The organism is Parabacteroides sp. Y3-G-102 (assembly GCF_023656845.1).
In the GTDB taxonomy this organism is placed as follows: Bacteria; Bacteroidota; Bacteroidia; order Bacteroidales; family Tannerellaceae; genus Parabacteroides; species Parabacteroides distasonis.
Genome location: NZ_JAMOKU010000016.1, coordinates 1 through 57,671 on the forward strand (window position 1 = coordinate 1; position 57,671 = coordinate 57,671).

General features: G+C 42.7%; 52 protein-coding genes, 1 tRNA gene and 2 pseudogenes (1 of these 55 running past the window's edge). 40 read left to right on the top strand and 15 right to left on the bottom strand.

All coding sequences use genetic code 11. The features are described 5' to 3' along the window. Nucleotides 1-110: 110 nt before the first annotated feature. Nucleotides 111-443, bottom strand: a pseudogene (locus NBH16_RS09705) (sigma factor); the annotation flags it as partial. 207 nt (nt 444-650) lie between these two features. Between NBH16_RS09705 and NBH16_RS09710 the strand changes: the two are divergent. From NBH16_RS09710 to NBH16_RS09735, 6 genes and pseudogenes are all read left to right on the top strand, one after another. Next, a pseudogene (locus tag NBH16_RS09710) lies at nt 651-1,043 on the top strand (PD-(D/E)XK nuclease domain-containing protein); the annotation flags it as partial. 393 nt (nt 1,044-1,436) lie between these two features. Then, on the top strand, nt 1,437-2,987 hold the full coding sequence (gene porX, locus NBH16_RS09715; RefSeq protein ID WP_146375248.1) for a T9SS response regulator signal transducer PorX: 1,551 nt from the start codon (nt 1,437-1,439) through the stop codon (nt 2,985-2,987). A 57-nt stretch (nt 2,988-3,044) separates the two neighbouring features. Next, complete coding sequence (locus NBH16_RS09720) at nt 3,045-3,380, top strand: nucleotidyltransferase family protein (protein WP_009016777.1); 336 nt, start codon at nt 3,045-3,047, stop codon at nt 3,378-3,380. Beyond that, a complete protein-coding gene (locus NBH16_RS09725; protein WP_250788432.1) occupies nt 3,349-3,687 on the top strand; it encodes a HepT-like ribonuclease domain-containing protein in 339 nt (112 codons plus the stop codon). The genes NBH16_RS09720 and NBH16_RS09725 overlap by 32 nt, the downstream gene beginning before the upstream one ends. Nucleotides 3,688-3,697: 10 nt before the next feature. Further along, nucleotides 3,698-4,117 carry a tRNA (adenosine(37)-N6)-threonylcarbamoyltransferase complex ATPase subunit type 1 TsaE gene (gene tsaE / locus NBH16_RS09730; protein ID WP_005867326.1) on the top strand — a complete coding sequence of 140 codons (420 nt, stop codon included), beginning with the start codon at nt 3,698-3,700 and terminating at the stop codon, nt 4,115-4,117. 4 nt (nt 4,118-4,121) lie between these two features. Continuing rightward, nucleotides 4,122-4,334 (top strand): immunity 17 family protein, encoded by a 213-nt coding sequence (locus NBH16_RS09735; protein ID WP_250788434.1) that lies wholly within the window; start codon nt 4,122-4,124, stop codon nt 4,332-4,334. A 103-nt stretch (nt 4,335-4,437) separates the two neighbouring features. On the opposite strand, the gene rnr is transcribed toward NBH16_RS09735, so the two are convergent. Both rnr and NBH16_RS09745 read right to left on the bottom strand, forming a co-directional pair. Beyond that, nucleotides 4,438-6,624 (bottom strand): ribonuclease R, encoded by a 2,187-nt coding sequence (gene rnr / locus NBH16_RS09740; protein WP_250788436.1) that lies wholly within the window; start codon nt 6,622-6,624, stop codon nt 4,438-4,440. Nucleotides 6,625-6,762: 138 nt separating this feature from the next. Beyond that, on the bottom strand, nt 6,763-7,671 hold the full coding sequence (locus NBH16_RS09745; protein WP_005867329.1) for an SMP-30/gluconolactonase/LRE family protein: 909 nt from the start codon (nt 7,669-7,671) through the stop codon (nt 6,763-6,765). A 138-nt stretch (nt 7,672-7,809) separates the two neighbouring features. On the opposite strand from NBH16_RS09745, the gene NBH16_RS09750 reads away from it, so the two are divergent. From NBH16_RS09750 to NBH16_RS09805, 12 genes are all read left to right on the top strand, one after another. Next, a complete protein-coding gene (locus tag NBH16_RS09750; protein ID WP_005859806.1) occupies nt 7,810-8,937 on the top strand; it encodes a hypothetical protein in 1,128 nt (375 codons plus the stop codon). A 5-nt stretch (nt 8,938-8,942) separates the two neighbouring features. Beyond that, nucleotides 8,943-10,808, top strand: a complete 1,866-nt coding sequence (locus NBH16_RS09755) for a DNA topoisomerase IV subunit B (protein ID WP_005867331.1) — start codon at nt 8,943-8,945, stop codon at nt 10,806-10,808. Beyond that, the gene (gene coaD, locus NBH16_RS09760; protein ID WP_005859804.1) at nt 10,795-11,268 is read left to right on the top strand and encodes a pantetheine-phosphate adenylyltransferase; all 474 of its coding nucleotides are present in this window, start codon (nt 10,795-10,797) and stop codon (nt 11,266-11,268) included. The genes NBH16_RS09755 and coaD overlap by 14 nt, the downstream gene beginning before the upstream one ends. A 23-nt stretch (nt 11,269-11,291) precedes the next feature. Continuing rightward, nucleotides 11,292-12,881, top strand: coding sequence for a S41 family peptidase (locus NBH16_RS09765; RefSeq protein WP_057326133.1), 1,590 nt, complete (start codon nt 11,292-11,294; stop codon nt 12,879-12,881). Nucleotides 12,882-12,902: 21 nt separating this feature from the next. Next, on the top strand, nt 12,903-13,430 hold the full coding sequence (locus tag NBH16_RS09770) for a chromate transporter (protein WP_005859800.1): 528 nt from the start codon (nt 12,903-12,905) through the stop codon (nt 13,428-13,430). Nucleotide 13,431: 1 nt separating this feature from the next. Beyond that, nucleotides 13,432-13,983, top strand: a complete 552-nt coding sequence (locus NBH16_RS09775; RefSeq protein ID WP_005867334.1) for a chromate transporter — start codon at nt 13,432-13,434, stop codon at nt 13,981-13,983. Nucleotides 13,984-14,678: 695 nt separating this feature from the next. After that, nucleotides 14,679-15,995: a TolC family protein gene (locus tag NBH16_RS09780; RefSeq protein ID WP_005859798.1), complete on the top strand. Its 1,317-nt coding sequence runs from the start codon at nt 14,679-14,681 to the stop codon at nt 15,993-15,995. Nucleotides 15,996-16,112: 117 nt separating this feature from the next. After that, entirely contained in the window at nt 16,113-17,339 is a 1,227-nt protein-coding gene (locus tag NBH16_RS09785; RefSeq protein WP_005867336.1) for an efflux RND transporter periplasmic adaptor subunit, read from the top strand. An 8-nt stretch (nt 17,340-17,347) separates the two neighbouring features. Then, the gene (locus NBH16_RS09790; RefSeq protein WP_005867337.1) at nt 17,348-18,088 is read left to right on the top strand and encodes an ABC transporter ATP-binding protein; all 741 of its coding nucleotides are present in this window, start codon (nt 17,348-17,350) and stop codon (nt 18,086-18,088) included. Nucleotides 18,089-18,125: 37 nt separating this feature from the next. Further along, nucleotides 18,126-19,346, top strand: coding sequence for an ABC transporter permease (locus tag NBH16_RS09795; RefSeq protein ID WP_250788438.1), 1,221 nt, complete (start codon nt 18,126-18,128; stop codon nt 19,344-19,346). An 83-nt stretch (nt 19,347-19,429) separates the two neighbouring features. Then, on the top strand, nt 19,430-20,497 hold the full coding sequence (locus tag NBH16_RS09800; RefSeq protein WP_008772910.1) for a sensor histidine kinase: 1,068 nt from the start codon (nt 19,430-19,432) through the stop codon (nt 20,495-20,497). Continuing rightward, complete coding sequence (locus tag NBH16_RS09805) at nt 20,494-21,249, top strand: LytR/AlgR family response regulator transcription factor (RefSeq protein WP_008772909.1); 756 nt, start codon at nt 20,494-20,496, stop codon at nt 21,247-21,249. The genes NBH16_RS09800 and NBH16_RS09805 overlap by 4 nt, the downstream gene beginning before the upstream one ends. A gap of 7 nt (nt 21,250-21,256) precedes the next feature. Here NBH16_RS09805 and dacB read toward each other — a convergent pair whose 3' ends face one another. Beyond that, entirely contained in the window at nt 21,257-22,714 is a 1,458-nt protein-coding gene (dacB, locus tag NBH16_RS09810) for a D-alanyl-D-alanine carboxypeptidase/D-alanyl-D-alanine endopeptidase (RefSeq protein WP_005867342.1), read from the bottom strand. 58 nt (nt 22,715-22,772) lie between these two features. Between dacB and NBH16_RS09815 the strand changes: the two genes are divergently transcribed. The 3 genes from NBH16_RS09815 (at nt 22,773) to NBH16_RS09825 (ending at nt 25,535) form a co-directional block, all read left to right on the top strand. After that, complete coding sequence (locus tag NBH16_RS09815; RefSeq protein WP_005867343.1) at nt 22,773-23,930, top strand: AI-2E family transporter; 1,158 nt, start codon at nt 22,773-22,775, stop codon at nt 23,928-23,930. Between the two features lie 69 nt (nt 23,931-23,999). After that, nucleotides 24,000-24,072, top strand: a tRNA-Lys gene (locus NBH16_RS09820). Between the two features lie 242 nt (nt 24,073-24,314). Beyond that, nucleotides 24,315-25,535: a site-specific integrase gene (locus NBH16_RS09825; protein ID WP_048927068.1), complete on the top strand. Its 1,221-nt coding sequence runs from the start codon at nt 24,315-24,317 to the stop codon at nt 25,533-25,535. A 312-nt stretch (nt 25,536-25,847) separates the two neighbouring features. On the opposite strand, the gene NBH16_RS09830 is transcribed toward NBH16_RS09825, so the two are convergent. The 4 genes from NBH16_RS09830 to NBH16_RS09845 all read right to left on the bottom strand — a co-directional run bounded on the left by NBH16_RS09830 (nt 25,848) and on the right by NBH16_RS09845 (nt 27,409). After that, a complete protein-coding gene (locus tag NBH16_RS09830; protein WP_048927069.1) occupies nt 25,848-26,375 on the bottom strand; it encodes a GNAT family N-acetyltransferase in 528 nt (175 codons plus the stop codon). A gap of 92 nt (nt 26,376-26,467) precedes the next feature. Continuing rightward, entirely contained in the window at nt 26,468-26,761 is a 294-nt protein-coding gene (locus tag NBH16_RS09835) for a helix-turn-helix domain-containing protein (protein WP_048927070.1), read from the bottom strand. 53 nt (nt 26,762-26,814) lie between these two features. Then, complete coding sequence (locus tag NBH16_RS09840; RefSeq protein ID WP_250788439.1) at nt 26,815-27,108, bottom strand: DUF3876 domain-containing protein; 294 nt, start codon at nt 27,106-27,108, stop codon at nt 26,815-26,817. Then, nucleotides 27,095-27,409, bottom strand: a complete 315-nt coding sequence (locus NBH16_RS09845; protein WP_048927072.1) for a helix-turn-helix domain-containing protein — start codon at nt 27,407-27,409, stop codon at nt 27,095-27,097. The genes NBH16_RS09840 and NBH16_RS09845 overlap by 14 nt, the downstream gene beginning before the upstream one ends. A gap of 227 nt (nt 27,410-27,636) precedes the next feature. Here NBH16_RS09845 and NBH16_RS09850 point away from each other — a divergent pair, with 227 nt between their 5' ends. Continuing rightward, complete coding sequence (locus tag NBH16_RS09850; RefSeq protein WP_048927073.1) at nt 27,637-28,401, top strand: LuxR C-terminal-related transcriptional regulator; 765 nt, start codon at nt 27,637-27,639, stop codon at nt 28,399-28,401. A gap of 33 nt (nt 28,402-28,434) precedes the next feature. On the opposite strand, the gene NBH16_RS09855 is transcribed toward NBH16_RS09850, so the two are convergent. Both NBH16_RS09855 and NBH16_RS09860 read right to left on the bottom strand, forming a co-directional pair. Then, nucleotides 28,435-28,737 (bottom strand): TIGR04076 family protein, encoded by a 303-nt coding sequence (locus NBH16_RS09855; protein WP_048927074.1) that lies wholly within the window; start codon nt 28,735-28,737, stop codon nt 28,435-28,437. A 55-nt stretch (nt 28,738-28,792) separates the two neighbouring features. Continuing rightward, nucleotides 28,793-29,377: a hypothetical protein gene (locus NBH16_RS09860; RefSeq protein WP_048927075.1), complete on the bottom strand. Its 585-nt coding sequence runs from the start codon at nt 29,375-29,377 to the stop codon at nt 28,793-28,795. A gap of 135 nt (nt 29,378-29,512) precedes the next feature. Between NBH16_RS09860 and NBH16_RS09865 the strand changes: the two genes are divergently transcribed. The 12 genes from NBH16_RS09865 (at nt 29,513) to NBH16_RS09925 (ending at nt 41,622) form a co-directional block, all read left to right on the top strand. After that, complete coding sequence (locus NBH16_RS09865; RefSeq protein ID WP_048927076.1) at nt 29,513-31,564, top strand: HelD family protein; 2,052 nt, start codon at nt 29,513-29,515, stop codon at nt 31,562-31,564. A gap of 80 nt (nt 31,565-31,644) precedes the next feature. Continuing rightward, entirely contained in the window at nt 31,645-32,478 is an 834-nt protein-coding gene (locus NBH16_RS09870; RefSeq protein ID WP_048927077.1) for an AraC family transcriptional regulator, read from the top strand. Nucleotides 32,479-32,561: 83 nt separating this feature from the next. Beyond that, nucleotides 32,562-33,035: a DinB family protein gene (locus tag NBH16_RS09875; RefSeq protein WP_048927078.1), complete on the top strand. Its 474-nt coding sequence runs from the start codon at nt 32,562-32,564 to the stop codon at nt 33,033-33,035. Nucleotides 33,036-33,272: 237 nt separating this feature from the next. Beyond that, nucleotides 33,273-34,565: an MATE family efflux transporter gene (locus NBH16_RS09880; RefSeq protein ID WP_048927079.1), complete on the top strand. Its 1,293-nt coding sequence runs from the start codon at nt 33,273-33,275 to the stop codon at nt 34,563-34,565. A gap of 14 nt (nt 34,566-34,579) precedes the next feature. Then, complete coding sequence (locus NBH16_RS09885) at nt 34,580-35,221, top strand: CatB-related O-acetyltransferase (RefSeq protein ID WP_048927080.1); 642 nt, start codon at nt 34,580-34,582, stop codon at nt 35,219-35,221. Between the two features lie 265 nt (nt 35,222-35,486). Further along, nucleotides 35,487-35,720 carry a hypothetical protein gene (locus tag NBH16_RS09890; RefSeq protein WP_083434098.1) on the top strand — a complete coding sequence of 78 codons (234 nt, stop codon included), beginning with the start codon at nt 35,487-35,489 and terminating at the stop codon, nt 35,718-35,720. Then, nucleotides 35,695-36,117 carry a hypothetical protein gene (locus NBH16_RS09895; RefSeq protein ID WP_048927081.1) on the top strand — a complete coding sequence of 141 codons (423 nt, stop codon included), beginning with the start codon at nt 35,695-35,697 and terminating at the stop codon, nt 36,115-36,117. Before NBH16_RS09890 ends, NBH16_RS09895 begins: the two co-directional genes overlap by 26 nt. Before the next feature lie 162 nt (nt 36,118-36,279). Further along, complete coding sequence (locus tag NBH16_RS09900) at nt 36,280-36,612, top strand: helix-turn-helix domain-containing protein (RefSeq protein WP_036632772.1); 333 nt, start codon at nt 36,280-36,282, stop codon at nt 36,610-36,612. Nucleotides 36,613-36,895: 283 nt separating this feature from the next. Further along, a complete protein-coding gene (locus NBH16_RS09905) occupies nt 36,896-37,480 on the top strand; it encodes a BfmA/BtgA family mobilization protein (RefSeq protein ID WP_008998981.1) in 585 nt (194 codons plus the stop codon). Between the two features lie 4 nt (nt 37,481-37,484). Next, nucleotides 37,485-38,405 carry a DUF5712 family protein gene (locus NBH16_RS09910; protein WP_048927082.1) on the top strand — a complete coding sequence of 307 codons (921 nt, stop codon included), beginning with the start codon at nt 37,485-37,487 and terminating at the stop codon, nt 38,403-38,405. Nucleotides 38,406-38,849: 444 nt separating this feature from the next. After that, nucleotides 38,850-39,101 (top strand): hypothetical protein, encoded by a 252-nt coding sequence (locus tag NBH16_RS09920; protein WP_154396242.1) that lies wholly within the window; start codon nt 38,850-38,852, stop codon nt 39,099-39,101. Then, entirely contained in the window at nt 39,088-41,622 is a 2,535-nt protein-coding gene (locus NBH16_RS09925; RefSeq protein ID WP_250788441.1) for a hypothetical protein, read from the top strand. The genes NBH16_RS09920 and NBH16_RS09925 overlap by 14 nt, the downstream gene beginning before the upstream one ends. Nucleotides 41,623-42,140: 518 nt before the next feature. Here the strand turns inward: NBH16_RS09925 and NBH16_RS09930 are convergent. After that, nucleotides 42,141-42,974 (bottom strand): class I SAM-dependent methyltransferase, encoded by an 834-nt coding sequence (locus NBH16_RS09930; RefSeq protein WP_048927085.1) that lies wholly within the window; start codon nt 42,972-42,974, stop codon nt 42,141-42,143. 101 nt (nt 42,975-43,075) lie between these two features. Between NBH16_RS09930 and NBH16_RS09935 the strand changes: the two genes are divergently transcribed. Next, nucleotides 43,076-44,080, top strand: a complete 1,005-nt coding sequence (locus NBH16_RS09935) for an AraC family transcriptional regulator (protein ID WP_005867345.1) — start codon at nt 43,076-43,078, stop codon at nt 44,078-44,080. Between the two features lie 16 nt (nt 44,081-44,096). Here NBH16_RS09935 and NBH16_RS09940 read toward each other — a convergent pair whose 3' ends face one another. Beyond that, the gene (locus NBH16_RS09940; protein ID WP_005867346.1) at nt 44,097-44,357 is read right to left on the bottom strand and encodes a hypothetical protein; all 261 of its coding nucleotides are present in this window, start codon (nt 44,355-44,357) and stop codon (nt 44,097-44,099) included. Then, nucleotides 44,354-46,384, bottom strand: coding sequence for an outer membrane beta-barrel protein (locus NBH16_RS09945; RefSeq protein ID WP_005867347.1), 2,031 nt, complete (start codon nt 46,382-46,384; stop codon nt 44,354-44,356). Before NBH16_RS09945 ends, NBH16_RS09940 begins: the two co-directional genes overlap by 4 nt. A 181-nt stretch (nt 46,385-46,565) precedes the next feature. Between NBH16_RS09945 and NBH16_RS09950 the strand changes: the two genes are divergently transcribed. After that, a complete protein-coding gene (locus NBH16_RS09950; RefSeq protein ID WP_081024123.1) occupies nt 46,566-47,804 on the top strand; it encodes an MFS transporter in 1,239 nt (412 codons plus the stop codon). A 63-nt stretch (nt 47,805-47,867) separates the two neighbouring features. Here NBH16_RS09950 and NBH16_RS09955 read toward each other — a convergent pair whose 3' ends face one another. Next, entirely contained in the window at nt 47,868-48,764 is an 897-nt protein-coding gene (locus NBH16_RS09955; RefSeq protein WP_005867349.1) for a PfkB family carbohydrate kinase, read from the bottom strand. A gap of 672 nt (nt 48,765-49,436) precedes the next feature. On the opposite strand from NBH16_RS09955, the gene NBH16_RS09960 reads away from it, so the two are divergent. After that, entirely contained in the window at nt 49,437-52,334 is a 2,898-nt protein-coding gene (locus tag NBH16_RS09960) for a DUF6383 domain-containing protein (protein WP_250788443.1), read from the top strand. A gap of 278 nt (nt 52,335-52,612) precedes the next feature. Next, nucleotides 52,613-54,799 (top strand): DUF2339 domain-containing protein, encoded by a 2,187-nt coding sequence (locus NBH16_RS09965; protein ID WP_048927222.1) that lies wholly within the window; start codon nt 52,613-52,615, stop codon nt 54,797-54,799. Here the strand turns inward: NBH16_RS09965 and NBH16_RS09970 are convergent. Next, nucleotides 54,794-56,077, bottom strand: a complete 1,284-nt coding sequence (locus NBH16_RS09970) for a UDP-N-acetylmuramoyl-tripeptide--D-alanyl-D-alanine ligase (RefSeq protein WP_250788445.1) — start codon at nt 56,075-56,077, stop codon at nt 54,794-54,796. The genes NBH16_RS09965 and NBH16_RS09970 overlap by 6 nt on opposite strands. A 129-nt stretch (nt 56,078-56,206) precedes the next feature. Between NBH16_RS09970 and folP the strand changes: the two genes are divergently transcribed. Both folP and cdaA read left to right on the top strand, forming a co-directional pair. Then, on the top strand, nt 56,207-57,046 hold the full coding sequence (gene folP / locus NBH16_RS09975; protein WP_048927087.1) for a dihydropteroate synthase: 840 nt from the start codon (nt 56,207-56,209) through the stop codon (nt 57,044-57,046). Between the two features lie 34 nt (nt 57,047-57,080). After that, on the top strand, nt 57,081-57,671 hold the 5' portion of the coding sequence (gene cdaA, locus NBH16_RS09980) for a diadenylate cyclase CdaA (protein WP_010182378.1). Its footprint extends 195 nt past the window's final position; only the first 591 of its 786 coding nucleotides appear in the window; its start codon is at nt 57,081-57,083; its stop codon lies off the right edge, out of view.

Sequence of the window (57,671 nt, forward strand, 5' to 3'; positions counted from 1 at the left end):
GAGTCTTTTAATGCTAAAATTAAGGCGTTTAGAGCTGCTTTAAGAGGAGTAACGGATATAAAATTCTTTCTTTTCAGACTTACAAAGCTGTATGCTTAATCCCCCAGGTTTATCGGGTGAGCCAATATTTCTTCTGGATCACATGCTTCAAGTGTCGATATACGAATATTGAGTTCACGATCATTAAGTTCCATGATGTTTTCAATGGCGGATTCGTGGATTACTTTATGTCGTAAATAATCTAAGGCTTTGTTTTTTAATATAGTTAGCAGAAGAGCTTCTGAGGTCTCTGCCTCTTGTGATAGGGATAATCTCCAATATTTCACGAGAGATTCTGCCACGATATCTTCTGCCGCCATATCGTCGTGTACATATGATTTTGTAAACAGAAATGACCGTCGGTAATTTCGTTCATAGATACTATTGAAATCATCTCCTTTCATTTTCAATGTAGATTGGATGACAAATGTAGAAATTTTTGGATAGAAAAACAGTATTGGGCTAAAAAAGATGTTAAGAACAGATTGAGCGGTGAAAAATGGATATCTTTGTGAAAAGCATTAAATCATTAGGTCTTATGGATATAGGAATGCGGAACTACGATCTTCGGACTTTAATTGATGGTGTGGAGGCGGAAGCCTCGTCTTTCTTATATCGGGAAGTTTGTTCGGGAATTGAGATCTGGAGATGTGGATGCCTTCCTCACTCGTTTAAAAGCCTTTTTCGCTGATTTCCCTTATGAGTTAAAGGCTAAAACGGAGCGTCATTATCAAGTAGTGTTTTATCTGGTGTTTAAATTGATGGGACAATTCTGTGATGCGAAGGTGCGCGGTGCGAAGGGACGTGCGGATGCGGTAGTAAAGACGAAAGATTATATTTATGTTTTTGAGTTCAAGCTGGACGGTTCCGTGAAAGATGCCTTGAGGCAGATTGACGAGAAAGGTTATCTGCTGCCTTATGAGGCTGATGGGCGTGAACTGGTGAAAATAGGTGTTTCCTTTAGTAAAGAGGATCGGAATCTGGGTTGTTGGGAGATTGTTTAGACCTGCGCTAAACCACTAGAATAAAGTTTCCCAAATGAATAACTTATCACTTCCTAACTCGTAAACTTGTGGCTTGACAAGCCGTAAGTCATTCACTTAACACTTCGATAATTAACAATAAGTCTTATTTGAAACTGCTTGTTTAATTCGTTGATAAATAGCTTTTTATAAACATGTGCATGCTTTACTCCAAACACGTACATGTTTTTGGAAATTCACGTACGTGTTTTGATGAAAAGTAAAAGTTTTTTGAGCCAGTCTCTCTGCCATTCCCAGAATGGTGAGATATTGGCTTCTTGATATGTTAAAAATCATCCTATATACGAAACATCTCTATAATCCGTTGTTATATGAAGGATTATCGATATTTTTGTAAATAAACTAGGTAAGCATATGGCAGCGAAGAAAGACAGAGTACTTTGGGCGGATGACGAGATTGATTTGTTGAAACCGCATATCTTGTTCTTGCAGGACAAGGGATATGAGGTGGTTCCGGTGGTGAGCGGGCAAGACGCCATTGACTGCTGTAGGGAACAATCGTTTGATATTATTTTTCTCGATGAGAATATGCCCGGCTTGACAGGGTTGGAGACGCTGTCGCATATCAAGGAGATCGCTCCGAATGTGCCGGTCGTGATGGTGACTAAAAGTGAGGAGGAAAGTATCATGAATCAGGCGATCGGAAATAAGATCGCGGATTATTTGATCAAACCGGTAAATCCAAACCAATTGCTTCTCTCTATCAAGAAGAATGTCCATAAGAACGTGATTATCTCCGAGACGACCACGGTGGGTTATCAGCAGGAATTCGGTCGTATCGGTATGCAAATCAATGATTCCTTGACCACAGACGACTGGATGGAGGTCTATAAGAAATTGGTGTACTGGGAACTGGAACTGGAAAGCAGCCAAGTGGCAATGACAGATATGCTCCGTATGCAGAAGGAAGAGGCCAATAACGCTTTTGCCAAATTCGTGAAGAAGAATTATGTGGACTGGATACAGAATCCGGTCGATCGCCCGTTGATGAGCCCCGACCTGTTTAAGAAGAAAGTCTTCCCAATGTTGGATAATGACGAGAAGGTTTTCTTTATATTGATCGATAATTTCCGGCTGGATCAATGGCGGGTGGTAAAAGAATTGCTTACTGAGTATTTTACGTTTGACGAGAGCTTGTATTATAGCATACTGCCAACCGCCACGCAATATGCCCGCAACTCCATATTTTCGGGCTTGATGCCTTCGCAAATAGAGCAGATGTTTCCGGATTTGTGGGTGGATGAGGAGAGCGAGGAAGGTAAGAATTTGAATGAGGCTCCATTGATTCAAACCCAGATCGATCGATTCCGTAAAAAATATACCTTCTCATATAATAAAGTACACGATTCTCAATATGGCGAGAAATTGTTGGGTACGATCCCTTCTCTTACTCGTAATCAATTGAATGTGATTGTGCTAAACTTCGTGGATATGCTTTCGCATGCTCGTACGGAGAGTAAGATGATCCGTGAGTTGGCGCAAAGCGAGGCGGCCTATCGCAGCTTGACTAAATCATGGTTCCAGCACTCTTCTACGCTTGAGTTGTTCAAACGAATCGCTGAGCGGGGAGCTAAGGTAATCGTTACGACCGATCATGGGACGATCCGGGTAACGAATCCGATCAAGGTGATAGGTGATAAGAATACGAATACCAATCTACGCTATAAAGTAGGCAAGAACTTGAACTACAATCCGAAAGAGGTATTCGAGATCCGGGATCCGGAAAAAGTAGGACTTCCTTCGCCGAACCTAAGCAGTAAATATATTTTTTCCTGTGGAGAGAATTTCTTCGCTTATCCGAATAATTATAACTATTACGTCTCTTATTACAAAAATACATTCCAGCACGGAGGAATCTCGATGGAGGAGATGTTGGTGCCGTTTATTACGATGGAACCGAAATAAATATCGTTTTTTTGTTCGTAGATGGTAGGTTTTGTTTAATTTTGCGAAAAAAGAAATATGTTTATCCATAATGAAATACGTAAGAATCTTTCCTTGTTCTCTGATATATGTAAGAATCATGGGATAAAATCGTTGTATGCGTTTGGATCTTCGGTAACAGACCAATTCAATCCACAGAGGAGTGATATTGACTTGTTGGTAGAAATGGAAGATATGGATCCTTTAGAAAAAGGAGAAAAATTACTTTCTTTATGGGATAAGTTAGAAGATTTCTTTCAAAGAAAAGTAGATCTACTGACTCAGAAAAGTTTAAAAAATCCATTTCTTTTAGAGAATATAGATAAAACAAAAATTCTATTGTATGACAATAAAAGAAAAGAAGTATTTGTCTGACATGATGAGGGCGATAAGCTTGATCGAATCGTTTACCGCAAATACTAGATCTTATATGGAGTATACAGTGGATCTAAAGACGCAAAGTGCGGTGGAAAGGCAATTGGCCATTATAGGTGAGGCTCTAAATCAATATGACAAACAACCGGAACGTATATCGCTAAACAATACACAGAAAATAGTTGGTTTTCGTAATCGGATTATACATGCTTATGACAGCTTGGATGACACATTGGTTTGGGCGATAGTCGTTAATCATCTGCCGGCCTTAAAAAGTGAAGTGAAAACATTATTGGAAAATTGTTAAGTTAGATAAGATGAGCACACTGAAAATAGAAAGTTTGGATAAGATCCATGAGGCGGCTAAGGAGTTTATCGCCGGGATGGATGATCGTACGGTCTTTGCCTTCTATGGTCCGATGGGGGCCGGTAAGACTACCTTTATCAAGGCGATCTGTGAGGAATTGGGTGTGGAGGACGTGATCAACAGTCCCACATTCGCTATTATCAATGAGTACCGTAGCGATACGACGGGAGAATTGATTTATCATTTTGATTTTTACCGGATCAATAAATTGAGTGAGGCCGAAGATATTGGAACGGAAGACTATTTCTATAGCGGAGCTTTATGTTTTATTGAATGGCCGGAGAAAATAGATGAGTTGTTACCCGGAGATGTGGTAAATGTCACGATCTCGGAGAATCCGGACGGTTCACGTACTGTAGAGGTTAAGTAAGTCTATGGATCCTTCCGAATACTTTATCTTATCCTTGTTTATCGCTTTGGGATTGTTCTCAATCGTAGCGGCGATCTGTAATTTTGATTGGTACTTTAAAACCAGCGGGGCGATGACTTTCGTGAACTGGTTAGGTCGTGGCGGCGCACGTATCTTCTATGCGTTGTTGGGAATCGGGCTGATCGCTTGTGGGGCGCTGGGACTTATGTATTGGTGATAAAAAGTAAATTATACTTACTTGTCCTAGTAAGTATAATCAAAATGCCTAAGTAAGTATAACTTCGTTGTCTGATGAAGTTATACTTACTTTGAAAAAGGCCCTATTCCGCTAATTGGAAATCGAGTTGCTTACGTTCCAGATTCGCTTGCGCTACTTTGATAGTGATAGGGTCTCCCAAACGATATTGACGTTTCTTGCGACGGCCCAATAAACAATAATTCTTCTCATCAAACTCGTAGTAATCATCATCCAGATCACGGATTGGTACAAGCCCCTCGCATTTATTCTCGTTCAGCTCTACGTAAAGTCCCCATTCGGTGACACCGGAGATAACGCCGTCGAATACCATGCCGAGCTTATCCTGCATGAATTCTACTTGCTTATATTTGATGGATGCACGCTCTGCGTTGGCGGCGACTTGCTCCATGCTGGAACAATGATCGCATAAATCCTCATACTTCTTTTGTATAACGCTACGGCCACCGGCTAGATAACGTTCCAGCAATCGGTGTACCATCATATCCGGATAACGGCGGATAGGAGAGGTGAAATGTGTATAGTATTCGAAAGCCAAGCCATAGTGGCCGATATTCTCCGTGGAGTAACGGGCCTTTTGCATGGCACGGATCGCTACTGTCTCGATCAAGTTCTCTTCCGGCTTTCCTTGTACATTGTCCAATAAGGAGTTGATTCCTTTGGAGACATCCGTCTTCGTGCCGTCTGTTTTCAACTTATAGCCGAAGCGACGGATAAAAGAGGCGAAATTCTCCATTTTATCTGGGTCCGGAAGCTCATGGATACGATAAACAAATGTCTTCTTAGTCTTTCCTTTAGGAGGACGGCCCACGAACTCGGCTACGGTACGGTTTGCCAATAGCATGAACTCCTCGATTAACTTGTTAGCGTCTTTTGAGATCTTGAAATAAACACGGACCGGTTTCCCTTGTTCGTCGATCTCGAATTTAACCTCATAACGGTCGAAGTTGATAGCGCCACTCTTGAAACGGCGTTCCCGCAATTTCTTGGCAAGGTCGTTCAAGGCTAGAATCTCCTCTTTATAATCTCCCTCGCCGGTTTCGATCACCTCTTGTGCCTCCTCGTAGGTAAAGCGGCGGTCGCTCTTGATGATCGTGCGGCAGATCCGGGAGTTTTGTACCACGGCATCGCTATTTAGTTCGAAGACAGCGGAGAAACATAATTTTTCCTCGTCGGGACGTAAAGAGCATATTTGGTTGCAAAGTCGCTCGGGAAGCATCGGTATTGTACGGTCTACCAGATAAACGGAAGTCGCACGGCTTTGCGCCTCTTTATCGATGACACCGTCCGTTTTCACATAATGTGTTACGTCGGCGATATGTACGCCAACCTCCCAGTTCCCGTTATCCAAACGGCGTGCGGAAAGGGCATCGTCGAAGTCTTTTGCGTCCTTCGGGTCGATCGTGAAGGTTGTTATCCCCCGGAAATCCTCCCGGTTCTCAATTTCCTCCGGAGAGATCGCTTCCGGGATCTTATCCGCCGCTTTTTCTACCGAGGAAGGATATTTGTAAGGCAATCCGAATTCGGCAAGGATCGCATGCATCTCGGCGGTATTCTGTCCGGCGATACCTAATATATCGATGACCTCACCCAGTGGATTCTTGGCTTCATCCGGCCATTCCACGATACGTACGATCGCTTTGTCGCCGTTCTTGCCCCCTTTCAGTTTATCCTTAGGGATGAAAATATCGTTAGCCAACGTCTTGTTTTCCGTAATCAAAAAGGCAAAGCCTTTAGCTACTTGAAGTTTACCTACGAAAGTACGCTCCTTGCTCTCAAGGATTTCCACGACCTCACCTTCCGGCTCGGCACCTTTACGTTTGGCGAAAAGCTGTACTTTCACTTTGTCTCCATCCATGGCATGCCCGGAATTACGTTCAGCGATAAATACCGGCGTACCTCCGTCTTCAGGGATGAAAGAATTCTTTCCATTGCTGCGGCGTGCGAAAGTTCCTACGGCCATGGTTCCCAATCCGTTGAGACGGTAACGGCCACGGTCGATCTCGGTGATGATATCCTCGGCGGACAAGTCATACAGGATGTCTACCACCTGCAATTTCTGCACTTGGTTCTCGACTCCGATGATCTTGCTGATTTGTTTATAGTTGAAAGGTTCCTTGGGAGAGGATTGGAAAACGGAAATGATGGCTTGGATCATCGCTTCTTTTTTCATACGTTTACCAACACCCTTTTCCTTTTTTCCTTTTTTCTCCTTATTGTTATCTTTTTTTGCTGGTCTATTCTTTGCCATTCTGTATAATTATTTGCATTTGTTTTTGTGGAGACGGGGCACGCCTCGTCTTTTGCACGCCATGTCTACAAAGGAAACAATTTAAATTGATATTTGGTTGACAATTGTGTTAATTAGATTTATTAAGCTCGCGGATTCTTAATGGAAACAATTCGCCGGCACCCCTTTCGCTCCGGGCTTGCAACAGAATACGCTACCGCTTAGTGGATATTCCTCAAGCTGTTCCTCACTCAATCCGGCACGGGCAGTCGTTATATAAAGCGTGTCGAGCTTATCCCCTCCAAAAGCGCATGACGCTACGTGGGGGGCCGGTACGACAATTTTTGTCAACAGGTCGCCGGTATAGGGATTGTAACAATAAACACCGCCACCTCCCCATTGAGCCACCCAAAGGTTGTCGTTGCAATCTATCGTCATTCCATCCGGGGAGCCGGTGCCCTCGGGTATATTTACGGCTACGCCATCGTACAATATGTCACCGGAGCTATCGTCATACCGGAAACGTATGATCTTACGGGTAGGTGTGTCGTTGTAATACATGTATTTCTTGTTGGCGGACCATACGATCCCATTGGAGATCGTGACTTTTGTCAACTTTGTTTCGACGGTTCCGTCTGCCCATACACAATAAAGGCTGGCAGCCCCTTTAGGCGCGCCAAATCCCATGGTGCCGATCCATAAGCGTCCGGACGGGTCGCATTTCCCATCGTTGCAACGAATCTTCCCGTTATTGTCCGGGATTGGGGCGATAGATGCCGTGTTCCCATCCGTTAGGTTTACACGTATGATCTCGTTTTGTAAAGCGACGACTACCGTACTGTCCGTTTCCGGTACGACGGTAGAGACCATGCGGTCGAACTGCCATGAACGGCAGTTTTGCAAGTCCGGTATATACTCATATAACGTCTTTCCTTCAATATCTACCCAGAAAAGTGTATTGCGATCGGGATGCCAAATCGATCCCTCCCCTGTAGTAGCTTCCGCCCGAAACGCCAGATCGGGGCTGATTATAATAGGATCGTTTATACAAGAGGTTCCTTCAAACATGATAAATGCCAATATTAATTTAATAACTATTTTTTTCATGGTATGCTATGAATCTGAGTTTACAAAGGTATAAATTTGTTTTATAATGCCATGATAAAAGATTATTTATGTAACTTTGCCGCTTAAATAAAATTACCGATGAGCGTAGAGATAAGAGAAGTTACCAGTAAGAAGGAGCTTAAGAAATTTGTCAAGTTCAATATCGAATTATACAAGGGTAATCCCTATCACGTACCGGGTTTAATAGAGGAAGAGATGATGACGCTGGATAAGAAGAAAAATCCGGCGTTCGAGGTGTGCGACGCTATTTACTTCCTTGCCTATAAGGACGGGAAGGTGGTAGGCCGTATCGCTGGTATGGTGAATCGCCCGAGTAACGAGGCTTGGGGACAGAAACGTGCCCGCTTTGGTTTCGTTGATTTTATTGATGATGACGAGGTGGTTGATGCCCTTTTCGGTGCTGTCGAGAAATGGGCCCGCGAACAAGGCATGGAGGAGATCCACGGTCCGATGGGCTTTACCGATATGGATCACGAGGGTATGTTGATCGAGGGTTTCGATCAGATCGGTACGATGGCTACAATTTATAATTATCCCTATTACCCCAAGCAAGTGGAGCGTATCGGATACGGAAAGGATCAAGATTGGCATGAATTTAAGATCTATATACCGGATGGCGTTCCCGAGAAGCATTTGCGTATCGGCGAGATCGTGAAGAAGAAATACGGATTGAAGGTGCTGAAGTTCAAGAACGCTAAGGAGATTATGCCTTACGCCCGTCCGGTATTCCATACATTGAACGCGGCTTTCGCTCCCTTGTATGGTTTCGCGCAATTGACCGAGAAGCAGATCGATTATTATATCAATATGTATATCCCTATGCTGCGTTATGATTTGGTAACGCTGATCGTAAGGGAAGAGGATAATGCGGTGGTTGGCTTTGGCATCTCCCTGCCCAACCTATCGAGAGCCTTACAAAAGGCTCGTGGGCATATGTTACCCTTCGGGTGGATTCATTTGCTGAAAGCGTTGAAGAGCAAACCGAAAGTAATCGACCTGTATTTGACAGGAGTCTTGCCGGAATATCAAAGTAAAGGCGTGAACGCTTTATTATTTAATGACTTGATTCCTGTCTATAAGCGTATCGGTGCCGTTTACGCCGAGAGTAACCCGGAGCTGGAGACGAATAGCGCCGTACAAGCGCAATGGGATTATTTTAAGCGAGAGCATCATAAATCAAGAAGAGCATATATTAAAAAGTTATAAGAGATATGGATGAGCTGAATTCAACGATACAACAACCTACGGAATATAACGATGATGACATCAAGACACTGGACTGGATGGAGCATATCCGCCGGCGTCCCGGTATGTATATCGGAAAACTGGGGGACGGTAGCTATGCCGATGATGGTATCTATGTGTTGTTGAAGGAGGTGCTGGATAACTCTATCGACGAGTACATGATGGGGTATGGCAAAAGTATCGAGGTGACTATCGAGGAAGGTACGGTAGCCGTACGGGATTATGGCCGTGGTGTCCCTCTGGGTAAAGTCGTGGATGTGTCTAGCAAGATGAATACCGGCGCTAAATACGATAGCAAGGCGTTTAAGAAATCCGTGGGTTTGAATGGTGTGGGTATCAAGGCTGTGAATGCCTTGAGTAGTTATTTCTTGATAACCAGCTACCGTGACGGAGAGTGTAAGCGGGTGGAATATAGTAAAGCGATCGTCACGGAGGAATCGGATATCCAACCGACCGGGGAGGCGAACGGTACGCAGGTGTTTTTTGTCCCGGATCGGGAGATCTTTAAGGATTATCATTATAAGGACGAGTTTATCGAGGGGCTATTAAAGAACTATGTCTTCTTGAACTCGGGACTTTCCATTATTTACAACGGCAAGCGTTTCTATTCCCGCAACGGTCTGGTGGATTTGTTGAACGAGAATATGACCACCGAGCCTCTTTACCCGATCATCCACCTGAAAGGGGAGGATATAGAGGTGGTTATCACGCATAGCAACCAATATGGAGAGGAATATTATTCGTTCGTGAACGGCCAGCATACCACCCAAGGCGGTACGCACCTTTCCGCTTTCAAGGAGTCTGTAGGTCGTGTCATCAAGGAATATTACAATAAGAATTTCGAGTATTCGGATATTCGTGCGGGTATCGTGGCCGCTATCAGCATAAAAGTGGAGGAGCCTGTATTCGAGAGCCAGACAAAGACCAAGCTCGGCTCGAAAGATATAGGACCGGACGGCCCTACGGTAGCGAAGTTTATCGGTGATTTCATCAAGAATGACCTGGATAACTATTTGCATAAGAATATGGAGACTTCGGAGCTTTTGCTGAAGAAGATCTTGGAGTCCGAGAAAGAGCGCAAGGCGATCGCCGGTGTTACGAAGCTGGCCCGCGAGCGTGCGAAGAAAGCGAATTTACATAATAAGAAACTAAGGGATTGCCGGATTCACCTGACCGATTCGAAAGGGGATTTGCTAGAGGAAAGCAGTATCTTTATCACGGAGGGTGACTCGGCTAGCGGTTCTATCACGAAGAGCCGTAACCCGAATTACCAAGCTGTATTTAGTTTGAGGGGTAAGCCTTTGAATAGTTATGGCTTGACAAAGAAGATCGTTTACGAGAACGAGGAGTTTAACTTGCTTCAAGCGGCCTTGAATATTGAGGATGGCTTGGAAGGTTTGCGGTATAATAAGGTGATTATCGCGACAGATGCCGACGTGGACGGGATGCATATCCGTTTATTGTTGATTACCTTCTTCTTGCAATTCTTCCCCGATTTGATTAAGCGTAATCATGTTTATATCTTGCAAACCCCATTATTCCGAGTACGTAACCGGCAGAAGACGTGGTATTGTTATTCAGAGGAGGAACGCTTGGCTGCCATAGCCGCTGCCGGGAAGAATCCGGAGATCACCCGATTCAAAGGTCTGGGAGAGATCTCTCCCGATGAGTTCAAGCATTTTATCGGCAAGGATATACGCCTTGATCCGGTGACAATGAAGAAAGAGGACCTCGTGAAAGATATGCTCGAGTTCTATATGGGGAAGAATACCATGGAGCGACAGAACTTTATTATCGATAACTTAGTGGTTGAAGAAGATGTCATCAATTGAAAATAAACGTATTGCGCTTTTTCCCGGTACCTTCGATCCTTTTACGATCGGGCATCAATCCTTGGTAAGGCGTGGGTTGGAACTGGTGGACGAGATCGTGATCTCGATCGGTATCAACGATAAGAAGCTTACCTATTTCTCCTTGGAGAAGCGGATGGAAGCGATCTGGAATCTATACAAGGATAATCCAAGGGTGAAAGTCATGTCATATAATCAATTGACGGTGGATTTCGCTAAAGAGGTCGGAGCCGGCTTTATCTTAAGAGGAATCCGTACGGTCAATGATTTCGAATATGAGAAGACGATCGCGGACGTGAATCGTAAGTTGACGGGTATCGAGACTTTTATCTTGTTTACGGAACCGGAGCATACGCATATTAGCTCAAGTATTGTCCGTGAGTTGTTACGCTACGGCAAAGACATTTCCCAATTCGTCCCTAAAGAGACGAGATTGTATTGAAAATTATGAAACGAATATATCTGATGAAAAGAATCGTCTTATCCCTGCTGATCGTTCTAGGTGTGTTTACCGGAGCGACAGCGCAAAAAGCGAATATGGATGCCCGGAAGCTCCAATTGGCTTTATTCGCTATATCTAATCTATATGTCGACTCTACTAGCGAGACGAAGTTGGTGGAAGACGCTATAGTCGGCATGTTGGATAAGCTAGACCCTCATTCCAATTATATGGACCCGGAGGAGACGAAAGAGATGACCGAGCCTTTACAAGGCAATTTCGATGGTATCGGCATACAGTTCAATATGTTGACGGATACGCTTTACGTGATTCAGGTAATCCCCGGAGGTCCCTCTGAGAAGGTGGGGTTGATGGCGGGCGACCGTATTATCCAAGTAGACGATACCTTGATCGCCGGCGTGAAGATGAAGACTACCGATATCATGAAGAAACTACGCGGACCGAAAGGTACCGAGGTGCGTGTGAAAGTAAAGCGAGGCAAGTCGCCGGAATTGATGGATTTCAAGATCGTTCGCGGTAAGATTCCCGTGTATAGTCTGGATGCCGCTTATATGGCGGATAAGAATACCGGTTATATTAAGTTGAACCGTTTCGCCGCTTCTTCCGCCGATGAATTCAGGGAGGCGTTGGAGAAGCTCCGGAAACAGGGCATGAAGAACTTGATTCTGGATTTGCAGGGAAATGGCGGGGGATATTTGAATATCGCCATAGAGTTAGCGGATGAGTTCTTGGATAAAAACCGGTTGATCGTTTATACGAAAGGGAGTAAGCAACCTCGTGAGGAGGCGAACTCTACCGCTCGTGGACAATTCCAAGAGGGACGTTTGGTCGTTCTGGTGGACGAGTCCTCGGCTTCGGCCAGCGAGATCGTCTCCGGCGCTATTCAAGATTGGGACCGTGGAGTGATCGTAGGTCGCCGTACCTTTGGCAAAGGTTTGGTACAGAAACCGATTCCCCTGCCGGATGGTTCCATGATTCGTTTGACGGTTTCCCGTTACTATACACCCACCGGACGTTGTATACAAAAGCCTTACGAGAACGGGAAGATGGAGGAGTACCACCATGATCTGATCGACCGTTATAACCGGGGGGAGTTGATGAGTGCCGATAGCATTCATTTCCCGGATTCAATGAGGTATAACACCTTGGTTTCCGAGCGTACCGTATATGGAGGTGGAGGTATTATGCCGGACGTGTTCATCCCGGTAGATACGACTCGCTATACGGATTATCACCGGAAACTGGTAGCTTCCGGTTTAGTCAATCGGGTGTCCATGAATTATCTGGATCGTAATCGGAACCAGATGATGGCTAAATATCCGAAGTTCCAGCAGTATAAGCAAGATTTCGTGGTCGGAGAGGATATCATGGAGGAGCTTCTGAAGATGGCCGGCGATGAGAAGATTGAGTTTGAGGAAGAGCAATATAATTGTTCGAAGCCGTTGATCATGCTTCAGATCAAGGCGCTTATCGCACGGGATCTCTATGATATGGCGCAGTACTTCCAGATTATCAATGATGATAATCCGAGTTACCAGAAAGCGCTTCAGATTATTAATAATAAAGAAACTTACAATAGGCTTTTAGGACGTTAGCCAACGTAAACAGATAAGGGTATGTATTGGACGCTTTTTCTGACATTCGTGAAAATCGGTATGTTTACCATCGGAGGTGGATACGCCATGTTGCCGCTTATCCAGCGGGATGTGGTGGACCGGGGATGGATGACGAAAGAGGACTTTATCGACGTTTTCTCCGTGGCCCAATCGTTGCCGGGTATTTTCGCCGTGAATATAGCGATCTTCGTGGGTTATAAACTGAAGAAGACATGGGGCGGTTTTGTTTGTGCCTTGGGTACGATTCTCCCTTCTTTTGTAATCATGCTCTTGATCGCGTTATTCTTTACGCAGGTAAAGGATAATGTATGGGTGGAGAAGGCGTTTATGGGATTGCGTCCGGCGGTGGTCGCCTTGATCGCCGTGCCTTGTCTGACAACCGCACGCTCTATCAAGTTGAGTTACGTGCAAATGATCATACCTGTCGGGGCGGCATTGCTGATCTGGATGGGTGGGGTGTCTCCCGCTTGGATTATCTTGGCGGCTATAGCCGGAGGTTTGGTGTATGGTTTAAATAAGAAGGGCTGATATGATTTGGTTGCAATTATTATATGTATATCTGAAGATCGGTATATTGGGCTTTGGTGGCGGGTATGCGATGTTATCCTTGATACAAGCCGACGTGGTGGACCGCTATGGTTGGATTTCCTTGCAGGAGTTTACCGATATTGTCGCTATCTCTCAAATGACACCCGGGCCGATCGGTATCAATAGCGCCACCTATATAGGGTATACGGCGGTGCATAATGCGGGGTATTCGGAGACGATGAGTATCCTAGGGTCTTGCCTGACGACATTCGCGGTATGTCTGCCCTCTTTCATATTGGTTCTCTTGATCTCTTATTTCTTCGCTAAGTTCCGGAATAATAAATATGTAGAGGCGGCTTTCCTTGGATTGCGCCCGGCTACGGTCGGTTTGATCGCCGCCGCTGCCTTGCTATTAATGAATAAAGAGAACTTCATCGACTACAAGAGCTTCTTGATCTTTGGTGCCGCCTTTATCTTGACTTGGAAATTCAAGATACATCCTATCTTGATGATTATTTTGGCAGGTATCGCCGGGGTTATTTTGTATTATTGAGGATCAAATCGGCTCAATTTGAGCTGATTCTTTAAGAAGAATGACTACTTTTGAGCCGATAAAAGATAGGTGGAATGGCGTTTATCCTTACTTCTTGCTCGATATAACGCAAATCCGCTGACACACCTTTTGTGCGGAGGTAGCGAGATCGTGGGAAAGAAGTGGTGATAAGCGTGCTTTTTCGTTAAAAAGAGGCCGATTTGGGACATAATAGGTGACGAGACAGCTTGCGAGAGGACGCATTCCTTGATGCGTATACTTGCGTTAGACGTTGTGAGTGGCTGTGCATTGGGTTGTGAGTACCCGTGAATGGGCATTCGTAGCCTGTTACAACCTTATCGTAACACTGTTTCACCCTTTTTCTTGTCTAAATAGATGAATTAGGATGAATTCATTTCACTGGAATAAAAGACTGTTTTTGGGTATTCGTCTATTAGCGAGATGATTGCCGTTTTTTTCTTTCGTATTTGGGAGTGAGCCGTACCTTTGCCCGGAATAATCGATTCTCCGGGACTTCGGTTATCATTTTGTCAAATTGTCAAATCGATGGCCTTATAAATATATATCCGCACGCTTTCCTGTCGATGCAATTGCCCGTTTAATCGGTGAAAACAGCCCCTTTTTCTAGTCTGGTTGCCCATGTTTTTAAGGTAATATAGTTTTGCTTTCGTAAAAAGATAGAAAACGAAGGCAATATGAAACAATACGCTTTATTATTCGCATGTCTGTTCTTCCTCTGTGTGGGGAGTAAGGCACAAGAGCAACCTACCCGATGGACGTTGCGTGCTTGCTTGGATTACGCTTTGGAGCATAATATCCAAGTAAAGAAAAGCAAGGTGTCGCATCTTTCCGGTATAGAGGATACGAAGCAGGCGAAAGCACAGCTTTTCCCTTCCCTTTCGGCTTCGGTTACCCAAGGATTCGTGAATTATCCTTCGAGCGACGCCGCTACGAATAATAGCTATAGCGGTAATTATGCGCTGAACGCTAAATGGACGCTTTTTGATGGAGGGCAACGTGTACAGGCGATCAAGCAACAGGAAATACAAAATACCGTCGATGAGCTGGGTATCGAGCAAAACGAGGATGATATCCAAATCTCCTTGATACAGACCTATATGCAGGTACTATATGCGATGGAGTCCGTTCGTATCAACCAAAATACGGTCGAGGTATCTACGGCGCAACGGGATCGTGCGGTGGAGTTGCTACGTGCCGGTTCGATCTCGAAAGTGGATTTGGCTCAGTTGGAAAGCCAGTTAAGCACCGATAAATATCAATTGGTCGTAGCCCAGACGAATCTAGACAATTATAAGTTGCAATTGAAGCAATTACTAGAACTGGATATAACCGAAGAGATCGAATTGGTGATGCCGGAGCTTACGGAGAAAGATATCTTAACCCCGCTTCCGAGCAAGCAAACGATTTACAATACCTCTCTGGCCGTGATGCCGCAAATAAAGAGCAGTGAGCTGGCCGTGGACATCGCCGAGCTGGAGAAGAAAAAGGCGAAAGGTGCTTTCCTTCCTTCGCTCTCCATGAACGCCGGGCTGGGTACCGGCCATCTTTCCGGAACGGATTACGCTTTCGGTAGCCAGGTCTGGAATAGTTTCAACGAGAGTGTCGGATTGACGATCAGCATCCCTATCTTCAGTAACCGTCAGTATAAGACGGCCTATAACAAGGCGAAATACGCGATTACCACCAGCCAGTTGGAGTTGCTGAATACCCAAAAACAATTGCTGCAAACCGTGGAGGGGATCTATCTGGACGCTACCTCGTCGCAGACCCAATATACCTCGGCTACCGAACGCTTGAGTTACGTGAAAGAAAGCTATAACTTGATCGATGAGCAATTCAGCCTCGGTATGAAAAATACGCTTGAGCTATTGACGGAGAAGAACAATTATCTGACCGCCCAGCAAGAGCAGCTACAAGCGAAATACATGGCCTTGATGAGCGTTCAATTGCTGAATGTTTATCAGAAGAAGCCGGTTGCGGAGAATTATTAACCCACTAATGGATATATTTACTCCACTCTCTTTTTTCAAGGTTACCCTGCGACGGAGGTCGTGGGGGGCCTTTTGAACAAGAATACAACGTAAAACAGAAATAAAAAGAATCAGAATATGGACAAGAAGAAACTAATCATGGGCGGTGTTGCCGTTATCCTCATTGCGGGGGGCGTGTTCCTTTTCACGGGCAAATCCTCGAAAGGCGGGATCAAGCTGGAGACCGCTAAAGTAGGGCGCAGCACGATCACGAATACGGTTACGGCCACCGGTACGGTAGAGCCCGTTACCGAGGTTGAGGTAGGTACGCAGGTCTCCGGTATCATCGATAAGTTGTACGCTGATTATAACGACGTGGTGAAAGCCGGCCAACTGATCGCCGAGATGGATAAGATCAACCTCCAAGCCGAGCTTCGTTCCGCCGAGGCGCAATTGGCGAGCAGCAAGACGGAGTTCGAGTATCAACAGAAGAACTACGCACGTAGCAAGGTGCTTCACGAGAAACAATTGATTAGCGATACGGATTATGAGACGGCTACCTATAATTACGAGAAGGCGAAGGCCGCTTACGACCAGAGTCAGGCCTCCATGGTAAAGGTAAACCGTAATCTCGAATATGCCACGATCACGAGCCCTATAGACGGAGTGGTTATCAATCGGGCTGTTGAGGAAGGACAGACCGTTGCCGCCGGCTTCGAGACCCCGACGCTGTTTACCATTGCCGCCGACTTGACGAAGATGCAGGTAATAGCGGATGTGGATGAGGCGGATATAGGTAATGTGGAGGAAGGCCAACGGGTTAGTTTTACGGTGGATGCCTATCCGAACGATCAATTCGAGGGCGTGGTTCGTCAGATTCGTTTAGGGGACAGCGAAAGCACTTCCAGCGCTTCTTCCAGTACTTCTTCTTCCACGGTTGTTACGTATGAGGTAGTAATTACGGCGGATAATCCGGACTTGAAACTGAAACCTCGCTTGACGGCAAATGTCACAATTTATACGTTGGAACGTGCGAATATCTTGACCTTGCCGAACAAGGCGCTTCGTTTTATCCCCGAGCCCGCCATCATGGAATCGTTGGGTATGACCGTGACGGATCCGAATGCGGAGGTACAACCCGGAAAACGCTTGGTTTGGTCCCGCCAAGGAAATACCTTGAGCCCGAGGCAGATTACGGTCGGAACCAGCAACAACAGCGTGACCGAAGTAACCGAGGGCTTGAGCGAGGGCGATGAGGTAGCCGTAGATTTAGCGAGCGCCGCCAACATGCCGGAAGTAGGTGCAGGAGCGGAGCGTAGCCCCTTCATGCCGGGCCCTCCGGGAAGCAACAAAAATAAGAGATAGTTTGCGTCATGAAAGAAATTATCACATTAGACAATATAAAACGAGACTTCCACGTAGGCGACGAGACCGTCCATGCCCTGCGAGGCGTGTCGTTCACGATTCGCGAGGGGGAGTTCGTTACGATCATGGGAACCTCCGGCTCCGGAAAGAGTACGTTGCTGAACACGCTGGGTTGCCTTGATACTCCTACGAGCGGGGAGTATTACTTAGACGGAGTATCCGTGCGCACCATGAACAAGCGGCAGCGAGCGACCCTCCGGAATCGCAAGATCGGATTCGTTTTTCAAAATTACAATCTGTTACCGAAGACGACAGCGGTAGAGAACGTAGAGCTTCCTCTCATGTACAATCCTACTTATAAAGCGGCCCAACGTAGGGAGAAGGCGGTCAACGCTTTGATCGCCGTGGGCTTGGGAGACCGACTGATGCATAAAAGTAACCAGATGTCCGGTGGCCAGATGCAGCGTGTGGCGATCGCCCGTGCCTTGGTGAACGATCCGGCGGTGATCCTTGCGGATGAGGCTACCGGCAACTTGGATACCCGTACCTCTTTCGAGATCTTGGTGCTCTTCCAGCGCCTGCACGCCGAGGGACGCACGATTATCTTCGTCACCCACAACCCGGAGATTGCCCAATACAGCAGCCGGAATATCACGTTGCGCGACGGTCATGTAACCGCCGATACGGTGAATACGAATATCTTGAGCGCCGCTGAGGCTTTGGCCCGCCTGCCCAAGAATGATGATTAGAATAATGAATTAATGTGGTAATAGCATATTATTTAGAATGAATACGACGAATTTACTAAAGATAGCCCTCCGGGCCTTGGCCAACAACAAGCTGCGGGGATTCCTCACGATGCTGGGTATCATCATCGGCGTGGCTTCCGTGATCACGATGCTGGCCATCGGTCAAGGCTCGAAGCGGAGTATACAGGCGCAGATCAGCGAGATGGGCTCGAACATGATCATGATCCAGCCGGGAGCCGACATGCGTGGCGGCGTACGCCAAGACGCCTCTGCCATGGAGACGCTGAAGCTACAGGACTACGAGGATATCGTGAACGAGACTCGCTACGTCTCCGCCACCTCGCCCTCCGTGAACAGTAGTGGGCAGGCCATCTATGGCGCCAATAACGCCCCGACTACCGTCTACGGTATCAGCCCGGATTATATGGAGATACGCCGATACGAGGTGGAGGATGGCGATATGTTCAGCGATCAGGACGTGCAGACCGCCGCCAAGGTATGCGTGATCGGGAAGACGGTGGTAGATAACCTTTTCCCCGGCGGAGAGAATCCCGTCGGGCGGGTGATCCGTTTCCAAAAGCTACCGTTCCGGGTCGTGGGCGTACTGAAAAGCAAAGGATACAACAGCATGGGAATGGACCAAGACGACCTGATCTTAGCTCCATACACAACTATTCAAAAAAAGATCTTGGCCATTACCCATTTGCAAGGCATAACCTGCTCGGCGCTCAAGGAGGAGTACACCGATCAAGCCATAGACGAGATATCGGAGATACTGAGGCGTAACCATAGGCTGCGGGAAACCGATGATGATGATTTCACGATCCGGAGTATGCAGGAGTTGAGCACGATGTTGACAAGTACGACGGATATAATGACGACGTTGCTGGCTGCGGTGGCTGGTATCTCTCTTCTCGTTGGTGGTATCGGTATCATGAATATCATGTACGTGAGCGTGACGGAGCGTACGCGGGAGATCGGCCTCCGTATGAGTATCGGTGCGAAAGGCATGGATATCTTGGCTCAGTTCTTGATCGAGTCTATCCTTATCAGCGTGACCGGAGGATTGATCGGCGTGCTTTTCGGCGTGGGGGCCGCCTTGGTCGTGAACGTCGTGGCGCATTTCCCGATCTATATCCAGCCGTGGAGCGTACTGCTCTCTTTCGTGGTATGTACGGTGACGGGCGTGTTCTTCGGATGGTACCCGGCCAAGAAGGCGGCGCAGCTCGACCCGATCGAGGCCATACGCTATGAGTAGACGAATGCTCACTAGATAAGGCTACATGGCTCATATAACGGTAGGAATGACTATATTTGCGTAGCACTAAAGAGGATAATAAGATGAATGACACACCACAATCTCCCCCTATCAAAGGTTTGGGAAAGTTGATACACATCGCGGGATGGGGTATCCTGTTCTGCTCCCCCTTTTTCTTCACGGGGAGGGAGTCGCAAGTCACGTTCGAGGGCTATTTCCGGAGCATCATCGTGCCGCTTTCCTTCATGCTCGTCTTCTACTTGAATTACGGGTGGCTGGTGAGGCGGTATTTGTTTAACCGCCGGACAGGGCGTTTCCTGCTGATCAACCTATTGCTTATCGGGGGTATGATGCTGTTCGTGCATCTCTGCATGCGCTATTTCTATCCGCCGGAGATGCATCATCCGGCTCGTCCGCCCCGCCCGTTGAACGAGACGGTGGGGTTCTTTCTCGTCAACGCCGTTATCTACTCCTTGGTAGCCGGCCTTAGCGTGGCGATCAAGATGACGGACGGATGGTACCGGGTGGCGGCTATCCAGCGGGAACTGGAGAAGGAGCGTGCCGAGGCGGAATTGCAGAACCTGAAGAGCCAGCTTAACCCGCATTTCCTGTTTAATACGTTGAATAATATCTATAGCTTGATAGCGTTCAGCCCGGAGAAGGCACAGGAGGCGGTGCACGATTTGAGCCGCTTGCTTCGCTATGTCTTGTATGAGAGTAGCCAGCCTTTTGTCCCATTGGAGAAGGATTTCGACTTCCTTCGTAATTATGTGGAGCTGATGCGTATACGCCTGCCCAAACATGTGGAGCTGAAAACGAATATCGTCGCTTCCTCCCCGGGAACCTTGATCGCCCCCCTGTTGTTTATCTCCTTGGTTGAGAATGCGTTTAAGCATGGGGTGAGCAATAATAAGCCGTCTTTCATCCATTTGGATATCCATCAGGAGGGGGCGGAGGTAGTTTGTACTATTGTGAATAGCTATTTCCCGAAAAGCCCGGATCAAGATAAAAGTGGTTCCGGTATCGGGCTGGTGAATCTGGAGAAACGCTTGGGGCTGCTCTATCCGGGGCATTTCTCGTTCCAATGCGGTCGGGAGGGGGATAACTATTCTTCTTATCTATCAATTACTATAAACGAGACTGAGATATGAGATTGACTTGCGCTATTATTGACGATGAACCTTTAGCGGTTAGCTTGCTGGAAAGCTACGTCTTGAAAACTCCGTTTCTGGATTTGCAGGGGACTTATAATAGTGCCTTGGACGCTCTTTCCGACTTACGAGATCGGCCGGTGGATCTGCTTTTTCTGGATATCCAGATGCCGGAGTTGAGCGGATTGGAGTTCTCCCGTATCTTGAACGCCGATACCCGTGTCATTTTTACGACGGCTTTCGATCAATATGCCGTGGATAGTTACCGGGTAAACGCGCTGGATTATTTGTTGAAGCCAATTAGTTATCCGGACTTCCTTGCCTCGGCGAATAAGGCGTTGCGATGGTATGAGTTGCTCCGTAAGCCGGTGTCTTCGGAAGAGAAGGAAGGATCCGCGCCAATCGCGGAGAAGGGCGGGATGGAGAGTATTTTCGTCAAGAGTGAGTATAAGCTGTTGCAAATAGAGCTGCGCAAGATATTATATATTGAAGGATTAAAGGATTACGTGAAGATATTCGTGGAGGATGAGCCCCGTCCGGTCCTTTCGTTGATGAGCATGAAGAGTTTGGAGGATATGTTACCTTCGGATCGCTTTGTGCGTGTTCATCGCTCTTTTATCGTCCAGCCGGAGAAGATCAAGGTGATCGAGCGGAATCGGATTGTCTTTGGAAAGGAGTATATCCCGATCTCCGACAATTATAAACAGCATTTCCTAGAGATGATAGAGCGTAGATCGATCCTGCCGAAATAACCGCTGGTTAGTTGAACAACTGGAGCAATAATTTCTCTATCGCTACGGTCATAGGACGTCCGTCGCAGGAATAGTTGTTTACGAATAGGGCGATGGCGTATTGCTTATCGCCTTTGTTTATATATCCCGCATATCCTTTTACCCGGCTCATGCTTCCGCTTTTAAGATGAGCTTTTCCTTGGAGGGATGAGCCTTTTAAGAAGTTCCTCACCGAGCCTTCTACCCCCGCTACGGGCAATGATTCGTAGAAGGCTGTGTGTTGTTGTGAACAGGTTTTCATATAAATCAATAAATCAGCCACAAAAGCTGTTGATAACTTGTTGGTAACCGCAAGACCGCTACCGTCGTACATCCAGACGCACGAGAGGTCGAGTCCTTTCCCTTGCCAATAGTCCCGAAGCACCTGGATACCCCGGTTAAAAGAAGATATGACCTCTCCCTTACGGGGCGTATATCGTAGGCCGATCGTCTTGATCAAGGCATCGGCGAATAAATTATGGCTGACATGATTGGTCACTTCCACGATTTCCCGAAGCGTAGGGGAGTAAGTGGTAACAATCTCGGTCCGTTTCCCGGGTTGCCACCTACCGGCTTCCCGCAAGATACGGAAACAAGACGGTGATTCGCCGACCGTGATCCCTTCATGTTCCAATTGCCTAGTGAGATAATCCGCTAGGAAAAGAGCCGGGTCGGGAATATCCCCTTTGAGCGGATACCATTCCCGGTTAGCGGGGACAATGCCATATAAATAACGATCCGTGGCGAATGGCGCCCCTACGATAAAAGAACTATCCGAAGATACTTGCTGGGTCGTTAAGTAATTATGGAAATGGATGCCGGATAATTCCGGTTCGGTTCCTTTCAACTTCGGGCGGGTTCCGGGAGCTCCGGTTTGCAACCCTAATTTATAAAGATTGTCGAATACGCAAATCCCATAGCTTCCGGCACCATAATAACTACCCATATCTTCGCCAACCCATTTAAGGGAAGTGCCTTCCGTGTCGAATATACTTTCATCAGCGATTACGGCTCCTTGTATTTTATGGATACCCACCTTCTTCAAGGCGGAGATCCATTCCTGTAGAAACCGCTTATGATCCGGGGCGAAATGCGCTGAGCCAAGGCTAGGATCTCCGCTTCCCTTGATATATAAATTGCCTTTTAACAAGCCGTTCTCGATGGAGCCGTCGTATTCTAATGTCGTGGGAAAGCGATAATCCTCGCCCAGTATCTCCAATGCGGTAGCGGTCGTAACCGTTTTCATGACCGAGGCTGGGGTCAGCTGCCGGATTGTATCGTAAGCGAATACCGTCTCGCCACTGTTAACCTCTTTCACGATCAAGGAAAATGAAGCTCCTTCCATATAAGGCTTGCGCAGGAATTGCTTGATAGGTTGTGGAGTCTGTGCCCCCACTGAAAGGTATAAGCAAGAAATGAGGAAGAAAAAGGATATTTTACGTATCATGATGTTTATATATTCTACTTTATTCTATCTTTGTCGCAAGCAAAGATATGAAAATAATATGAATCCACTGTTTGACAAGCCTTTTACGTTTGACCGTGTAATACGCATAGTGTTCGGTATACTGGTCATCTCAGGAATTATTTATTTGATAGCCTTATTACGAAACGCTTTGTTACCTTTCCTGATCGCTTGGTTACTGGCTTATATGATGCAACCGTTCGTAAAGTTCTTCCAATATAAATTATGTTTTAAGAGCCGCATCTTATCGATTATGGCGGTATTGGTGACTTTAGGGCTATTGATAACGTTGCTGGTAGTCATGGTCATTCCTTCCATTGCGGCTGAGGCGGATAAAACGCTAGAACTGATCCGCACACATGATCCCGGTGAAGGTCATGTCCCTTTGATCCCGCATTCATGGATGGAATATCTGGAAAGTAATGTGAACTTCGCCCAGATCATGGAGTTATTGAGTAAGGAGAATTTGTTGAAAGCGGTGAAGCAGATTGCGCCCCAGTTATGGTCTATCTTATCGAACACTTTCTCAATCCTTTTCAGTATCACGATCGTGTTCGTGATCTTGCTTTACTTTATTTTCATCCTTTTGGATTATGAGAAGATCGCGAATGGTTGGATCGATTTGATACCGGAGCGTTACCGTCCGTTCCTGCAAGGTTTGGCTGAGGATGTGGAATACAGCATGAATCGTTATTTCCGCGGACAATCGTTGATCGCTCTTTCTGTAGGGGTTCTCCTCGCGATCGGCTTTAAGATCATTAATTTCCCGTTGGCGGTCACGTTGGGTCTGTTTATCGGCGTGCTGAACTTAATTCCCTATATGCAGGCGATCGGTATTATCCCGATGATTCTATTGAGCTTATTGCGTTCGGCCGAGACTGGCGAGAACTTCTGGTTGATCTTTGGTATGGCTATTTTAGTCTTGGGTATCGTACAATGTATACAGGATTTATATCTTACCCCTCGCATAATGGGTAAGGCTATGGGACTGAATCCCGCCATCATCTTACTCTCATTATCCATCTGGGGAACGATCCTAGGCTTTATAGGCTTAATAATAGCCCTCCCATTGACAACATTGTGCTTATCCTACTATAAACGCTTTATCTTGCACGAAGATAATGAGTTAGATCCCGGAAACCTTGCTCATCAACCTAAGCGAGAGAAAATAAATTCAGATTTAAGCGCAAAAAAATAGCCATGCCTATTGCATATTAAAAAAATACTCCTACCTTTGCACCCGCATTACAGAAGTAACGCACAGGATGATTCGCTAGCTCAGCTGGTAGAGCACAACACTTTTAATGTTGGGGTCCTGGGTTCGAGCCCCAGGCGGATCACAGAAAACAAAAGAAAAATCAAGCAAATCCCTGATAATCAGATATTATCAGGGATTTCTTTTTTCTGGCAGGTAGCAGAAAATAGCCGTTTCAAGCATATTATCGGTGGATAAATCGTGGGACTAAAATTTAGTTCTAAAAAGCCCCACGAATTTGCATCTTTCTCACTGATTCATAGTATTTTGCATAGACTTACTTTGGAAGAGAATACATAGTTTTGTAACTTAAAAAACGATGTAAAAATGGCTCGAAAATCATTTTCTGTTTTGTTCTTTATCAAAAAAGCCAAGTTATTAAAGAACGGAGAAGCACCTGTGTGCATGAGAATCACTGTAAACGGCTGTATGGTAGATATTTCTATCAAAAGAAGTTGTCCCGTAAACCTATGGAATCAAGCAAAAGAGAATTCAAAAGGAAAAGACCGTATGTCGGTGGAACTGAACCACTACTTAGAAATCACACGCTCACGCATACACCAAATTTATAGGGAACTGGAAACTTCCGACAAGGTTATCACCGTTGATCTTGTGAGAAAACTGTATTATGGTGTGGATGAAGAAAGCAAAACCCTTTTGCAAGTATTCAGAGAACACAACGAACAAAGTCGTAAGCTGATCGGCAAAGACTTTGTTAGTAAAACCGTTCAACGGTATGAAACCACTACCCGATATTTGGAAGAATTCATTAAGAAAGAATATCAGTTATCTGATATTGCCCTGAATAACTTGGAAGCCAACTTCATTTCTAAGTTCGATGCTTTCTTGAAGATTGAAAAAGGTTGTGCGCAGAACTCCGCTATTACCCGATTGAAGAATTTAAAGAAGATTATCCGTATTGCTTTGGAAAACGACTGGATAAAGAAAGATCCGTTTGCCTACTACCGTTTCAAATTGGAAGAAACCGATCCTGAATTTCTGACGATGGACGAGATTAAAATCATTCTCGCCAAAGAGTTTACAATTAAACGAGTAGAACAGGTACGTGACGTTTTTGTCTTTTGCATTTTTACTGGCTTGGCGTTCAGCGATGTGAAAGATTTATCACCCGAACACTTGGTAAAAGACAACAAAGGGGAACTTTGGATAAGGAAGAACCGGCAAAAGACAAAAATCATGTGTAACATTCCTGTGCTGCCTGTGGCAGCTTCTATACTTGAAAAGTATAAAAATGTGGCAGAATGTACCGGAAAGCTATTACCAGTATTGAGCAATCAGCGTATGAACAGTTACTTGAAAGAAATTGCCGATGTATGCGGGTTGCAGAAAAATCTGTGCACACATTCAGCAAGACATAGCTATGCCACAAGCATTTGCCTTGCGAATGGCGTGAGCATGGAGAATGTTGCTAAGATGTTAGGACATGCAGATACAAGCGTAACAAAACACTATGCACGGGTATTGGATCAGAATATTTTCAAGGATATGCAAAAAGTAAATAGCTGCCTGTCGGAATTGGCTATATAATAAAGGTAGTAGCTAATATTGAAAAAGGATTGGGAAGAATGAATTTCATTTTCTCAATCCTTTTCTTTTATTGTAAGTTTTTCAAAACTTAATATGAAGCATTGACAAAGGTAAGTTCCATATTTAGCCTGTTCAAGTCCGAGCCTTCGGTTTAGATGAAAATCTTCCTCTCATTACATTTCGAGCGTATTTTCATCTAAAGACTTGCACAGACTAAATACTTCACTGGAAAAGTCAATGATTCAAATTAAATTCCGAAAAACAATGTTTTCGAGGCTGGCATGAGGAAAACGTCTTCCACTTAAATAGCGTTTAAACAAGTTTCTCGTACAGTTTGAACCAATCCAACCCATAGTTGCCAAAGCCTAAATCTACGGTATCAATGTATTCAAAACCAGATTTCTCATAGAGGGAAATTGCCGGAAGATTATTCTCATACACATCCAAACGGATGGATTTTATACCTGATTGTTGAGCTAGTTCAAACGAATAATCCATCAAAACACGACCGATACCCATTTTCAAGAATGAGGGATGCACCACAAAAGTGCGTATCACAAAAATACGACTGTAGTCAGCTTCTATTTTCCACCTTACATTATTATAGGCTTCATCGGGGTGATGGTCTAAGATAATAGAGCCAGCTATTTTTCCCTCATACCTGACAACAAAAAGAGTATTATTTTCTATGCCAGCAATCGCATCTTCGCGAATAGGATAAATGCCTTTTATCCATCCGGGATAATTGGTAGTAGCTGATAGATAATCATTCAGATCATCATATAACTTTTCTAATTCGTCAATGTCGGCAGTCGTACCGGATTCTATTACAAACTTCATAATTTCAACTGTTTGGGATGCAAAGGTATAATTTCCACCTTAATAAAATAGGCTTCCTTTTAAGATAGTGGAAATCATACTCTTTTAGATAGCTATTCTTTCCAACTTTCAAAGTAATGCTTTTGGAGCAGCTTATCAATATCGCTTTGGCGATAGATGATTTTACCTTTTATCTGGATAAAGGGGATTAATCCTGTATCTCTCCACTCTTGCAGGGTTCGCAAACTGACATTCAGTTTCTTTGAAACTTCATGGTTAGAAAGAAAGCGTTCCCCGTTCAGATGGGGCTTGTAATGCTTGACAATGGATTCAATGCCGTCCAGCATCGAATCGAGTGAAGAAATAAATTCTTTGATTTGTGGGGTATCTTTATTTATTAGTTCCATGATTGAAAGATTGTTTTATTGAAATATTGATTTCAAGATGGCTAGATGGCTGGTTAGTTACGCAAATAGTCACCCAACGATGAAATGCTAAGTATATCTTTTACTGGATCATAATCTACATAAAGCCGTTTGGACGCAATGATAATAAAATACTGGCTACCATCCTGCTGTATCTCATAAGTAGCGGGTGAAGCCTGTTTGGTTGTTTCCGATACATATATAATAGAGAGAAGATACTCTTTATCGTTCCGGTAGATGGTAATCGTAGGATTCAGATTTACGCTTTCCCATGTGCCGACAATGGAAAACAAGTTGAAGGACGGGTAATCTTCTTTAGTTCTTTTCATAAGGCATGATTTGTTTGGGTGATTGATTTTGTGTTTCACTGTCTGCAATAATTCTTTCAATATCGGAAGACTTATAATAAATCTTGCTGCCGATTTGAGAATAAGCCAGCCGTCCACTACTTCGGTAATACTGTAGCGTTCGCTTGCTAAAGCCTAACAACAGGCATACTTCCTGACTATCCAGCCAGTTTTCTACTTTCTGGGTATGAGTGCTACACAAACTTTCTATTCGTTTGGCAAACTCGGTGAACCGTTCGCAGACATACAAAAAAGTTCTCTTTTCAATGGTTACTACTTCCATACTTTTAATTTTAAATGGTTTATAAAACGTGTTGATTCTATTTTCATTGGCAAATGAAAGAAGAATCAAGAGCCGTTTTGAAAACTGTCTGAAGGTGGTATATCCTGTCTACCTCTGGCTCAATTCATTTGGAATATACTCATAGGATATTCTTTTTTTGAACGCATTTACATAGAAAGTCAAATGGAGATAGAGATACGAAAAGATTTATCGCTTATCTTTGCCGCATGACTACCAATAAGATAACTCCCGAAGAATTATGGGCTAGACAGCAGATCAGCCCGCTGGATGTGGACTATGATTTGTGGAATGAACGCAGAGCATCTATACAGACATTCTCACAAATGAGCCAAAGTTGCATCTTTACGGTAGATGTTTTCAAAGAACGATACGATTTTGCATCCGATAATTTTGTTACTATCTTCGGATATAACCCTACATGGATAAAGACGATTCGGAAGCAAGGGGATTTATTGGAAGAACGGATTCACCCGGACGACCGGGCACAACTCATCGAACACCAGATTGAACACGGGAAGTTCATCTATTCACTTCCACAGGAACAAAGAAATGACTATCAGCAGATATTCCAAATTCGTATGCTGAATGCCCGGCAGGAATATGTGAATGTAATCAGTCGTCACCAAGTGATTCAGAAAGACAAGAACGGAAAGGCGTGGATGATTATGGGAGTGATGGATATTGCGCCTGACCAAACACCTATGGAGCGAATCAAGCGAATAGTTATTAATCGCAAGACGGGTGAGATACTTGCATCGGCAGTTGTTCCGGCAGACCAACAATTAACCAAGCGGGAAAAGGAAATACTTTTATTAATCCGGCAAGGCTTTTTAAGCAAGGAGATTGCTTATAAACTGAACCTTAGTATTTACACGGTGAACAATCACCGCAAGAATATATTGGCAAAACTGAATGTCGATAATGTGATCGAAGCTATCAATCGAGCGGAAAGTTTCGGTATTCTCTATTAACTAAGCACTGGCATTTTATCTTAATGTACATCATTATTCAATCACTTCAATATAAAAACTAACAGGACGAAAGCCATCGTTACACGAAATCATTGCTGAATAGGGATTTTTCATCCAACCATCATAGAAGTTGCCACCCCCATTGGCTAATTCCGTAACAAAATAGCTCATTGAATCCCATGCGCTTTCACACAGTTCTTCCGGTTTCTGCCCATCAACTGAAATAAAGGTCGTACCTTGTTCAATATCACAAGTGTGTTCAATCGGATTTTCGTACATAGCCGACAAATCACTATGCTGCACCCTTCTTATAGCTGTTATTCTAATCTTTTTCATTTTCAATATTTGTCACATACGATATATTTGTAGGGCACTTTAAACGTATTTTCCATTACGGCAACCAATCCAAGCTATTTGTCAGCGGATTGGTTTTTCTCCATTGTTCCAGTTCTTTGTAACTACGAACTCCACCCACGAAAACAGCATGATAGATTTCTATGCCGGGAATCTGCACACCGTCCGGCACATCGAATTTAATTTGAAGGATAGTTTGCTTGATTTCCGGGGTAAGTCGGTTAGTTATGGCAGCAGTTACTTTTTCAACCACACCATCATATTTTGAGCCTTTACGAATATGAATCATGTCGAACTTCCACGTGTTCATGTCTTCATCTTCGTAGATGGCGTGCCATTCGATGCATTCTTCTTCTGTCTGAATCAGATTCTTATAGTGGACTTCCTTTAAAGAGAGCCGTTCGGCAAGTTCCTGCATCACTGAAAAGCTGGCTGCAATATCCAATGTATCAGTATATATATGCAGGTCTATATCCCTACTCTTTGCCAGCAGACCGGATTTGAGCGAACCTACCAGATGGACGGTTGCCCCAATACGTTCCCATGCTGGGATAATACCGGTATGTTCCAGTATCTCCCAAGCGGTTTGCTGATTATGTAGGGCAAGTTCAAGAATATCCATATCGTTCATTTTGAGTGTGCAAAGATATAAAACTTATGGATATATAGCTATAAATAGCCATTTCCTATCCTACCCGATTGCAGTATTTTTGCGCACCGTTTTGACTCTATTTTCATCCTTTAGCAACAAATTACTATGATATTCAATCAAACAGAGAAGCAAGAAAGAAGCTATTTACAGCAAATAATCGCCCGGCTGAAGCAGATAATCAGCCATACCGATGTGTCCGTAAAAGACCATGTAGATACATTGGCGGAGTACAAAGACTACCTTTGGAGCAATAAAGATATTGATCCGCATGAGATACGCTCGATGCGTGAAAGCATCCTAAATCATTTTGCCATAGGCGAAAGTGTAATTGACAAACGCCGACGGCTTGCCAAAATAGTAGATATTCCCTACTTCGGGCGAATCGACTTTCAAGAGAAGAGCGAAAACCGTCCGATAATCCCTGTTTATATCGGTATTCATACCTTTCACGATACAGAAAGCCGGACAACCGTGATTTATGATTGGCGAGCACCTATTTCAAGTATGTTCTACGATCACGAACTGGGTGAAGCATCTTATCAATCCCCATCGGGAGAGATAAAAGGCGATATTTCGTTGAAACGCCAATATCGGATTCGGGCTGGAAAGATGGAATTCATGATTGAAAGTGCGCTGACCGTCCACGATGATATTCTGCAAAAGGAACTGTGTGCTAATGCAGATGATAAAATGAAGAACATTGTTGCCACCATCCAGCGAGAACAAAACCGGATTATCCGTAATGAGGAAGCCCGGACGCTCATCATTCAGGGTGTAGCGGGTTCGGGCAAAACTTCTATTGCCCTGCACCGCATCGCCTACTTGCTGTATGCTTTTCAGGGCAGTATCTCTTCAAAAGATATCTTGATTATTTCTCCGAACAAGGTGTTTGCCGATTACATCTCTAACGTGCTGCCCGAACTGGGCGAAGAAACCGTGCCCGAAACCAGCATGGAGCAGATACTTTCTGAAGTACTGAATCACAAATACAAATACCTTAGCTTTTTTGAGCAAGTGAATGAATTGCTGACAAAACCAACGCCAGACTTTATCGAGCGAATCAAATATAAATCATCTTTCGACTTCATCGCCAGTCTGGATCGCTTTATTCTGCACATCGAAAACCACTATTTCAAGGCGGAAGATGTGAAGCTGACGAAACACATCACCGTCCCGGCTGAAGTTATCGAAGAGCAATTCCACCGTTTCAACCGCTACCCCATGCGCCAGCGGTTTGAGGCTATGACGGATTATATTTTCGATATGATGAAAGTACAGTACGCTTTCACGGTGACGACTGCCGAACGGAATTTCCTTAAAAAAGAGATCAAGCGAATGTTTGCCGGAAACAATGACCTGCAAGTCTATAAAGATTTCTTCGCATGGATGGGTAAGCCAGAACTGTTTAAAATGCGGAAGAACCGCACGCTTGAATATGCCGACATAGCACCATTGGCATATTTACATATCGCTTTGGAAGGTAATACAAAGAATTGTGTCAAACATTTGCTGGTAGATGAAATGCAAGATTATTCTCCAATCCAGTACAAGGTAGTGCAAAAGCTATTCCCTTGCCGGAAAACGGTATTGGGCGATGCCAGCCAGTCGGTCAATCCTTACGGCTCATCTACTGCGGATATGATTCAGAAAGCTCTTGTCACAGGCGAAGTGATGAAGCTATGCAAAAGTTACCGTTCTACTTGTGAGATCACGGATTTTGCACAGCAAATACGGACAAATACCGATCTTGAACCAGTCGCACGGCACGGAGAGAAACTACGAATATTACAATTTGATAATGAGAAAGAAGAACTATCTGCTATTAAGGAATTAATTGCCATTTATCAAGTATCCGCTTACAAATCGCTGGGGATTGTTTGCAAAACCGAATCGCAAGCCCGTGAGTTGGCAGATAAATTACAAATTTCCGATATTCATTTCCTGTCAAGCCAAAGTTCAGCTTTTGTACAGGGTATTGTTATCACCTCTGCACACATGGCAAAGGGGTTGGAATTCGATGAGGTGATTATCCCACAGGTGGATGATAGAAACTATCATTCAGAGATCGACCGGAGTATGCTATATGTGGCGGTTACAAGGGCAATGCACCGTTTAACGCTGACCTATAGCGGAACAAAGCACACGCCATTCATCTAAATTTTCGGCTTACTTTATTGTCATGCGGAGATTAACCTCTATATTTACCGCCATGCGCACAGCAGATTAACGAAATAGCGATGAGAGAAAGCAAGATTTTATATCCATCACCCGTACTTTCCCAGTACATAAAATACTATTGGGTACTAAAAACCGATGTAGTAGAGCCAATAATGGTACAGACTATTCCATCGGGGTGCGTACATCTTGTTTTCCATCGGGGTGAGAATCTGAATATCCAATCAAAAGGTTTACAGCCAAAGAATTTCATTCGGGGACAGTTCTCAACTTATGGAAGTTTGATTTCAAAGGGTTATATTGATATGCTTGCCGTTATATTTCATCCTTTAGGGCTGAATCCATTTGTGCGGTGTTCTATGAGTGAGCTTTACAACCATTATATAGATGTAGAAGATTTGGAAGATATTGAACTGAATCACCTGAAACGAAATATTTCTGCCGAACCAGACGTTGAAACCTGCATCCGGTTGATTGAACGCTTTTTCATGCAACGGTTGGTCGATACAGATTGTAATTACCAAAGAACGCAGCACGCTATCTGCCAAATAACCAATCAACCACAAATCGAAGTGAACACGCTTGCTGAAAGTACTTGTTTGGGATATAGGCAATTCAAGCGAGTATTTTCCAACTATGTAGGAATGAGCCCTAAAGAGTATTACCGGGTAGTTCGTTTTCAGCGGACACTGTATCTATTACAGAATAATCCGGGGATGGAGTTCGTAGACTTGGCTTATTCGTGTGGCTTTTATGATTCTTCGCACTTGGTGAAAGACTTTAAAGAGTTTACAGGCTGTTCGCCTACTCAATATCTATCTTCGCATTCTCCGTATTCTACATTCTTTTCCGAAGATTGCAGATTGAATGTTATTAAATCGCATAGTCGTGCGTAGTCATTTGTGATAAAGTCAGTTTTTTACAAGTGGATGATAGGCAAAGAACTTACTTTTGCAGAAGTATTTAAAATTATAAAGTTATGCAAGACAATAATTTTACACACATAACCGCTGGCATTGCACAGGTTATTGAAACAGAAGAAAAGTTGTTAAATAGTTTGCCTGTAGAGGTTATCACTCAAAGGCGAAATACGCAGAATCGCACCATCAAGCAGATTCTCGGTCACTTGATTGATTCGGCATCCAATAATCACCAACGCATGGTTCGGTTGCAATATAGCAAAGACCTGCTTTTCTTCCCTGATTATACACAGGATAATGACTTGTGGATAGCTTTGCAAGATTATCAGAATGCAGACTGGGCTAACTTAATCCAGTTATGGAAGTGTTACAATCTGCACATCATCCAAGTAATTAACTCGGTAGATAAGAACAGGCTAGATAGTTACTGGTGCGACTTTACAGGAGCAAAGGTCACGCTACAAGAAATGATAGAAGGATATTTGGGACATTTGCACCTGCATATAAAAGAAATCCATGAATTGATAGATTGAATTTATTAATTTTTCATACATTTGCGCTATATCAACTCACAAATAGTATTCACTTCTTATGAAACTCTGTATATAGCTACGCTCCTGCGAATAGCCCCCTTCAAGAAAGCTATTCAGCTATTTGACAAATAACGATTTATTTGCCACAGAGATTTTATATCCTTTTATTTATGAATTTACGAGCTGGCAGACTATATTATGCAGTCTGCTCGTGTCGTGCTATTTTGCAGTTGAGCAATGAATTATACATATAAACAAATATGGCTCATCAACTTTCCGGTAATGATGAGCATCTTAATGGAGCAGTTAATCAATATAACGGATGCTGTCTTTTTAGGTCACGTAGGCGAGGTGGAATTGGGAGCATCCGCTATTGCCGGAATTTATTATCTGGCAGTCTATATGCTGGGCTTCGGGTTTAGTATTGGACTTCAAGTGATGATTGCCCGCAGAAACGGGGAGCAGAATTACAAGGCAACAGGAAAGACTTTCTTTCAAGGGCTATTCTTTTTATCGGGATTAGCCGTCTTGCTTTGCCTATTGATTCATGCAGTTTCTCCTTATCTATTGAAACAGTTAATCTCCTCACCGGAGATTTATCAGGCGGTAGTCCGCTATTTGGATTGGCGCAGTTTCGGGCTGTTATTCTCATTTCCTTTTCTGGCTATCCGGTCTTTCTTCGTTGGAATAACGCACACAAAAGCCTTATCGTGGTCGGCTGTTACTGCGGTGGCGATTAATATCCCGCTGAACTACTTCTTAATATTTACACTAGAGTTAGGTATTTCGGGAGCAGCCATCGCTTCATCTTTAGCGGAAATGGGATCTTTGATTGTGCTTTGTCTCTACATAGGAGCGAAGATTGACAAAGACAAATATGGATTGAAGCCCGTTTATGACGGAAAGCTACTTATCAAAGTCCTGAATCTGTCTGTGTGGAGTATGCTTCATGCTTTTATAAGCGTAGCCCCTTGGTTTCTATTTTTCGTGGCAATCGAGCATTTAGGGAAAACAGAGTTAGCTATTTCCAATATCACCCGAAGCGTATCGGCAATCTTTTTCGTAATTGCCAACTCCTTTGCCGTTACTACAGGCTCATTGGTGAGTAATGCTATTGGAGCAGGAGCGAGAAACGAGCTTTTCCCGATCTGTCACAAGGTTCTGAAATTAGGATATATCATTGGCTTTCCATTGGTAGGAATTGCGTTGCTTTGTAATCGTTGTATCGTGGGCTTCTACACCGATAGCGAACTATTGGTGGAATTAGCGTTTGCCCCTTTCGTGGTGATGCTGCTGAATTACACATTTGCCCTGCCCGGTTATGTATATCTCAATGCGGTTGGAGGAACAGGAAAAACCAAAATCACCTTTCTGTTTCAGGCGACAACTACCTTTGTGTATTTAGTCTATCTCTATTGGTTGAGCTTCTGCATAGAAGCATCTTTACCCCTCTACTTGACAGCAGAATATCTGTTTGTAATTCTACTGGCTCTGCAATCTATCATTTATCTGAAAAGTAAACACTATTAAAAACGAATCAAGTTATGATGACAAAAATATATCCACGCACCGGAGATAAGCAAACAATCTATCTGAATGCCGTGATTAAAGATCCGCAAATTAAGGTAGGCGATTATACCATTTACAATGATTTTGTAGCTGATCCCTTGCTATTTGAGAAGAACAATGTACTTTATCATTATCCCATCCACCGGGAGGAGTTAATCATTGGCAAGTTCTGTTCTATTGCCTGTGGCACGAAGTTCCTGTTTAATTGTGCGAATCATACATTGAAATCTCTGTCTACCTATACCTTCCCTCTATTCTATGAAGAATGGGAATTGGAGAAGTCGAATATTACTACTGCATGGGACAACAAAGGCGATATTGTGATCGGCAATGACGTATGGATCGGCTACGAAGCTGTGATTATGGCGGGGGTTCATATCGGTGACGGTGCTATTATTGCCGCACGTGCCGTAGTGACGAAAGATGTCCCACCTTATACGATTGTGGGCGGCACTCCTGCCAAAGAAATACGAAAACGCTTCGATGCAGAGGTAATTGAACAACTGCTAATACTGAAATGGTGGGATTGGTCTACCGATAAGATACATCAATGTTTGCCCTATATTGCAGAGAGTAAACTAGATGAATTACTTGCCATGAAGAAAGATAGATTATGAACTATATAAAGAAACGATTGACAAGGATTGATGCAAGTTTCAGTTCTTCTGTATAGCTACATTTCGCTATTTTAGAACTCATCCCAGTGGATTATATTTGTAAGAAGCAGGAATTTGAAGTTCACCATTTCTGGAATTGCGACCAATAAGGCTGAATACCCCTTGAATCATTCTGATTAGCAGAGGAACTACAAACAAAACAAGAAATCATTCAGCATACAAAGCTAGTGCTTTGATATATATAATTTATTCACAATTAAATTTTATGCCTATGAATGATTTATTGAGAGCGAGGTTTTTCATCTTACTGGCTGACACCTCACAAGAAGTTATTAACACAGAAATGCAAGATGCTTATGAAGATTTTGTGAAGCAAATAGTAACAATTAGCAATTCGGAAGACTATACTCATATCTTCCGGATGCTGAATCTCACCCGTATTGAGATAGCCCCTTTAAAGGGGTTGTATCAGGATGGGCAGGGGGAAAAATGCGCCTAAAAATCTATACATTCATAAAGCATTATCCCTAATTGATGCAGAATTAGAGTTACTCAACTTAAAAATCATCCATCCCGAACAGTTTAATTCGCCTGTGTCTACAGAGTTCAAGTCAGACCTGTATGTAATTCCTAAGTCAAAAGACTTGGGAATTATTGGTATTGCTGAAATTGTACTTGGTTTATTTCTTCAAGGAGAGATTACCGGAAAGAATGGAAAACCTGTTTCAGAGGCTTGTTTAGCTCGTGGCTTTGAGCAGCTTTTCAATCTTAAATTCGGTAGTATCTACGATAAGATTGGTGAAGTGTTTACTCGTAAACCGTACAATCTTACTAAAACATTGGACGCTTTGCGAAATGCTATTGGTAGAGAAGACCGTAAACGGAAGAATAAATAAAGATTAGAAAAGATGATTCTGCAAGTTGTTTATTTATAACAGTTTATAAACCATTATTCGGGGAGTAGTTACCTACTCCTCTTTTTCTGCAACCTTGTTTTGCAGAACTTTGCTTCATCAATCGATTGAAAACAATAATGTTGAACTAAAAATTGAAGCAAAATGTATATAGACAATGAAAACTTCGAGAAGTGGATGGAAAAGCTATCCAAAAAACTCACTGAAATCGGGCAAGACCTGAAATCCCTAATCAACACCGATACTGTATTCGATGAAAACGAAAGGCTATTAGATAATCAAGACTTAGCCTTTCTGTTGAAAGCATCTTTCAGAACCCTACAACGCTATCGGGCGAAAGGTGTACTTCCCTACTTTACCATCGGACGAAAAACGTATTATAAAGCCAGCGATATTCGAGCTTTCGTCCGTGAGTATGCCGATTCTCAAACCTACAAACAGTTTGAAAAAGCCAATCAGTTGGCTAATCAGCCCTGATAGCAAAAAGTAGCAGAGGAAAGAAGCCTGTGTTCAGGCTATTCCTTTGTGCTACCACCCCGATTTAGCACAAACTGCCTCACCTATCGGTTCAGCCTGTTTTGCTAAATCGAGCAAGAGGGAACTGGACAAGTCCTGTTCTCCCTCTTGCCCTGCGGGGCAAAGCCTTTGGCTTTAGCGTGTTACAAGAACACGCTGTAATGACACCTGTAATAAGCATTTTCTTTGTAATGCTTATTATCAGGTATTTATCTATTCATATTTCTATAAAAAAGTAATTACCATGCCAAACAACAGTCGGAAAACGATATTCACTACCATTTCCATAGACAAGGAAACGGCAGTTTTGGTAGAGAAGATATGCAAACGCTATTCACTGAAAAAGAGCGAAGTTGCAAAGTTGGCGTTCGGGTATATAGATAAGGCACATATCAATCCATCCGAAGCACCTGAATCTGTAAAATCGGAACTAGCGAAAATAAATAAGAGACAGGATGATATCATCCGCTTTATCCGTCACTATGAGGAAGAGCAACTGAATCCCATGATACGGGCAACAAATTCTATTGCTTTGCGTTTCGATGCTATCGGTAAAACTTTGGAAACTCTTATTCTCTCTCAACTGGAAGCCAGTAAGGAGAGACAAACAGCCGTGCTGAAAAAGTTAAGCGAACAGTTCGGCAATCATGCCGATGTGATAAACAACCAATCGAAACAGATTAACGCACTCTACCAGATACACCAACGGGATTATAAAAAGTTGCTTCACCTGATACAACTCTATTCAGAACTTTCTGCTTGTGGGGTGATGGATAGCAAAAGGAAAGAGAACCTAAAAGCGGAAATCATTAATCTGGTAAACACATAGAGTCATGCACATAGATTTCGCTCCACCATCGAAGGGTACATATAATAATGCTGGCAGTAGCTGGCAGTTAGCCAATTATTTAGAACATGAGGATTTAGAACGAATGGAAAAGGGTATCTATACAGAAGGCTTTTTTAATCTGACAGATGATAACATCTACAAATCAATGGTCATAAAAGATATAGATAGTAATATTGGGCAACTTCTAAAAACAGATGCTAAGTTTTATGCTATCCATGTCAGCCCATCGGAAAAGGAACTTCGGGCAATGGGAAACACTGAACAGGAGAAAGCCGAAGCCATGAAACGGTATATCCGAGAGGTGTTTATTCCTGAATATGCCAAAAACTTCAACAAAGAACTATCCGCTTCGGATATAAAGTTCTTTGGTAAAATTCATTTTGATCGTAATCGTTCAGATAATAGACTGAATATGCACTGTCATTTGATTGTGAGCCGTAAAGACCAAGCCAATAAACAGAAGCTATCACCCCTTACTAATCATAAGAATACTAAGAGAGGAATAATTAAAGGAGGTTTTGACCGTATAAATCTGTTCCAACAAGCGGAACAAGGCTTTGATAAATTATTTGGCTACGACCGCCAACAAGCCGAATCGTTCGACTATCACAACACGATGAAGAACAGTTCTATATTTGAACAGCTTGCTATCCAAGAGCAACAATTTACTGGCGAAAAGAAAAGTGAGGTTCAACAATCTGGTGAAAAAGTAAACAAGATTTCTTGCAATCTTGATAGCAAGGAAGATAATAAACATTCTTACATTCAGCAAAATAACAGTAGTGATGATTCTCTATTATCTATCTTCTCATTGGGAGATGGCAATAATTACAATGCAACATCGGCAGAGGAATTACAGGCACAGAAACGCAAAAGGAAAAAGAAAAAAGGAATTAGACGATGATTGAATATGAAGAACTAAGAAGTGATATAGACCACTACCTAATAATACTTTTCGAATATCATAAAGTGTCTATTTATTTAAAATTGAAAGGATAAAAACGTTTTCTCTAGTTGCCTCATATTCATCCGATTGAGTTTTAGTAAAAAACGGATAGAATATAATATGCAATTTCTCTGGTTCTTGACTATGATAGCTCTAAAGTATGAATTCAAGCATATAGGAATTGAATGCAGCAATACCAAAAGGAGTACATTCGCAAAGAAGATCGGTTCTTGTTCCGTGAATGAAAAGAACCATCAAAAAGGCTTATTTTTCAAAGAAAGGTATATACCAAGAAAAAAGCATTATCTACAGTATTTAAAACAATGCCAAATATTTTGTGCAATAATTTTGCTTTATCATCTTATTTTAGTTAATTTGTATTCTATCAAAGAAGTAAGTGTAATGAAACAGAAAAGAATTCAAACGATAAATGCTATATTAGATCAGGATTTAGAAGCATTGTTAAAACAAACAGATAAATATGAGGATCTAGTCAATGGGCGGATCTTGTGTGAAAACTGTAAAAAAGTAATTGCAATTGAAAATATCGGTATAGTTCTGCCTGATATACAAAATGACACTATGAAGTTAAGGTTTTATTGCGATGATATTGATTGTATTCAGAAATACTATTTAGAAAATGGAAGAGGCTGAAATATACAATGATATTAGAACTATTCTAACATCTTTAGGACTGCCAATAATAGCAGTTATTGCTATAGTTATAGCATTCTTTTTCCCTGATAGAATTAAAATATGGGTAGGAGTTTTTCAATACCATATAGGTAGAATATGTGTTGGCGTTAGAAAAAGCTCTATAAAAAACCGCCTAGAAGGAGCTTGCACTCATTCTTTAAAAAAATTAGGAAAAGAATTACCCGACTTGGAGATTCCAGAATTATCTATTAAATGGGTAAAAGAAGATAATTTACAAGCAAAACTTAAGGAAGGTAAAGCTATTGTTAAACTACGTTTTTCGGACGATCAAACGCGAAACATAATTAATGCAGCAACTGTATACGTAAAAGAAGCTTTTCTTATACACTCAAAGCCTTACATGAGTGAAAATTTTGTAAAGGCAATGGATTTTTCTATCACAAAAAAAATATTGTTAGGAATTCATAATAATAAACGAAATGTTATTAGCGAATTCATAAAAGAATATGCACTGGATCTTAATTCAATACAAGACAAATGTTCCCAGATTGAAGTTATCGATGATGCAGGATTATTTACTAGAATATTAATTCGAGAATTAGATTTTTTTGGAAATAAATTAATAGGTAGAAACCCTTCGGATGATTACAAAAATGAATCAGACAAATTTCTATCATTTCTGCATGAAATTACAACTAGAGATGCTGATGATCTTACCCCATTACAATTTGTGGAAAATATTCTAAAAGTAGGAGTATTACTTGTTGCAAAGAAAGATACTTATTATCAACATGGATTACACCCATATTTAAGACGTATAAAATTAGGATTAGCAAGAGGTATAAAAACATTTTATTTATTGGCAAGAGAAGACAAAGTTGAGATATTAGAAAGCGTAGCTAAAGAACTTCTACTTACTGGAAATTTTATTCTGATAAATAATCCTAGAAGTTTCAGTGATTCTTATAATCGTGAAGTTATTTGTTATTGTCTTAGAATAGATACTGAAAGCTCCTTGACTTCTACATACAGAGAAATTTCTCTAGCTTTGGACAGCAAAGACAAAATGCAGGGAGTTGTGACAAAGTTGAGGGAAGATGGTCTTAAAGTTGATGTTAATGGAGTAGAAGGGTTTGTCCAAATAAGAAATTTGAGTGCTTCAAAAATATCAGATATAAGAAAATATTTCAAGGAAAAAATGCTTATCGAGTTAATTCCCATAGAAATAGGTAGTACTGGAATTGTCGAATTCACTCTAATAAATACTTGCAGTGATCCTAATAACTTAATTAATGCTAATTTTGAAATAGGAAGAACTATATCAGCCAAAGTAAAATACTGCGATGATGATTTTGTGAAATTTGATGTGGGACATGAAAAAATAGAAGGCATTTCATTTAGGAAAGATTTAACATATAGCCGTTTCTCATTACTCCATAAGCAATATGAATTAGGTACAGAACATGATTTTATTGTTAAAAACAACGATTTTGAAAATAATACGATATATCTTAGATTAAAGCAGTTAAAAGATCCTTGGGATTCATTGACGATTAGAAAGTTTAGTCAAGTAAACTTCTTAGTATGTAGAAAAGTAAATTATGCATTTATTGGAGAACTCCAAGAGGGGATAGAAGGAATACTTGCTTACAAAGAATTGTCTTGGTTTAGTTCTGAAATTGAAGTTATTAAAAACTCTATAAAGTTAAATAATAATGTAGATTGCGTTGTAAAAGACATAGACAAGGAAAAGCGTATCATTTATTTAACATTAAAAGACAGACAGAATAATCCTTATTTTGAATATCTTGATGCCAATAGAAATAAGGTTGTCGAGTTCTTTGCAATTGAGGAAACCATATATGGTATTTTGGGAAGTATTGAAAGCAAGTATCAAGTTTTCATTCCTAAAAATGAACAGTCTTGGAATGGAGATAAATATAATTGCAAGATTGGGAAAAAGAACAAGGTTGTAATTAAAGAATTATCCAATCGAGGTGATTCCTTAATCGGTACATTTAGGCCATTAATTCCTCATCCATTAGCACTATTTTCAAATAAGTTCGATGTTGGACAAATATTAAAACCACTAAAAGTACTCAATACCTATAATTGGGGAGCAACCTTTATTATTAGTATTGGACATAAAAAGTTTGAAGCCCTCTTGTTTAAGGGAGATATTAGTAATCTATGTTTTATAAAATCTTGTATTGGGATTTTTGATAATATTGATAAAATTCCGTTAGCTATAAAGGAAATAGACTTAGATAAAAATAGAGTAATATTAAGTCTAAAGGAGGTATTGAAAAATAATCTACAAAGAAGTAGAGAGTGTAAATATGCAAACGAATATGAATCGATTATTATTGGCAGCAATAATCAGGGTTATGTTGTTTTACTTAAAGGTCTATGGATTGAGGCTATATTAGAATCTACACAAACTTATGAGACAGGGAAAATACTTACTCTTAGACCAGCGAGATTATCAGATGAGATCATTATTTTGACAGATGAATAGTTTAAGGAGAAGAATGTCGTACTTAGAGTTTCATAATCCTTAAATCTTCTTATCTTCTCTTATATTGCACAATTCTCTTTTAATGTTTTGCATACTCATTAGAAAAGACTATTTTTGCTTTCAGTATTCTCCATGAGCAAACTACTGCAAAAGCACGTAGCAAATTAGTGGGATAATTCATGGGATATGCTTGAAGCAAGAAATATAAAGTTTTAAATATCAGCGTGGTAACTCAACAAGGAGAATCCCAGGCGGATCACATAAGAACAAAGCTAAAAGAGATAAGTCCTGCAATATTAACGTATTGTGGGACTTTTTTATGTTTTAGTCTTGCTTGAAAGCCCAAAAAGGCGCACGAAAAGATACGGTTGAGTATCCAAATCGTACCCCCTTCCCCGAAAAACAAAAAGGGGGTACAATTGTCGGAAAGTCCTTCTGATAAACTACGTGGAGGTCTTCTATTTAATACCAAAACTCATGATCGAATACAGAACTAGCTTTTTTATTTGGTAGATAACCTATTTACTTATTTCTCCAACTTTATAACCTACGATTCCAAAAGACTTGTGTAGCGCCGGGATTAACCACATGATCAAGCCGGGTAGTCTCCAGCGTTTTTTCTCTTCGCTGATGAAATAGAATCGTTCGATCAGTTTGAGCTTGGGGAACCATTGCTCGATTGTGTGCGGATCGTTTAGTCCGAAATGGAAACGGGCTTTTGTCCGTTTTACCGATTCATGCTTGTCGGAGTTGCGGGCGGCCCATTTACTGACGAAATCAAAATATATCTCGCATCCGGGAAAGCGTTGGGCGAGGTTTTGGATAACAGATTTTACCTGTTCCTCATTGAAATACATCATTACACCTTCCGCGAGGAAAAGGAAGCGGCCGTGAGGATGTTTTTGTCTCAACATATCCATCCAGTCCGTCTCGAGCATAGAGCCTTTGATCGTGAGATCTTTAGCGGAGGCAGGGAATAGCTTTTCACGCAAATTGATTACTTCAGGTAAGTCTAGTTCGTAGAAGGTCGCTTGGTTATGGTTGGAGACACGTTGGAAACGGCTGTCTAATCCGCAACCGATCGATACCACTACCGGATCTTCAGTTACCTTACGGTCGATGAATCGCTGGACCAAACGATCGAAATGGCGTAGGCGGATAGTGGTTCCGGTAGTACTCATCGTGATTTTACCAAACTTGGCGAAATCATAATCTATTTTCTCAACAAGCTCACATGCCATCGGGTCTTTTAATATCGCATCTTTCCGGTGACTTTCGTGAGCGCGTGATAGTAAGGGAATAAACAAGGTCTCCGCGATGTCATCCTTTATCTCTGGTTTTATTTTATTCATAATATACCTATTTATAGGGATTGATTATCCGGTACAAAGATGGGATCTTTGCTTTTGGTTTATTTACGCAAGAAGGAAGTGTATTTTAATCAAACGGAAAAATGGTACACATAGAACTCTCATCTCGTGGAAGAGATACGATCGCTTTAGAAATGCCGGATATAAGTTATTTTTCTACCAATCGTTCAGGAGGGCTAGAAGAGAACTGTTGGGAGGCGGAGAACAAATTATTGACCTATCGTATCAGTGATTTCAGATGCAGGGATTTTAATGTGACAAGATACCAGATCTATTGCAAGGAGGATTGTTGCATGCGTTCCCTAAATGTCGGTAACTCGTTTATGGGACTTTCTGTTGTTCGTCAGGGGATCGTCGAATGCTTTTTGTCGGAGACACGGGATAAGCGGATTTGGCGGAAAGGGTATACGAATATGATCGTAAGTTCTGGTATCAAGGAAGAGCGGAATCTGTTCCGTAAAGGAGATACTTTTGGTATGACAAGTATTCTGGTGTCGCCGGATTTCTTCCAACATTTGTCGGAACGTTATACGGAGTACTTCGGGAGTGCTTATTTGCGATTCGGCAGGGGGGAGACTTTCTTTATCGCTCCCAAGAATCTCTCGATTCCAATCGCTTTATCTGTGGCGTTGAATGATCTTGAGGTCTCTCAGATGATGGGAAATGCCTCGCCAATGTATCTCGAAGCAAAAGTAACCGAGTGCTTGTCTTTATTTATGCGGGAGACGGAAGGTAAAGAACCGGTTAACGCAAAGATAGTAGGCTTTTCCGATCGGGATAAAATTTATCAGGCCCGGGATATTATATGTTCCGAATATTTGAACCCGCCTTCATTACATGATTTGGCTTTACGTGTCGGAACTAATGAATGTACTTTGAAAGCGGGGTTTAAAGAAGCGTTCCGGACGACCGTGTTTAACTATCTCTTTGATTATCGTATGAATATAGCGATTCACTATCTTTTGGATACCAATAAATCAATAGGGGAAGTTGCCGGCTTGGTCGGTTATGAACATCAAGCGCATTTTTGTACTGCCTTTAAGCGGAAGTTTAATGTCACCCCGTCTGAATATAGGTTGAAAGCGTAGTATAGACCATCGACTTTTATTTCCCGAATCGGGAACTATCCACCTCTTTATGCTCTTTAGCTTTAAAATCTCCGAATTTATAGATAAAGGATAAGGAGACTCGTCTGGAATCCGGGATCATACGCATATGTAAGTCTTGTGTTTTGTATTGGAGATTAAGATCTTTTGGGACCCATGAATTAAACATGTCATCCACTTTTAAAGAGATCTCCGCTTTGCCGTTGGGGGAGATCCATTTCAAGCCGGCGTCTACGTTATACATACTGCTGATCGTCATTGGCCTTGAATGTTGCGGGTAATATAAGAACCGGATACTTCCGCTTTGATAGTAGGCTTCGATGAGATGTTGAACGTATTATTTAATTCGGCATAGAATGCCAGATTATCTTTATTGAAGCTTATATCATGGTAATTATCACATTTCATCTTGTCATAATAACCGTTTAACGTTAATCTGGAATCAAGCACGGAGCCGGCTTTGAATGGTATCATTACATTTAGGCCTAGCTTACTGGAATAGTCGAAATTCAGTGTCTTATAGATAAGAACTAGTCTCTCGGAGGATTGATAGGGGAGCTGGTTGAAATTATTGTCTATATAATTTGCGTATAGCGTGAAAATGTATTTGTTTTTTAGGATGTAGTTCAATTGGGCAGAGTAGAGTCTGGACGGCCTTAAATCCGGGTTACCTTGTATCTCGGTATATCCATTCAGATAAGACACCGTATTCTGCATCTCCCAATAGCTGGGATAGGTCTTGTCTGAAGAAACGGATAATTGCAGGATGTGGCTGGGGTGGGCTCGGTACGTGATTTCCATCATTGGGAATAAGCTCCAATAATCAATCTCCTTATGTTTGTAATACTCTCCGGTCAAAGAGGCGTTTACGGATAGGTTATCAGAGAAGCTTTTGGAAAAGCCGGTATATAAATCATATACATATTCATCCAGTTTACTGTAACTATTAGAGATGGACCAATCGTGTTTGCGCAGTGAATGATATACCTGAGAACTTTTGTCTGAGGCGAAGCTGAATTTTGTCCCATAGTTGAGCATCCAGCCTTTTCCTAATTTATGGTTCTGGTCCGCGTAGACGGAGAGCCTACGGATGTCTTGTTGTGATTTAGCGTTGAAGGCATCTTCTTTCCCGGCTTTCTTCTCTTGGTAATATTGTGTCGTAAGATTGATGTAAGCGGTAAAATCAATCCCTACATTAAGGCCGAACCCGGAGGCATAGTCGAGCGCCAGATTATGCATCTGGATCGGTTTGTCGGATTTCTTTCTGTTTTCGGAATCCGAATAGGTTCCTACAGAAGAGGTGAAAGGATGAGTCCATTGCTGGATCTCTGAGGTATAGGCGAAGCTTAGTTTGTTCTTATCGTTCAAGAACCAATCATTGCCTAGGCGTATGGTATGGACTGGGAGCCGGGTATGTCCTCTGTCGAATTGCTCGATCTCGTAGGTCTTACCATCGAATAAATGGTGTGATAAGATATCCTCACCTGTCCGTTCCCTGTGGTAGCCGAAGGAGTACATGAGATCGGTAGAATATTTAGGCGCGTTGTAAACGAGAGTAGCGCCACTTTGGTAATTAGCGTAATGCCCTTGGTTGTATAGAGCATTGACTTGTCCTTGCAGTTTGGGAGTCTCGGAAGTACCGTTATTAAGGACCAGATTAATCACGGCCCCGCGTACATGATATTGGGGTGGAGCGCTATACATGATCTCTGCTTCTTGAATACGTTCTTTGGGCATATTCTTAAGCAGATTCTCCAATTGGCTCTCACCCATATTGGTGGTCTTGCCATTGATGATAACCGTGACTCCATTTGTTCCGGCAAGTTGTATTTTCCCGCTTTGTTCCCGCACTCCCGGTAGTTCTAGGATCGCCTCGTAAGCGCTAACGGCCATCTTGTCTTTTAACAAATGCGGCATGCTGTAGGTTATTTTACCATCGACAACCTTGGCTAAGGGACGCTCTCCGGTAACAGATACTTCCGAAAGCGTCTGGCTTTTCTCGTTCAGTTGTATATTGCCTATCGTAAGTGAGTCATAAGTGCTTTGATACGTTTCATACAGCAGATGCTGGACGGTTAAGAGGAAAGGGGATATCTCCGCTTTGACACTAAAAGAGCCCAAAGAGTCCGTATAGGTGGAGTTTACATATACTGAATCGTTCGTTTGTATAATCACGACCGCTAGTTCGATAGGATGGTTATTTAAGTCCGTAACCCTTCCCGTAATAACTTGTGCCTGTGTGAATGTGGTAAATAATAATCCTAAAAAGATAATCCAGCTTCTCATATCATCCTCGATTTAGTCAACATTCCTGTGCATATTTCGCAAATATACTTTTCATTAGGGAATCTACCTAATAAATTCTACTTTTAGGACTTAGGGGATTAGGATATATTTGATAGCTTTGCGGAGGAATGGGGTTCGTGCCTCTTTCTCGAATAGATGATAACAATAAAAGTAAATGATAATGAATGAAAAAATGAATACTCCATTGGGTAGCGCTTTTCCCAAGGAACGGGTTCGTTATGCGATGCTTTCTTTCTTTTTAGCGCAAGGTCTTTGTTTCTCTAGTTGGGCTAGCCGTATTCCGGACGTGAAGGATTTCTTTGAGGTGAATTACGCTTTCTATTGGGGGTTGGTCTTGTTCCTGATCCCGGTAGGTAAGTTTGTGGCGATACCGTTAGCGGGTTATTTGGTGTCGAAGTTGGGAAGCCGTATTATGGCGCAGGCCAGTGTGTTGGGATATGCCTTGGCCTTATTTGCGATCGGTACGGCACATAATATTTATCTGCTGGGTGTCTATTTATTCTGTTTTGGGGTGTTCTGGAATCTTTGCGATATATCCTTGAATACGCAAGGGATTGGTATCGAGCGGCTCTATGGACGTACGATTATGGCCTCATTTCATGGAGGTTGGAGTCTGGCGGCCTGTTTAGGAGCTTTGATCGGGTTTATCATGATCGTATCCGGCGTCACTCCGTTCTGGCATTTTACGTTGATTGCATTATTGATTGGAGTGACTGTTTTGGTAAGCCGGAAGTATTTGCAGGAAGACGTGGCGGTTGAGTCACCGGAGGAAGAGAAGGAAGCGGAGAAGAAAGAAGCTCCGGCATTGTTGAGCTTTATCCGTAAGCCGGAAATACTGTTGATCCAGTTAGGTATCGTCGGACTGTTTGCCTTGGTGGTGGAAAGTGCGATGTTTGATTGGAGTGGACTTTACTTCGAATCGGTACTACAAGTTCCTAAATCCTTGCAGATCGGTTTCTTAGTGTTCATGGTGATGATGACGGTAGGCCGTTTTCTTACGAACTCCGCCTATAGTGTTTTAGGAAAGCAGAAGGTGTTGCAATTAGCGGGTTTCTTTATTTTTGCAGGTTTCTTTATCTCAGCCATGTTGGGTGGAATGTTCGAATCGATGACGGTTAAGGTGATCGTGAATTCCTTAGGCTTTATGTTGGTAGGCTTGGGCATCTCGTGTATGGTGCCTACTATTTATAGCTTAGTGGGCGCTAAATCGAGAACTCCGGTGGGAATTGCCTTGACGATCCTTTCCAGTATCAGCTTTATCGGCTCGTTGATCGCACCTTTGTTGATCGGAGCGATCTCGCAGGCTTTCAATATGAAATACGCTTATATCGTGGTCGGCTTGTTAGGGCTTTGTATCTTGCTAATGACTACATTCTGCAAAGCATTCAAGAATAATTAAAGATAGAGAATTGAGAATTGAAAATTAGGAGAGAGCGAATAATTTTCAATTCTCAATTTTCAACTACTCAGGCATTCGTTGTTCCGCTGTCTCTAAGCATCGCAACACATCTTCCTTAGTGCCGTTGAATGGGCCTATTCCTTCGATTTTCAATGTTGTCATAGCTGCCGCGAAACGTCCGGCTTCTTCTATGCTTGCGCCTTTGGCACGTTTATAGAGATATCCTGTCATATAAGTATCACCCGCTCCGGTAGCGTTTACTACTTCTTTCGGTATGTAAGCGGGGATTTTATGGAAAGTGGAACCGTCGTAAATGATAGATCCCATGCTTCCGAAAGTCAGCAATACCTCTTTCACGCCCCAATCGTAGATAACTTTTCCTGCGTTCACGGCATCGGTATATCCGGTTAACACCTCCATCTCATGTTCGTTAGCCTTGAGGAAGTGCACGTATTTAAGTACTTCTTTTTTCTCTGGCCAATCCACGGCAAATACATCCTTGTCTCTTACTTCCCGTAGATACCCTTGCGAGTCAATCGATACTAAGCCTTTCCCCGCTAAATACTTTACCACTTCCAAAGAGAAATCATCGGCAAGCAAACTACCAAGGTGGAAGATCTTGGAGTCGATGTTCTCCAGATACTCTACGGTGAAAGGATCTGCTTTCGCCAATACACGTTGCGTACGGTTATCTTGGTTCTCTCCATAAATATTCTCGAAATAAACGGTGTGCTTACTTGGCATCACGGCAACGTCGATACCTTCGGCTCGTAGTTCCTCCACCGTTTTCATCTCAGATTCAGCCAAGGCTGTCACTAGAGTATAGTCAATATCATCGAAATGTTTTATCGCATGCGAGAAATAAAAGGAGGTTCCTCCCGGCATATGGACGGTATTCTTAGGTGTCACTACCTTATCCAAGGTGATGTGTCCTACGCAGCAAAGTTCGTGTGTATTCATTTTTTACTCAGTTTATTATAAAGCGACAAATTTATGAAAAAAGAGTTCAAGTACATAGGATAGTCGTTATTTTGACCAATAAAAGCGTAAACGAGGCGCTTCCATGCAAGAGCGAAAGTATTTACATATAGTAGAAACGAAAGTGTTTACCTCTAGAAGTAAAGTCATTTACATATGGAAGTAAACAGCGTTACATCTAGTTGTAAATGTAATATGCTGATAATCCGTATATAATACTGTTGGCGGATAATGCTCGGTGTATCTGCTGGAAATATTCAAATTCACCTTATCCGATAAGCATGCTTATTTGGATTTAGAAAGAAGAATTGATAATCAGTCAACGACATAGATAATATATAATGTACGCTCGTACATTATAATATATGCAATACGCATAGAGGTTATACTACTATATAGGTGATGTATATTTTATGTGCGATGGAATAGAATGTGAGAAACGACTAGTCTAAACGATCGATTTTTCTAGTCATTTGCAAAGGTACGCGTTTCTTCGACACTTACAACCCTTCCGCATTATTTTTTTATCGCTTATCCTCTTTCTTATCAATAGGATAGGTTATCCTTTACGAAACAACGGATTCTTTCAACAAATCTCCTGTTTTGGCACTAAAAAAACGCAAGATTTAGACGATCGTTTAGACTAGTCGTTTTATGCCCAATTTGAAGGGGCAAAATATTGAAGAGCTTTTAATTAACACTAGTATTAATATTAATTTTAGAATTATGAACAAAAAGTTTTCTACTCTTGTAGCTGGACTTGCAATGATTTCGGCTGTTGCTTCAGCCCAAATCACCAAAACAGACGGTTACACCATGTTGAAGTCCAGTTCTTCTGATTATTTAGCTGTTTATGGAGCTAAATCGGACTCTGTAGTGGTAAAAACATTTAGCAATTTGGCAACTGCTCCTAAAGCTTCTATTGACTCTGCTATGTGGAAGGTTACTGAAGCTGGAGTTGATGCTACAGGAAACAAGCTTTACAGCTTCACTAACAAAAAGACTGGTGCTGTATTGTCTTTCGCTGCAAAAAAAGATGCTAAACCTAATTTAGCGGCAGGTGTTGACAAGTGGTCTGTAACTACTGACGGCAAGATTTCTGCTTATTATTCTGCGAACGGATCTTTAGGATTGGTTGTGTCTGGAGGTAAGTTATCCTTGGGCATTGCTAGTGCCGCTACAGCATTCACTTCGGAAGTAAATTCGGCTTTGAAGGCTCGTACTTTGGCTGCCTCTGACTTAGGCGATGGTTTCACTGTATTCTCTTTGAACTTTGGAGAGGCTTATCAAGAGAACATCTTTGAGGGCAAAGAATTAGTAGCTACTCAGTTGACTGGTGCTGATGCTGATTATGTACAGTTGCAGGAAGTTGGCGCTGATAAGATCGGTGAAAAGGATACTTACTTCGGTTTGGATACAACTAAGTACACGATCGCTGGGCAAAAGGATGTATTTGGCTATAAATTCGCAAAAGACTCAACTTGGTTGGATAATGGTTATCATACAGTATTGAATGGTGATTTTCAAAAGTTCAAATTTATTCAAGACTTATCAAACGATAAAGTCGCTGTTTATGTAAAGAATGCACCTGTTTATAATACAACTACTAAGAAATTTGAAGCTGCGCTTACAGGTACTGCTGCTGATGTTCAAGTAGTATATGCTCAGGTAACCAATTCAAAGGTATTGACAGTCTCTAAACTTTCTGGTACTCCTTCTACAATCGAGCAAGGTGTCGCTCCTTCCGTAAAATTAGGTAAGGGCACTCCGGCTACATTGCCTACTGGTGATGGTGTTTACTTCATCAAGGTTAAATCTGGTGATGAGTTTAAGTATGTTTATGCTACGGCTAGTGGATTGGAATTGAAGAAGGATGCTCCTAATGCATATAACCCTGCTGGTCAGTTCTATGTAGTTGCTAAGGGTGGTAAATACCAATTCGTTGAACGTAACTTCAACCAAGGTCTTACAACTGCTGCCGCTCAGATCTATAAGGTAACAGGTAAAGACGCTTACAGAGTGGATGCTGTAAATAGCGCTGCTTCTGCAAGTTTAGCGGCTGGTACTGAATTCTATTTCGAATATCAGAAAGATATCAAAGCCGGTGGCAAGGAATACAACTATATGGCTACGAAGTATTTGGACAAGGTAGCTGTTGATAACTTCGCTTATACATTGAACTTGATCTCCGGTACGGAGGGTGTTGATGATTTGTATACAATCGTTGACGGCGTATTGAAGGTTAAGAAAACTACAGCCGAAGACGCTGCTAAATTCAAGGTTGAAGTAATTAAAGATAAAACGGGTAAGGTCTGGACTAGCAATGCTGATGAACACAAAGCTGGTGTAGGTGCTATCGCTTTAGGTGATACTTTAGCTACGGCTACTTATAAACTTTACAAGCAATATACAAAAGAGTATGTTGTAGCTAAGGATAATGAATTTAAGTTGGCAAAAGAAGATAATACAGCTACTCCTGCAGTTGCTGGTTCTGAGTTCACATTCAAAACAGCTAAGGGCAATGGTTATTTATTGTCTACAGGTGATAAGATTGTGGTATTGGATGTTAATACTGGTAAGTTGATCTCTGCTGCAGCTTCAGCTGTAAATAACAACTATTTTGACTTGGTAGTAGAGCCATCTCCGGACTACGCTACATTGAATGCTCCTTCTCACATGTTGGTTAAATCTGCCGAGGCTGATGGTAAAGCTCTTTCCATGAATCCTAAGTCTTTGTTTGCGGAGGTTAAGTTGGCAGGTCAAGAAGAATATATCGACAGCTTGTTTGGTTTGTGGATTGATACTGCTTGTGTAAAAGATGTAACTAGACCTACTTATTACATCACAACAGGTAATGGGTTAGACTCTGCTGCTATCGCTGATGGTTACAGATATTTCTTGGTAAATCCTCAAGATTCTGTTTATTCTGCGGTTAAGGGTGATGATGATAAATATACATCTAAGACAAATGAAGGTAGCGCTTATTGGAATGCTACAGAAGGTTTGGTGAAAGCAGCTTTTGTTAAAGCTATCGTTTATGGTGAGGATTCTTTAGCTATTGTTCGTGAAAAAGCAACTGCTGTTGATACCTTGAAGACTATGTCTGTAAATCCGGCTGCAATGGCATTTGTTACAACTGCAAATAATACATTGAAGATCGAGAATAAGACAACAAAGGAGATTGCAAACGAAGATGATGCAACTAAGACTGATCGTGAAGATGTAACTTCTTATTTGAAAGTTATCAACAACGTATTAGTTTGGACGGATAATCGTGACGAGGCTCATGAGTTCGTTGCTGAGGCTACGACATTACACCCGACATCCAACGATAACGTTGAAGAAGGAGCTTCTGCTATCTCTGTTATCGCTAACGATGGTACTGTAACAATCCAAGGTGCCGCTGGCAAGTCTGTTGTTATCTCTAACATCTTAGGTAAGGTGGTTGCTGAGACAGTTCTTTCATCTGATAACGCTACAATCGCTGTACCGGCAGGTATCGTAGCTGTAGCTGTAGAGGGTGAGGCTGCTGTTAAGGTGGTTGTTAAATAATTATTTTATTCGAAATGATACAGTAGAGGCGGGCACGTCCCGTCTCTATCTAAATATATTTAATTAAATAATTTCCACGCAACAAAGTATCCCGTGATGGGGGAACGTGTGGTTAATACTAAAGTAAAAAAGTTCTTCCGATAGTATTTCCGTGAGGAAGGAAACCGGATAAAAAATTGCTCCCGGCGATATTCGTATCGTCGGGACTTTTTTATGGTTCGGAAAGCTTTTACATAAATAAATGCGTATATTGCGGCAAGCTTATAATTTTAGAGTTTATGGAATATACCTTACTGATACTTCTATTACTGATCATGATTTGGATAAACTTGCGTAATAAGATATCCAAATCACAAGAGAAAACGGAGGAATTGTTGAAAGAGATCGCTGCCTTGCGTAAACGTTTGGAGAATAGTCCGGAAGTTGTGGACGAGATAAAGGAACCGGAGCCTGAGATCTTGAAAGAGCCGGAAGTTTTCGTACAACCTGAACCGGTAAGGGCGATTGTCGAACCTGCTAAAAATCCTCAACCCCAGAAGGTGCGGAAGCCTGTCAATTATGAGAAATATATCGGTGAGAACTTATTCGGTAAAATCGGTATCCTGATACTCGTCTTGGGTATGGGGCTTTTCGTGAAGTATGCGATAGATAAGGAATGGATAAACGAGACCTTGCGTACGATCCTTGGCTTTGGGATGGGTGGATTACTTCTATTCGTGGCTTGGCGTTTGAAGGATTCCTATCGTACCTTTAGCTCTTTGCTGGCGGGAGGCGCTTTCGCGATCTTCTATGTAACGGTGGCGATCGCCTATCATTATTACGGGCTGTTTAGCCAAACGGTCGCTTTTATTCTGCTTGTGCTGTTTACCGGATTTATGTCGTCTTTATCTATACTCTATAATCGTAGGGAACTGGCAATTATCGCTTTGGTGGGTGGATTTATCGCTCCATTCTTAGTGGGTAGCGGAGATGGAAGTTATTGGGTGCTGTTTACCTATGTCATGATCTTGGACCTAGGAATGTTCGGGCTATCTATCTATAAGAAGTGGGGGGAATTGCCTGTAATTTGTTTTGCCTTGACTTGGATCGTCTTTGCGGGTTATACGTATGCTGCGGATCTGGATTTGATGGGAAGTGTCCAATTAACGCATTTACTTATTTTCTCTATCGCCTTCTATTTGATCTTCTTATTATCGGTCGCTTCCATCGTGCGAATCAATATCCGGGGGATCAATCAATATTTATTAGGAGTGATCGGATTGAACAATTTCGTATTCCTGTTCTTTGCCCTTTGTCTCCTGCAGAATATGGAGCTTGAGCGGAATTACAAAGGTCTGGTAACCCTTTTTGTTGCGGCTATTAACTTCGCTCTTTTCTTTTGGATCAAACGGAAAGGGGAACCTTTCACTTTCTTGATGCATACGTTATTGGGTATCGCTCTTACGTTCGTATCGGTGACGATCCCGATCCAACTGGAAGGGACCTTTATTACCTTGTTTTGGGCTTCAGAGGTAATGATTATTCTCTGGTTCTATAGTCGTTTCCGTCTGCGGGTTTACGAGATATTCGCTTGGGTACTTCCGGTCTTGACGCTGGGCTCTTACGGAATGGATGTCTTCCACGGATGTATGGAGGCTCGGTACGGAGATTCTTCCCTATTTATAAATGGCTTGTTCGCTACCGGTATTTTTACGGGGCTATCGTATTGGGTAGACGCTTGGTTGGTACGTCCGACAAGGATATCGACGAAAGGGCCTCTCTTGACGGGATGTGTCGTATTATATATAGCCTTTGTTTTCGATTTCTATTCATATGTAGATCCTTCGATCGTGTCCTTTAGCTATATCGAGACATTTACGGTGGCGGTTTTATTTGCTGCGAATGTTTTATTAGGGAAAAGCTATTTGCCTGTGTCAAGAAATGCGGGGGGATACGGACTACTCTTGGGGCTATCTTTATCCCTGTTCGGAGGAATGTCTTTGTGGGTCGGGTATGATGATCTCTTTATTCCCCGGTTCCTGCTATGGGTTTCCTTGCTTTTAATCGGGGGGCATATTTTTGTCTTGGGGCGGTACTATTATAAGTCATTTGACGCAAGAGAAAAGCGTACGCATGGGATGACCTTATATATTTGTTTGCTGTCTACGATATTACTGGCCGTGGGAACGAATAATTTGTTGAATCAGTTGGGCTTGCCGGATGAATTAAGCGCAGGCTTCTCTATCTCGTTGAGTCTTGCCGGCTTTATGCAAATGGCGGTGGGAATGCGATTGCACCTGAAGGTTGTCCGGATGATTAGTTTGGCCACTTTCTCGATCGTATTGCTAAAGTTGGTGTTGGTAGATCTGTGGCTCTTGCCTACGATCGGGAAAGTGGTCGTCTTTATAATCTTGGGAGTTATCTTATTGGTTCTCTCCTTCTTGTATCAAAAGTTGAAAACTGTCTTGTTCGATGATAGCTTATAGGATATCCACTAGTTTCTCCAGCCCCATGCTATGAGAGCCTTTGATCAAGATATGATAGCCCTTTAACGGCTGCCTCCGAAGCTCCTCCGTCATAGCCTCTGTGGTAGCGAAGGGGGAGAACTCTTTGCCTACCTTGGAGAAATGCTCGCCGCAGAGGAACACCTTGTCGAACTGGCCTTTCTTGATCTGTTCGACAACCTCCGCGTGTAATTCGTTGCTAGTTGGTCCAAGCTCGCGCATATCTCCAAGGATGATGGCTTTAGGCTGTACGGGCATGGTGATGAAATTGTCCAGAGCTACTTTCATGCTACTCGGATTCGCGTTGTAAGCATCGATAATCAATTCGTTATTATCGGTTTTCTTGAACTGAGAACGGTTATTGGTAGGCTCGTAAGCGGCGATAGCACGGCTGATACGCTCTGCCGGGATCTTGAAGAAGCGGCCTACGGCGACGGCGGCCAATACATTATCTAGGTTATAACTACCGATCATATGTGTTTCGACGGTATGCAACTTTCCTTGTTGCTTCCAATTGAACACTAAGAAAGGATCGCAACTGACTACCTGTCCGGACGCGAAAGCATCATCCCCGTTTCCATATGTGATTTGTTCGATGCCTTTGGCGATAGACTGAAGGTACTCGTTCTCTTTCTTGATAAATATCTTGCCTTTGGAGCGATGGATATAATCATATAACTCCCCTTTTGTCCGGATCACACCCTCGAAAGAACCGAAGCCTTCCAGATGGGCACGGCCTACGTTCGTGATGATGCCATAGTTAGGATGGACGATATCCACTAATTCCTTGATGTCTCCCGGATGGCTGGCGCCCATCTCGATAACCGCCATCTCATGGTCATGAGTCAATCGGAGCAAGGTCAAGGGAACGCCAATATGATTATTGAAATTTCCTTCGGTATATAGCAAATTGAATTTCGTTGAGAGTACGGCAGCCAATAACTCTTTGGTCGTGGTCTTGCCATTCGTTCCGGTAATTCCGATGATCGGCAACCCCAGTACCTTGCGGTGATGGTGCGCTAATTGTTGCAAGGTCTTCAGCACGTTATCAACAAGGATCGTGCGTTCGCCTATATAATAATCGGGATTGTCTATGACGGCATAGACACAGCCGGATGCCAAGGCTTTCCCGGCATATTGATTTCCATCGAATTTATCGCCTTTTAAGGCGAAAAAGATAGAACCCTTCGGACAGTTCCGGCTATCTGTCGTTATTTGAGGGTTATGTATAAATAAATCATAGAGGTCGATAATACTCATGACTGTATCGCGTTAAATATTTATTCCTGTCTAATTCGGGGCAAATGTAGCAATTAAATAAAGAATGAAGAATCTAGAAGGAGATTTTAAGAGAGAAACCTGTATCTTTGCTGGAAATAAGGAAAGATCATGTTAGATAAAACGCTCAATATTAGAGGGACACTCACTTCTTTAGCGACGCCGTTGGTGATGGGAATCTTGAATATTACCCCTGATTCTTTTTATGCGGGCAGCCGCAAACAGACCGAGACCGCTATCGAGGACCGTATCCGGGAAATCTTATCGGAGGGAGGAGATTGGATAGATATCGGTGGTTATTCATCCCGTCCGGATGCCGCTGAGGTTACGCCGGAGGAAGAGATGCGCCGTTTGGAGTTTGCCTTACATATATTAAATAAGCATTACCCGGATATCCCGGTGTCCGTAGATACGTTTCGTGCGGGGATTGCGCGTCGTTGCGTAGAGGAATATGGAGCAGCTATCATTAACGATATCTCCGGCGGTGAGTTGGATGCGGATATGTTCCAAACGGTAGCGGATTTGAAGGTGCCTTATATCATGATGCATATGCGTGGAACCCCTCAAACTATGCAGAGGCATACTGATTACCCGGATATGATGGAGGAGATCATGCTGTACTTTTCCCGGAAGGTACGCCAGCTTCGGCTTTTAGGGGTGAATGATATCATTCTCGATCCCGGCTTTGGTTTTAGTAAGACGTTGGAGCAGAATTACCAATTGATGAGCCATTTAAAGGAGTTCTCTATTTTTGAGTTGCCTTTATTAGTTGGAGTCTCCCGTAAAAGCATGATTTATAAATTACTGGGTGGAACCCCTGCGGATAGCCTGAACGGAACGACTGTATTGAATACGTACGCTCTCTTGAACGGCGCTAATATCCTTCGTGTACATGACGTGCGGGAAGCAGTGGAAGCCATTCGCGTCATAGGTCAAATGACCAACAAATAATTTTCAATTTTCAACTTTCAATTCTCAATTAACTATGTGGATGCATTTCGGTATAAAAGACTTGATTGACGTATTGCTGGTGGCTTTCTTCCTGTACCAGACCTATAAATTGATGAAAAGCTCAGGCACATTGGCTATATTCAGTGGAGTCGTATCATTCATCGTCGTATGGATCTTGATCTCGCAGGTATTGGAGATGCGGTTGATGGGGGCCATCTTGGATAAGTTTATTAGCGTAGGTTTCGTGGTTTTGGTAATCCTCTTCCAAGACGAGATCCGCCGTTTCCTGTTGGCGTTAGGTTCGCATCGGGGCTGGAAATTCCTAGGGAAACTTTTTTCCAAGCGAGGAGGCGATCCGGAGAAAGAAGGGAAGTTTGTCGCCCCTGTTGTCTTGGCTTGTATGAATATGGCCCGGAAAAAGACGGGTGCCTTGATCGTGATCCAGCAAGATATGGACTTGGCGATCTATGAGCATACGGGCGAAATGTTCAACGCCGATGTAAATGCCCGCTTGATCGAGAACATCTTCTTTAAGAACAGCCCGTTGCATGATGGTGCCATGATCATAGCCGATAACCGGATCAAGGCGGCCGGTTGTATCTTGCCGGTCGCCCAGAACGCTACC

Excerpts from the sequence above, each read along its gene's own strand:
- coaD (WP_005859804.1), top strand. The coding sequence starts at position 10,795 with ATGTCATCAATTGAAAATAAACGTATTGCGCTTTTTCCCGGTACCTTC.
- NBH16_RS09785 (WP_005867336.1), top strand. The coding sequence starts at position 16,113 with ATGGACAAGAAGAAACTAATCATGGGCGGTGTTGCCGTTATCCTCATT.
- NBH16_RS09805 (WP_008772909.1), top strand. The coding sequence starts at position 20,494 with ATGAGATTGACTTGCGCTATTATTGACGATGAACCTTTAGCGGTTAGC.
- NBH16_RS09895 (WP_048927081.1), top strand. The coding sequence starts at position 35,695 with ATGGGCAGGGGGAAAAATGCGCCTAAAAATCTATACATTCATAAAGCA.
- dacB (WP_005867342.1), bottom strand. The coding sequence starts at position 22,714 with ATGATACGTAAAATATCCTTTTTCTTCCTCATTTCTTGCTTATACCTT.
- NBH16_RS09840 (WP_250788439.1), bottom strand. The coding sequence starts at position 27,108 with ATGAAAAGAACTAAAGAAGATTACCCGTCCTTCAACTTGTTTTCCATT.
- NBH16_RS09940 (WP_005867346.1), bottom strand. The coding sequence starts at position 44,357 with ATGACGATCAGCAGTATGTATAACGTAGACGCCGGCTTGAAATGGATC.
- NBH16_RS09860 (WP_048927075.1), bottom strand. The coding sequence starts at position 29,377 with ATGGATATTCTTGAACTTGCCCTACATAATCAGCAAACCGCTTGGGAG.
- NBH16_RS09905 (WP_008998981.1), top strand. The coding sequence starts at position 36,896 with ATGCCAAACAACAGTCGGAAAACGATATTCACTACCATTTCCATAGAC.
- NBH16_RS09850 (WP_048927073.1), top strand. The coding sequence starts at position 27,637 with ATGACTACCAATAAGATAACTCCCGAAGAATTATGGGCTAGACAGCAG.
- NBH16_RS09845 (WP_048927072.1), bottom strand. The coding sequence starts at position 27,409 with ATGGAAGTAGTAACCATTGAAAAGAGAACTTTTTTGTATGTCTGCGAA.
- NBH16_RS09795 (WP_250788438.1), top strand. The coding sequence starts at position 18,126 with ATGAATACGACGAATTTACTAAAGATAGCCCTCCGGGCCTTGGCCAAC.
- NBH16_RS09930 (WP_048927085.1), bottom strand. The coding sequence starts at position 42,974 with ATGAATAAAATAAAACCAGAGATAAAGGATGACATCGCGGAGACCTTG.
- NBH16_RS09970 (WP_250788445.1), bottom strand. The coding sequence starts at position 56,077 with ATGAGTATTATCGACCTCTATGATTTATTTATACATAACCCTCAAATA.
- NBH16_RS09925 (WP_250788441.1), top strand. The coding sequence starts at position 39,088 with ATGGAAGAGGCTGAAATATACAATGATATTAGAACTATTCTAACATCT.
- tsaE (WP_005867326.1), top strand. The coding sequence starts at position 3,698 with ATGAGCACACTGAAAATAGAAAGTTTGGATAAGATCCATGAGGCGGCT.
- NBH16_RS09955 (WP_005867349.1), bottom strand. The coding sequence starts at position 48,764 with ATGAATACACACGAACTTTGCTGCGTAGGACACATCACCTTGGATAAG.
- rnr (WP_250788436.1), bottom strand. The coding sequence starts at position 6,624 with ATGGCAAAGAATAGACCAGCAAAAAAAGATAACAATAAGGAGAAAAAA.
- NBH16_RS09870 (WP_048927077.1), top strand. The coding sequence starts at position 31,645 with ATGAGAGAAAGCAAGATTTTATATCCATCACCCGTACTTTCCCAGTAC.
- NBH16_RS09775 (WP_005867334.1), top strand. The coding sequence starts at position 13,432 with ATGATTTGGTTGCAATTATTATATGTATATCTGAAGATCGGTATATTG.
- NBH16_RS09890 (WP_083434098.1), top strand. The coding sequence starts at position 35,487 with ATGCCTATGAATGATTTATTGAGAGCGAGGTTTTTCATCTTACTGGCT.
- porX (WP_146375248.1), top strand. The coding sequence starts at position 1,437 with ATGGCAGCGAAGAAAGACAGAGTACTTTGGGCGGATGACGAGATTGAT.
- NBH16_RS09815 (WP_005867343.1), top strand. The coding sequence starts at position 22,773 with ATGAATCCACTGTTTGACAAGCCTTTTACGTTTGACCGTGTAATACGC.
- NBH16_RS09910 (WP_048927082.1), top strand. The coding sequence starts at position 37,485 with ATGCACATAGATTTCGCTCCACCATCGAAGGGTACATATAATAATGCT.
- NBH16_RS09725 (WP_250788432.1), top strand. The coding sequence starts at position 3,349 with ATGACAATAAAAGAAAAGAAGTATTTGTCTGACATGATGAGGGCGATA.
- NBH16_RS09880 (WP_048927079.1), top strand. The coding sequence starts at position 33,273 with ATGAATTATACATATAAACAAATATGGCTCATCAACTTTCCGGTAATG.
- NBH16_RS09945 (WP_005867347.1), bottom strand. The coding sequence starts at position 46,384 with ATGAGAAGCTGGATTATCTTTTTAGGATTATTATTTACCACATTCACA.
- NBH16_RS09960 (WP_250788443.1), top strand. The coding sequence starts at position 49,437 with ATGCCCAATTTGAAGGGGCAAAATATTGAAGAGCTTTTAATTAACACT.
- folP (WP_048927087.1), top strand. The coding sequence starts at position 56,207 with ATGTTAGATAAAACGCTCAATATTAGAGGGACACTCACTTCTTTAGCG.
- NBH16_RS09875 (WP_048927078.1), top strand. The coding sequence starts at position 32,562 with ATGCAAGACAATAATTTTACACACATAACCGCTGGCATTGCACAGGTT.
- NBH16_RS09885 (WP_048927080.1), top strand. The coding sequence starts at position 34,580 with ATGATGACAAAAATATATCCACGCACCGGAGATAAGCAAACAATCTAT.
- NBH16_RS09780 (WP_005859798.1), top strand. The coding sequence starts at position 14,679 with ATGAAACAATACGCTTTATTATTCGCATGTCTGTTCTTCCTCTGTGTG.
- NBH16_RS09830 (WP_048927069.1), bottom strand. The coding sequence starts at position 26,375 with ATGAAGTTTGTAATAGAATCCGGTACGACTGCCGACATTGACGAATTA.
- NBH16_RS09770 (WP_005859800.1), top strand. The coding sequence starts at position 12,903 with ATGTATTGGACGCTTTTTCTGACATTCGTGAAAATCGGTATGTTTACC.
- NBH16_RS09765 (WP_057326133.1), top strand. The coding sequence starts at position 11,292 with ATGAAAAGAATCGTCTTATCCCTGCTGATCGTTCTAGGTGTGTTTACC.
- NBH16_RS09735 (WP_250788434.1), top strand. The coding sequence starts at position 4,122 with ATGGATCCTTCCGAATACTTTATCTTATCCTTGTTTATCGCTTTGGGA.
- NBH16_RS09790 (WP_005867337.1), top strand. The coding sequence starts at position 17,348 with ATGAAAGAAATTATCACATTAGACAATATAAAACGAGACTTCCACGTA.
- NBH16_RS09835 (WP_048927070.1), bottom strand. The coding sequence starts at position 26,761 with ATGGAACTAATAAATAAAGATACCCCACAAATCAAAGAATTTATTTCT.
- NBH16_RS09745 (WP_005867329.1), bottom strand. The coding sequence starts at position 7,671 with ATGTTTGAAGGAACCTCTTGTATAAACGATCCTATTATAATCAGCCCC.
- NBH16_RS09720 (WP_009016777.1), top strand. The coding sequence starts at position 3,045 with ATGTTTATCCATAATGAAATACGTAAGAATCTTTCCTTGTTCTCTGAT.
- NBH16_RS09965 (WP_048927222.1), top strand. The coding sequence starts at position 52,613 with ATGGAATATACCTTACTGATACTTCTATTACTGATCATGATTTGGATA.
- NBH16_RS09920 (WP_154396242.1), top strand. The coding sequence starts at position 38,850 with ATGAAACAGAAAAGAATTCAAACGATAAATGCTATATTAGATCAGGAT.
- NBH16_RS09750 (WP_005859806.1), top strand. The coding sequence starts at position 7,810 with ATGAGCGTAGAGATAAGAGAAGTTACCAGTAAGAAGGAGCTTAAGAAA.
- NBH16_RS09865 (WP_048927076.1), top strand. The coding sequence starts at position 29,513 with ATGATATTCAATCAAACAGAGAAGCAAGAAAGAAGCTATTTACAGCAA.
- NBH16_RS09800 (WP_008772910.1), top strand. The coding sequence starts at position 19,430 with ATGAATGACACACCACAATCTCCCCCTATCAAAGGTTTGGGAAAGTTG.
- NBH16_RS09935 (WP_005867345.1), top strand. The coding sequence starts at position 43,076 with ATGGTACACATAGAACTCTCATCTCGTGGAAGAGATACGATCGCTTTA.
- NBH16_RS09755 (WP_005867331.1), top strand. The coding sequence starts at position 8,943 with ATGGATGAGCTGAATTCAACGATACAACAACCTACGGAATATAACGAT.
- NBH16_RS09825 (WP_048927068.1), top strand. The coding sequence starts at position 24,315 with ATGGCTCGAAAATCATTTTCTGTTTTGTTCTTTATCAAAAAAGCCAAG.
- NBH16_RS09950 (WP_081024123.1), top strand. The coding sequence starts at position 46,566 with ATGAATGAAAAAATGAATACTCCATTGGGTAGCGCTTTTCCCAAGGAA.
- NBH16_RS09855 (WP_048927074.1), bottom strand. The coding sequence starts at position 28,737 with ATGAAAAAGATTAGAATAACAGCTATAAGAAGGGTGCAGCATAGTGAT.
- NBH16_RS09900 (WP_036632772.1), top strand. The coding sequence starts at position 36,280 with ATGTATATAGACAATGAAAACTTCGAGAAGTGGATGGAAAAGCTATCC.